General features: G+C 45.2%; 30 protein-coding genes. 13 read left to right on the top strand and 17 right to left on the bottom strand.

The annotated features are described in order from the left end of the window. Positions 1-46: 46 nt before the first annotated feature. Positions 47-7,837 carry a type I secretion C-terminal target domain-containing protein gene (locus L1N97_RS16000; RefSeq protein WP_236130493.1) on the top strand — a complete coding sequence of 2,597 codons (7,791 nt, stop codon included), beginning with the start codon at positions 47-49 and terminating at the stop codon, positions 7,835-7,837. A 108-nt stretch (positions 7,838-7,945) separates the two neighbouring features. Here the strand turns inward: L1N97_RS16000 and L1N97_RS15995 are convergent, their stop codons facing one another. Together L1N97_RS15995 and L1N97_RS15990 are read right to left on the bottom strand one after the other, a co-directional pair. Continuing rightward, entirely contained in the window at positions 7,946-9,205 is a 1,260-nt protein-coding gene (locus tag L1N97_RS15995; protein WP_236130492.1) for an OmpP1/FadL family transporter, read from the bottom strand. A gap of 179 nt (positions 9,206-9,384) precedes the next feature. Next, the gene (locus L1N97_RS15990; RefSeq protein WP_236130491.1) at positions 9,385-9,705 is read right to left on the bottom strand and encodes a DUF2845 domain-containing protein; all 321 of its coding nucleotides are present in this window, start codon (positions 9,703-9,705) and stop codon (positions 9,385-9,387) included. Positions 9,706-10,129: 424 nt separating this feature from the next. Here L1N97_RS15990 and L1N97_RS15985 point away from each other — a divergent pair, with 424 nt between their 5' ends. The 3 genes from L1N97_RS15985 (at position 10,130) to L1N97_RS15975 (ending at position 13,669) form a co-directional block, all read left to right on the top strand. After that, a complete protein-coding gene (locus L1N97_RS15985) occupies positions 10,130-11,482 on the top strand; it encodes a hypothetical protein (protein WP_236130490.1) in 1,353 nt (450 codons plus the stop codon). A gap of 206 nt (positions 11,483-11,688) precedes the next feature. Next, positions 11,689-12,768, top strand: a complete 1,080-nt coding sequence (locus tag L1N97_RS15980; RefSeq protein WP_236130489.1) for a transglycosylase SLT domain-containing protein — start codon at positions 11,689-11,691, stop codon at positions 12,766-12,768. A 160-nt stretch (positions 12,769-12,928) separates the two neighbouring features. Next, a complete protein-coding gene (locus tag L1N97_RS15975) occupies positions 12,929-13,669 on the top strand; it encodes a FadR/GntR family transcriptional regulator (protein ID WP_236130488.1) in 741 nt (246 codons plus the stop codon). A 188-nt stretch (positions 13,670-13,857) separates the two neighbouring features. On the opposite strand, the gene L1N97_RS15970 is transcribed toward L1N97_RS15975, so the two are convergent. Continuing rightward, positions 13,858-16,785 carry a TonB-dependent receptor gene (locus L1N97_RS15970; protein WP_236130487.1) on the bottom strand — a complete coding sequence of 976 codons (2,928 nt, stop codon included), beginning with the start codon at positions 16,783-16,785 and terminating at the stop codon, positions 13,858-13,860. 502 nt (positions 16,786-17,287) lie between these two features. On the opposite strand from L1N97_RS15970, the gene L1N97_RS15965 reads away from it, so the two are divergent. Further along, on the top strand, positions 17,288-18,730 hold the full coding sequence (locus tag L1N97_RS15965; protein ID WP_329605567.1) for a polysaccharide lyase family 7 protein: 1,443 nt from the start codon (positions 17,288-17,290) through the stop codon (positions 18,728-18,730). A 131-nt stretch (positions 18,731-18,861) separates the two neighbouring features. Here the strand turns inward: L1N97_RS15965 and L1N97_RS15960 are convergent, their stop codons facing one another. The 13 genes from L1N97_RS15960 to L1N97_RS15900 all read right to left on the bottom strand — a co-directional run bounded on the left by L1N97_RS15960 (position 18,862) and on the right by L1N97_RS15900 (position 40,366). Further along, positions 18,862-22,512: a VCBS domain-containing protein gene (locus L1N97_RS15960; RefSeq protein WP_236130486.1), complete on the bottom strand. Its 3,651-nt coding sequence runs from the start codon at positions 22,510-22,512 to the stop codon at positions 18,862-18,864. 123 nt (positions 22,513-22,635) lie between these two features. Further along, positions 22,636-25,674, bottom strand: coding sequence for a TonB-dependent receptor (locus tag L1N97_RS15955; RefSeq protein WP_236130485.1), 3,039 nt, complete (start codon positions 25,672-25,674; stop codon positions 22,636-22,638). Between the two features lie 274 nt (positions 25,675-25,948). Continuing rightward, a complete protein-coding gene (locus tag L1N97_RS15950) occupies positions 25,949-26,941 on the bottom strand; it encodes a polysaccharide lyase family 7 protein (RefSeq protein WP_236130484.1) in 993 nt (330 codons plus the stop codon). 41 nt (positions 26,942-26,982) lie between these two features. After that, positions 26,983-27,633, bottom strand: a complete 651-nt coding sequence (gene eda, locus L1N97_RS15945) for a bifunctional 4-hydroxy-2-oxoglutarate aldolase/2-dehydro-3-deoxy-phosphogluconate aldolase (RefSeq protein ID WP_236130483.1) — start codon at positions 27,631-27,633, stop codon at positions 26,983-26,985. Positions 27,634-27,681: 48 nt separating this feature from the next. After that, positions 27,682-28,614 (bottom strand): sugar kinase, encoded by a 933-nt coding sequence (locus tag L1N97_RS15940; RefSeq protein ID WP_268964817.1) that lies wholly within the window; start codon positions 28,612-28,614, stop codon positions 27,682-27,684. 4 nt (positions 28,615-28,618) lie between these two features. Next, positions 28,619-29,926, bottom strand: a complete 1,308-nt coding sequence (locus L1N97_RS15935; protein WP_236130481.1) for an MFS transporter — start codon at positions 29,924-29,926, stop codon at positions 28,619-28,621. A gap of 2 nt (positions 29,927-29,928) precedes the next feature. After that, on the bottom strand, positions 29,929-30,273 hold the full coding sequence (locus L1N97_RS15930; protein WP_236130480.1) for a cupin domain-containing protein: 345 nt from the start codon (positions 30,271-30,273) through the stop codon (positions 29,929-29,931). Positions 30,274-30,278: 5 nt separating this feature from the next. After that, positions 30,279-32,492: a heparinase II/III domain-containing protein gene (locus tag L1N97_RS15925; RefSeq protein WP_236130479.1), complete on the bottom strand. Its 2,214-nt coding sequence runs from the start codon at positions 32,490-32,492 to the stop codon at positions 30,279-30,281. A gap of 6 nt (positions 32,493-32,498) precedes the next feature. After that, on the bottom strand, positions 32,499-34,769 hold the full coding sequence (locus tag L1N97_RS15920) for a polysaccharide lyase 6 family protein (protein WP_236130478.1): 2,271 nt from the start codon (positions 34,767-34,769) through the stop codon (positions 32,499-32,501). Positions 34,770-34,961: 192 nt separating this feature from the next. After that, positions 34,962-35,840 carry an NAD(P)-dependent oxidoreductase gene (locus tag L1N97_RS15915; protein ID WP_229588262.1) on the bottom strand — a complete coding sequence of 293 codons (879 nt, stop codon included), beginning with the start codon at positions 35,838-35,840 and terminating at the stop codon, positions 34,962-34,964. Between the two features lie 694 nt (positions 35,841-36,534). Continuing rightward, positions 36,535-38,943 carry a DEAD/DEAH box helicase family protein gene (locus L1N97_RS15910; protein WP_236130477.1) on the bottom strand — a complete coding sequence of 803 codons (2,409 nt, stop codon included), beginning with the start codon at positions 38,941-38,943 and terminating at the stop codon, positions 36,535-36,537. Further along, positions 38,943-39,524, bottom strand: a complete 582-nt coding sequence (locus tag L1N97_RS15905; RefSeq protein WP_236130476.1) for a class I SAM-dependent methyltransferase — start codon at positions 39,522-39,524, stop codon at positions 38,943-38,945. Before L1N97_RS15905 ends, L1N97_RS15910 begins: the two co-directional genes overlap by 1 nt. A 116-nt stretch (positions 39,525-39,640) precedes the next feature. Beyond that, the gene (locus L1N97_RS15900) at positions 39,641-40,366 is read right to left on the bottom strand and encodes a hypothetical protein (protein WP_236130475.1); all 726 of its coding nucleotides are present in this window, start codon (positions 40,364-40,366) and stop codon (positions 39,641-39,643) included. A 764-nt stretch (positions 40,367-41,130) separates the two neighbouring features. On the opposite strand from L1N97_RS15900, the gene L1N97_RS15895 reads away from it, so the two are divergent. The 4 genes from L1N97_RS15895 to L1N97_RS15880 all read left to right on the top strand — a co-directional run bounded on the left by L1N97_RS15895 (position 41,131) and on the right by L1N97_RS15880 (position 49,130). Further along, positions 41,131-42,168: a hypothetical protein gene (locus L1N97_RS15895; protein WP_236130474.1), complete on the top strand. Its 1,038-nt coding sequence runs from the start codon at positions 41,131-41,133 to the stop codon at positions 42,166-42,168. Positions 42,169-42,875: 707 nt separating this feature from the next. After that, entirely contained in the window at positions 42,876-43,355 is a 480-nt protein-coding gene (locus L1N97_RS15890) for a hypothetical protein (RefSeq protein WP_229588271.1), read from the top strand. A gap of 28 nt (positions 43,356-43,383) precedes the next feature. Further along, on the top strand, positions 43,384-45,888 hold the full coding sequence (locus L1N97_RS15885) for a hypothetical protein (protein WP_236130473.1): 2,505 nt from the start codon (positions 43,384-43,386) through the stop codon (positions 45,886-45,888). Then, positions 45,888-49,130: a hypothetical protein gene (locus L1N97_RS15880; RefSeq protein WP_229588275.1), complete on the top strand. Its 3,243-nt coding sequence runs from the start codon at positions 45,888-45,890 to the stop codon at positions 49,128-49,130. The genes L1N97_RS15885 and L1N97_RS15880 overlap by 1 nt, the downstream gene beginning before the upstream one ends. 274 nt (positions 49,131-49,404) lie before the next feature. Here L1N97_RS15880 and L1N97_RS15875 read toward each other — a convergent pair whose 3' ends face one another. Beyond that, on the bottom strand, positions 49,405-50,031 hold the full coding sequence (locus tag L1N97_RS15875; RefSeq protein ID WP_229588276.1) for a haloacid dehalogenase-like hydrolase: 627 nt from the start codon (positions 50,029-50,031) through the stop codon (positions 49,405-49,407). 514 nt (positions 50,032-50,545) lie between these two features. On the opposite strand from L1N97_RS15875, the gene L1N97_RS15870 reads away from it, so the two are divergent. The 4 genes from L1N97_RS15870 (at position 50,546) to istB (ending at position 55,015) form a co-directional block, all read left to right on the top strand. Further along, complete coding sequence (locus L1N97_RS15870; protein ID WP_229588278.1) at positions 50,546-51,475, top strand: DUF4861 family protein; 930 nt, start codon at positions 50,546-50,548, stop codon at positions 51,473-51,475. Positions 51,476-51,484: 9 nt separating this feature from the next. Then, on the top strand, positions 51,485-51,799 hold the full coding sequence (rhaM, locus tag L1N97_RS15865; RefSeq protein ID WP_229588280.1) for an L-rhamnose mutarotase: 315 nt from the start codon (positions 51,485-51,487) through the stop codon (positions 51,797-51,799). Positions 51,800-52,703: 904 nt separating this feature from the next. Continuing rightward, positions 52,704-54,257: an IS21 family transposase gene (gene istA / locus L1N97_RS15860; RefSeq protein WP_236130472.1), complete on the top strand. Its 1,554-nt coding sequence runs from the start codon at positions 52,704-52,706 to the stop codon at positions 54,255-54,257. Positions 54,258-54,268: 11 nt separating this feature from the next. Continuing rightward, on the top strand, positions 54,269-55,015 hold the full coding sequence (istB, locus tag L1N97_RS15855; RefSeq protein ID WP_236130471.1) for an IS21-like element helper ATPase IstB: 747 nt from the start codon (positions 54,269-54,271) through the stop codon (positions 55,013-55,015). Positions 55,016-55,337: the final 322 nt, after the last annotated feature.

The raw sequence follows: 55,337 nt of genomic DNA, 5'->3' as shown, positions 1-55,337 counted from the left end.
TGTCAGCGCGTTAGCGGATGGCCCATTAACCATTGAGGCCACGGCAGTGGATAACAACGGTAACCCACTCACTGCCGATACCAATGCCACATTGGATGCCATCGAAGGCAGCCTGGATATTGCTGCGACCGTCGATAACACCGATGGCACACTCGATTTATCGGGTACCACTACCGATGTCGCTGAAGGCACGGTGATTAACATCACCATCACCGATCAAAATGGTCAAACGGTTATTACCCAAGCCACCGTGCTGGCCGATGGCAGTTACCAGTTAGAAGGTGTCGATGTCAGCGCGTTAGCCGATGGCCCATTAACCATTGCTGCCACGGCAGTAGATAACAACGGTAACCCACTCGCGGCAGATACTAATGCTACATTGGATGCCATAGAAGGCAGCCTGGATATTGCCGCGACCGTCGATAACACCGATGGCACACTCGATTTATCGGGTACTACCACCGACGTCGCTGAAGGTACGCTGATTAACATCACCATCACCGATCAAAATGGTCAAACGGTTATTACCCAAGCCACCGTGCTGGCCGATGGCAGCTATCAGTTAGCCAATGTGGATGTCAGCGCGTTAGCCGATGGCCCATTGACCATTGCTGCCACGGCAGTGGACAACAACGGCAACCCACTCACTGCCGATACCAATGCCACATTGGATGCCATTGCCGGCTCATTGGATATCGCTGCGACAATCGATAACACCGATGGTACGCTTGACCTCAGCGGCACCACTACCGATGTCGCTGAAGGCACGGTGATTAACATCACCATCACCGATCAAAATGGTAAAACGGTCATCGCCCAAGCCACCTTGCTGGCCGATGGCAGTTACCAGTTAGAAGGTGTCGATGTCAGCGCGTTAGCCGATGGCCCATTAACCATTGAGGCCACTGCGGTGGACAACAACGGCAATCCATTGGCCGCTGATACCTCAGCCACACTAGACGCCATTGCCGGTTCATTGGATATCGCTGCGACAATCGATAATACCGACGGTACGCTTGACCTCAGCGGCACCACCACGGATGTTGCCGAAGGCACGCTGATTAACATCACCATCACCGATCAAAACGGTCAAACGGTCATTACCCAAGCCACCGTGCTGGCCGATGGCAGCTATCAGTTAGCCGATGTGGATGTCAGCGCGTTAGCGGATGGCCCATTAACCATTGAGGCCACGGCAGTGGACAACAACGGTAACCCATTAGCGGCCGACACATCAGCCACATTAGACGCCATAGCGGGCTCACTCGACATTGCCGCCACCGTAAATAACACCGATGGTACACTCGATTTATCGGGTACCACTACCGATGTCGCTGAAGGCACGGTGATTAACATCACCATCACCGATCAAAATGGTCAAACGATTATTACCCAAGCCACCGTGCTGGCCGATGGCAGTTATCAGTTAGCCGATGTCGATATCAGCGCGTTAGCCGATGGCCCATTAACCATTGAGGCCACGGCGGTCGATAATAACGGTAATCCACTAGCGGCCGACACATCAGCCACATTAGACGCCATAGCGGGCTCACTCGACATTGCCGCCACCGTAAATAACACCGATGGCACACTCGATTTATCGGGTACCACTACCGATGTCGCTGAAGGCACGGTGATTAACATCACCATCACCGATCAAAATGGTCAAACGGTTATTACCCAAGCCACCGTGCTGGCCGATGGCAGTTACCAGTTAGCCGATGTCGATGTCAGCGCGTTAGCGGATGGCCCATTAACCATTGCTGCCACTGCGGTGGATAACAACGGCAATCCATTGGCCGCTGATACCTCAGCCACACTTGATGCGGTTGCCGGCTCATTAGATATCGCTGCGACAATCGATAATACCGACGGTACGCTTGACCTCAGCGGCACCACCACGGATGTTGCCGAAGGTACGCTGATTAACATCACCATCACCGATCAAAATGGTCAAACGGTCATTACCCAAGCCACCGTGCTGGCCGATGGTAGTTACCAGTTAGAAGGTGTCGATGTCAGTACCTTAGCCGATGGCCCATTAACCATTGAGGCCACGGCAGTCGATAATAACGGTAACCCACTCGCGGCCGACACATCAGCCACATTAGACGCCATAGCGGGCTCACTCGACATTGCCGCCACCGTAAATAACACCGATGGCACACTCGATTTATCGGGTACTACCACCGACGTCGCTGAAGGTACGCTGATTAACATCACCATCACCGATCAAAATGGTAAAACGGTTATTACCCAAGCCACCGTGCTGGCCGATGGCAGTTACCAGTTAGAAGGTGTCGATATCAGCGCGTTAGCGGATGGCCCATTAACCATTGCTGCCACGGCAGTAGATAACAACGGTAACCCACTCGCGGCAGATACTAATGCTACATTGGATGCCATCGAAGGCAGCCTGGATATCGCCGCGACGGTTGACAATACGGATGGCACACTCGATTTATCGGGCACCACCACGGATGTTGCCGAAGGTACGGTGATTAACATCACCATCACCGATCAAAATGGTAAAACGGTTATTACCCAAGCCACCGTGCTGGCCGATGGCAGTTATCAGTTAGCCGATGTCGATATCAGCGCGTTAGCCGATGGCCCATTGACCATTGCTGCCACGGCTGTCGATAACAACGGCAACCCACTCACTGCCGATACCAATGCCACATTGGATGCCATCGAAGGCAGCCTGGATATTGCTGCGACCGTCGATAACACCGATGGCACACTCGATTTATCGGGTACTACCACCGACGTCGCTGAAGGCACGCTGATTAACATCACCATCACCGATCAAAATGGTAAAACGGTCATCGCCCAAGCCACCGTGCTGGCCGATGGTAGTTACCAGTTAGCCGATGTCGATGTCAGCGCCTTAGCCGATGGCCCATTGACCATTGCTGCCACGGCTGTCGATAACAACGGCAACCCTCTCGCGGCCGACACATCAGCCACACTAGACGCCATTGCCGGTTCATTGGATATCGCTGCGACAATCGATAATACCGACGGTACGCTTGACCTCAGCGGCACCACCACGGATGTTGCCGAAGGTACGGTGATTAACATCACCATCACCGATCAAAACGGTCAAACGGTCATCGCCCAAGCCACCGTGCTGGCCGATGGCAGCTATCAGTTAGCCGATATCGATATCAGCGCGTTAGCGGATGGCCCATTAACCATTGAGGCCACAGCAGTCGATAACAACGGCAACCCACTCACTGCCGATACCAATGCCACATTGGATGCCATCGAAGGCAGCCTGGATATTGCCGCGACCGTCGATAACACCGATGGCACACTCGATTTATCGGGTACCACTACCGATGTCGCTGAAGGTACCGTGATTAACATCACCATCACCGATCAAAATGGTAAAACGGTTATTACCCAAGCCACGGTACTGGCCGATGGCAGTTACCAGTTAGAAGGTGTCGATGTCAGCGCGTTAGCCGATGGCCCATTGACCATTGCTGCCACGGCTGTCGATAACAACGGCAACCCACTCACTGCCGATACCAATGCCACATTGGATGCCATCGAAGGCAGCCTGGATATTGCTGCGACCGTCGATAACACCGATGGCACACTCGATTTATCGGGTACTACCACCGATGTCGCTGAAGGCACGGTGATTAACATCACCATCACCGATCAAAATGGTCAAACGGTCATTACCCAAGCCACCGTGCTGGCCGATGGCAGCTATCAGTTAGCCGATGTCGATATCAGCGCGTTAGCGGATGGCCCATTGACCATTGCTGCCACGGCGGTGGATAACAACGGTAACGCCCTTGATGCGGATACTGCAGTCACACTCGATGCGGTTGCCGGTACACTGGATATTGCGGCCTCGGTTGACAATACGGATGGCACCATCGATTTATCCGGAACCACCACGGATGTTGCCGAAGGTACGGTGATTAACATCACCATCACCGATCAAAACGGTCAAACGGTCATTACCCAAGCCACCGTGCTGGCCAATGGCAGTTACCAGTTAGAAGGTGTCGACGTCAGCGCGTTAGCGGATGGTCCATTGACCATTGCTGCCACGGCGGTGGATAACAACGGTAACCCACTCACTGCCGATACCTCAGCCACACTAGACGCCATTGCCGGTTCATTGGATATCGCTGCGACCGTCGATAATACCGATGGTACACTCGATTTATCGGGTACCACTACCGATGTCGCTGAAGGCACGCTGATTAACATCACCATCACCGATCAAAATGGTCAAACGGTTATTACCCAAGCCACCGTGCTGGCCGATGGCAGTTACCAGTTAGAAGGTGTCGATGTCAGCGCGTTAGCGGATGGCCCATTAACCATTGAGGCCACTGCGGTGGACAACAACGGCAACCCATTGGCCGCTGATACCTCAGCCACACTAGACGCCATTGCCGGTTCATTGGATATCGCTGCGACCGTCGATAATACCGATGGTACGCTTGACCTCAGCGGCACCACCACGGACGTTGCCGAAGGCACCGTGATTAACATCACCATCACCGATCAAAATGGTCAAACGGTTATTACCCAAGCCACCGTGCTGGCCGATGGCAGCTATCAGTTAGCCGATGTCGATGTCAGCGCGTTAGCGGATGGCCCATTAACCATTGCTGCCACTGCGGTGGACAACAACGGTAACCCATTGGCCGCTGATACCTCAGCCACACTCGATGCGGTTGCCGGCTCATTAGATATCGCTGCGAGCGTCGATAATACCGACGGTACGCTTGACCTCAGCGGCACCACCACGGATGTTGCCGAAGGTACGGTGATTAACATCACCATCACCGATCAAAATGGTCAAACGGTTATTACCCAAGCCACCGTGCTGGCCGATGGCAGTTATCAGTTAGCCGATGTCGATATCAGCGCGTTAGCGGATGGCCCATTAACCATTGCTGCCACTGCTGTCGATAACAACGGTAACTCAGTCACTGCCGATACCAATGCCACATTGGATGCCATCGAAGGCAGCCTGGATATTGCCGCGACCGTCGATAACACCGATGGTACGCTTGACCTCAGCGGCACCACCACGGATGTTGCCGAAGGTACGGTCATTAACATCACCATCACCGATCAAAACGGTCAAACGGTTATTACCCAAGCCACCGTGCTGGCCGATGGCAGCTATCAGTTAGCCAATGTGGATGTCAGCGCGTTAGCGGATGGCCCATTGACCATTGCTGCCACGGCTGTCGATAACAACGGCAACCCACTCACTGCCGATACCAATGCCACATTGGATGCCATCGAAGGCAGCCTGGATATTGCCGCGACCGTCGATAACACCGATGGCACACTCGATTTATCGGGTACTACCACCGACGTCGCTGAAGGTACGCTGATTAACATCACCATCACCGATCAAAATGGTAAAACGGTTATTACCCAAGCCACCGTGCTGGCCGATGGCAGTTATCAGTTAGCCGATGTCGATATCAGCGCGTTAGCGGATGGCCCATTAACCATTGAGGCAACGGCAGTCGATAACAACGGCAACCCTCTCGCGGCCGACACATCAGCCACACTAGACGCCATTGCCGGTTCATTGGATATCGCTGCGACAATCGATAACACCGATGGCACACTCGATTTATCGGGTACCACTACCGATGTCGCTGAAGGCACGGTGATTAACATCACCATCACCGATCAAAATGGTAAAACGGTCATCGCCCAAGCCACCGTGCTGGCCGATGGTAGTTACCAGTTAGCCGATGTCGATGTCAGCGCCTTAGCCGATGGCCCATTGACCATTGATGCGACGGCAGTGGATAACAACGGTAACTCATTAATTGATAACGCGATTGTCGCTTTAGATCTCACACCGCCAAGTGTTGATATCACTTCTGATCAAGCAACACTTGAGAGTGGCCAATCTGCAACGATCACGTTTACCTTTAATGAGGAAATCGCAGGCTTTGATCTGACTGATATTGCCGTGACCGGTGGCGTGCTGTCCGGATTAAAACAAGATCCAACTAATCCGAATGTATGGACAGCCACCTTCGTGGCAAGTGGCACTGCACCTATTTCATTTACTGTGGCAAATGGCAGTTACACGGATCTCGTTGGTAATGAAGGTAGTGGCGACACTGCCAGTATTAACAATGCGCCAGTCGCGATTAATAACGTGGTTAACGGTAACGAAGATGACGTTATTACAGGTAATGTGCTCACCAATGACGTCGATGTAGATGGCAATACCCTAACCGTACAAAGCTTTGTGATAAATGGGCAAACTTATCTAGCCGGCGCAGAAGTGATTATTGAAAACCAAGGTAAATTAACCTTAGACGCTGAAGGTAACTTTACCTTCACTCCTGTAGCAAATTGGAGTGGTTCACTGCCTTCTGTAACCTATACCCTAACAGATGGACAAGGGGGTTCATCTACTGCTGCATTAAACATTACTTTGGCAGGAGTAGCAGACGCAGCAATTCTGCAAGTCGGTGATGCCGTTTCAACTAAGGTCGGCGCAACCTCTATTACTACTGGCTCGAACGGCCTCTTGATAGGATCTGGCTTAAGCCAAGCCTCTATTGAACAAGCTCTTGGTTTAAGCAGTGGCTTCTTAGATGGCTTCAACCCACCTTCAGGTGCTCTTAATGTTTCAGGCAACACCAATGCCATCGACGGTAACTACACGTCGAGCACGGTTAGCTTAAATAGCGGCATGTCGGTTGGCTTTAACTGGAATTTCATCAATGGTGAAAACATCACAAGTGAAATTCTACAAGGCTTCAGCGACTTTTTGTTAGTTATTGTTACCGCACCTGATGGTAGCAAAACCACGCAAATTATTACTTCATCAGAGTTCTTGGGCGCAGGCGTTAATGGTAATGGCACCTTTAACTTTACCGCAACGCAAGATGGTGATTATAAATTTGACTGGGTTATTCTCAACGGTAGAGATAGCGGTAAAGATTCACAACTTAACTTATCGTCAAGCACAATCACAGTGAATGGCGTTACTTATGGCGATATGGTTGATTTAACGATTAATGCCGCACTTACTGATGCCAGTGAAAGCATGTTAATCACTATCACCGGTATACCCAGCAACGCCCTGCTCACCGCGGGTATAAAAAATGCTGACGGTAGCTGGACCCTAACCCAAGAACAATTGGAAGGTTTAAGCTTACTAACCCCAGTTGATTTTGTTGGCCAGCTTAACTTAACCGTTACGGCGACCACAACTGATGGCACTTCTACTACTGCAGTATCCGATACGCTAATTATCGACCTGTCGCAAACGACCAATACGGTTACCAGCGGCAATGATGCTTCGCAAACCATTATTGGTACTGATCAGGGTGATCTAATTAATGCTTACGGTGGCGATGACGTGATCAACGCGGGTGCAGGCAATGATGTGATCTATGGCGGACAAGGCAATGACACCATTAATGCAGGCAGCGGCAACGATGTACTGTTTGGTGGTGCTGGTGACGATACGCTTATCGGTGGAGAAGGGGCTGACGTATTCGCTTGGCAACTTGGCGATCAATCAAGTAGCGGTAAAGCGGCTGTTGATGTCATTAAAGATTTCAGCACAGCACAAGGTGATGTCATAGATTTACGTGACTTACTTCAAGGTGAAAATAGCGACAACATTACTAATTACCTCAGTTTTACTACTGTCGATGGTCATACCACGATAGATATTAAACATACTGGCAGTGGCAACGTAACGCAAAAAATCACACTTGAAAACGTTGACTTGAGTAGCTTTGGTAATGATACGCAAGCCATTATTGATAGCTTGATTAGTAGTGGTCATTTAAAAATTGATGGCTAAACCTGACTGTTGTTAACCCAGATAAAACAGGCGCTTTAAGCGCCTGTTTTTTTATTCGATAAGTTGGGTTAACACAATAACAAGAGTGCAACTAAACACGGGTAAAATCTAAAATGCCCAAACTACTGATGCCCCTACGCCACGCTGTTGCATAGCAATGCTTAGTTGTTGATTTGGCGCTAAAAAATTTGCCCCAGTAACCGTTTTAGTGGGTGAGTAAAACGCTGTTAGATTCATCTGTACATTAGCCGTTAACGACTGGCTTAACCCGGTAGTGAAATGCCATTCCTGTACCCCGGGCGCTAAAATGTTGAATAACACCTGCGATGATGGAATAGGTTGCTCACCGTAAGAAACACCAAACCGGATCTTTTGCTGCTCGGTTCGCTGCCACTGATAACCCACTTTATATACCGTCATATCTTGCCAACCAAAGCCTGCACCATTCGACGCCCCCAAAGGAGCTGACATAATATTACCGATTGGGTTTGCTACACTGCTCACTTCGCCGTAATTGATATGCTGCAGATCTAACAATAATTGATGCGACCGATTAATTTGCCACGCCAAACCGACTTGTAAGGCGCTGGGTAAATCAAAATCGCCCTGCTCGGCAAACAAACCCGCATATTGATCGAACTCGCCCATGCTGACCGCAGAACGATAACTGGCTCCGACACTGAAGGCATCCGACACTAAATAGGTTAAACCTAATTGCAAGCCAATACCGCTACTGAAATCGGAGCCATTATCTGACAACGAAGTGGGTGCTTGAGAAAACGGTGCAAAACTCGCCAGTCCTTGCGCTGAAAACTGCTGAACAACCAGCACCGGCGCCACACCTACGCGTAATTGCTCGGTCCACTGATAACTTAAGGTGGGGCTAACAAATAATTGCTTTAAATCCACTCCCGTCGTGCCCGCATAAAAAGTGCCTTCGGGCATAGCGTCGGCTTGGTATTCCGTATTCATACCGCCGTTAGCATAAATTAATATCCCCACATTCACTTGATCGTTTAGTTGCTGGCCAAAAGCAAACTCGGGGATAGCAAATAACGTTTTTGCGCTTCGCTTACCCGGACCTTGTAAGTAAAAAGCGCCAGGAAAGAACTCGTTAACCTCCGCCACCGCATAGTTGCGATCGGGGGCAAATAACTCTAACCCTACTGACAACTCGCTCCCTTTTACCTGCAAGTTAGCCGGGTTATTCGCTGCAGACATCAGCTCTTCTGATACCGCCACCCCCGCACCCGCCATACCTTTATGCGTCATGCCATAACCGTGGGTAAAATAGCCATTGGTTGCAAAAGCGGGAGAACTCAGAAAAATACTGGCCGTTACTACACTCACTACTAAACGTTTTTTCATGGTTACTACCTACCCAGACTATAAAAGGCAGACACCATAACGGTTTTCTCATATAACAAAAAATAATTTAAAACGATTACATATAGCAAATCGAAATATGGCATCTCCGACATTGCTAATGCTGCAAGCTCAGCCGAAATAGACCGCGACCACCTAAAAAAACGCAGCAACAATTCAGCTTATAAACGCCCCTGCTGCTGGCGATTAATGGTTGTCACCTTACCATCGGTTAGCTCTATCGATAATAAAAACTCGCCGCCGACATCGGCTTTGGTTTTATAAGACCAGATCTCAACTGATTTGCCGCGCTCAACGTTATTAGTACTGACACCTACGGTAAGTTGCTCTTTCAACAGAGGCTGACCAAGTCGCTCAAGTACCTCAATGCTTGCCATACCGCAGCGCAATAACTTACCGTCTTGCAACCGAAAACTGCAATTCGCAACCGCAGACACGGTAAAAAACATACCTAGCAATACAATACTTAATTTCAGTCGCATCGTTGCCCCCTTTAATTACTGTCCTTTTAACATAGTACATTAAGAGTACTATACATTTAGCCAACTCAAGTACCCATTTTAGGTTTAAGTTGGCGTATTGTCTTTTCAACCGACAATGAACAAACATATTGTTTGCTATTAAAAAAACCATAATGTTTTAGTGTTTAACTTTAGAGAATGTGTTCACAACAAAGCGCCATCAATTCTTGCCAAGGCCCGACACTCATCGCCTTTAGGGACGTTCGCACTCAATTCGCAGGTAAGTTAAATAGCAAGCCGGTTACTCCAAACTGACGGCGTAAGATCACGCCTCGCTTTATTATGCTAAGTGCGATAAAAAAATACTCAAATCTTAAATGGCGAGATAATATAAGAGTCATTCTGCTTGCTCAGAAGCCATAAAAACTAAATCAAGGAGTGAGATATGCTCAAAACAAAAATTATAGCGGGCTTAATTACAGGCTGTTTGCTAAGCGCATGCGGTGGAGGAAGTAGCTCCAGTCCTGATGTGCCATCGGGTAATGGCAATGGCTCAGGTAATTCAACATTAACTTTTCAAGCAAATGTGATACAAGAAACGATGTGTGGTACAACGAGCAGCTCCTCCAATGCTGAACTGCTCGTGCATGATCAAAACTGGAAAGTATTAAGCCGCCATAAAGCTGACGCTACAGGCAAAATCTCTGCCTCTATTACCGGTGCTAGTAACGCCAATATCAGTCTTATTACTTTTAGTACCGGCAGCAATGCCGAGTTTGTCGTCAGTTCGTATGCTCAGCATCCCGTTGTCAATCTGGGCACAATTCTGATCCCGGGCAAAACTCAGCAAGGCTGTGAATGCCAAAGCACTAATGTGCGGGTAACCTCGTCTGTCGGTACGCTTAATACGTCATCTGTTCAGCTAACGGGTTTTAGCTCGCCAGAACAACGCAAAACGCTACTGTCTAATAACGAGGTGATGTTTGAGCAAGTGGGCTTATGCCGAGCAACAAATGGCAGTTGGCCTTTACTTACGGCCTTTGCCAATAATGGCACGCCTGATGCCATTGCCGGCAGCATCAGACAATATAACGTAAACAATGATGTTGAATTACTCCTAAACCAGAGTGCTGCGGCCTTACCCATCAGTATCAATAGTAGCAATGCCTCACTGTTAGAGATACATTACACTGAAACAGGAGCATCGACGGCGAGATCTCGTTCAAATAGTAATGAAGCCTATGTATTTAATCAGCTTGATGGTGTTACTTTTGTTACGTTAAGAGCTTCTCAAAGCCAATTTGATGTTGTTGATGGCGGCAATGTTTTTAGAACGTCTTCACAGCGCCAAAACCTCAACACACCTCTATCGGGCTCAGTCATTCTGAATATCCCAAACACCGATGCCATGTCGGCTTTAGAAAACTTTTTATTCCGCGACTTGCAATCGAACAACAACAGTTACAACTTAGGTTCAATACAGGGCTTTAATACTTTTTATCTTTATGCACAAACCACGCTTACGGATGGCACACGTTTTTTCCAAAGCTTTATTGGCCCATTGCAGGGCTTTTATCCTGACGAAATAGTACCTGCAGATTACGGCATAGAGAATAAACTTGATGATAATATAAGCAGCACCATTGCTGCCTCAGTGATCCGTTATGGTGATGATGAAAGCTACCAGCAGTATTTATTGAATCAAGTTGAACGCTCTGCGCTGCCATTTGCCTCTAGGATGACAGGCAAATGGTCAAAATACAGTACGGTGAGCTTACAGGTCACAACCTCTAATTAGTGTTTAATTAAAGGCGCAGTAGATTATACTCAGTGTCAGCAACAGTGCTTAGTAAAGTGCCCACTGTTGCTGGTACTAATCGTTCTGGCTATTGAACCTCAGCTAACAACCGTTGCATCAGCTTTTGCAACACCGGAGAAAATATGGGTTCCATGCGACCTAGCAGCTACTGGCCCGTTACCGCCGCTATACTATTTGGATGCCTATTGCCCGCAAGCGCTCTGGGGCAACCACTCGTGCAACCTTACCAGAACTGGACTGACGTTGTGCGCAGCAAGCCTTATGCCGAGAGCCAAGGAGTGTATGACAACGTAATGAACGTTAGGCGCTGGATCCTGACGCGATCAGGACACTGTACCGAGCGCAATCGTCATTTGCTATTTGATATGCGCGGCAACTTTCTGGAATTTATTGAAGATGCCTCAGACTCACCGCAAACCCAGTTAATTCTGAATCAAACTCGTCAGGGTATGGCACAACAAGGACGAGTGCATGCCTGGGTGGAAGGTAATAACCAGACCCTTGGCTATCCTTTCGCGATTCGTTGCCACCAACCTTATGTCGATTTATCGTTGGCCATTGCGCGTTACCTGGGCAAGCATCCGGAAGGTCGGCTGTCTGGCAACTGGGATGGTATAAAAGTAGGAACCCCTAAAAACCAAGCTTCACTGCATGACACCCTACGCTTGGTGTATGCCCGTCGCGCGCAGCAAAAGCGTATTAGCCTGCCAGAAGATCTGCTAGCCGATCTGGCCGGTATGTTGATTATCGAAAGTGGTGGCGTGCGCGAGGCCCATTCAAAAGCCAATGCTAGAGGTATTCTACAACTGACCCCACAAGTATTAAAAGACTGCGGCGTTCCCCAAAATAAGCAGTTACATCGCATCGCTCAGGTCGATTGCGCGCTATGGTTATTTGAACGTAACCATCGTATGTTGCATCCTGTATTCATAGCCCGCTTCGGCCACTTGCCAGAAGAAAAACGGGAACAGGTTTATCGGCTGCTGCTGATCCAGGCTTATCACGGTGGCCCAGGCAGAGTAAGATCGCTGCTTATCGATGAAGAACTTAGTAAACCGGCGACCTATTTTGCCGAACATCATCAAGACTTCAGTGCCGGTGATATTGCTTTTGGTATGGTATTTCATAACCTCGGCCGCAATCGGCTTGGCTTCGCGTCACTGTATTACACTGCCGACATCAGAATTGCGCTGCAACTGTTAGAATCACAAAGCAGTAGCCAACTGTTTTCTTGGCAGCGCTCCCAAAAGCTAAAACCGATTTAAACAAGACCATAGCGTTTAGCAAAACCAATTAGAACTTTCTAATTTTGAGAGTTATCATAGCTGAATAAGATGCCGGAATTTTGAGAATTTCTATAGGTTCTAGGTATAATCGTCGTTAGTACCTGTATGACCAATGGCAAGACCTAAAGGGATACCCATCATGAAGAAACGCAGACGTTTCTGGACAGTTGTTGAAAAGTTAGAAGCGTTGATCGACAAAGGCGTTTACCCTGCAGGAAGCCGCCTGCCTGCTGAAAGAGAGCTGGTTGAGATTTATCATGTTAGCCGTCCGACCATACGCGAAGCGATTATCGCGCTAGAAGTTAGAGACAGAGTAGAAGTAAAAACAGGTTCAGGCGTATATGTCACTGATTCTGCTGGCTCAGCTCCTTCACTTGAATCTATCAGCGCATTCGAGCTCACCCAGGCTCGGGCATTAGTAGAGGGAGAAGCAGCAGCGTTAGCCGCAGTTAAAATCCGCGACACCGAGCTTGCAGCGCTCAAGCAGGCACTGGATGATATGTCATCTTCAGAAACTTTGGATAAGGCTGATGAAGCCGATCAACGATTCCACGAGATCATTTCTAGCGCAACACGTAACAATGCCATTGTCCTGTCCATTAACAACCTTTGGAAAGTCAGACGGAATGAGCCGCAAGTCGTTGCCGCTTATCAGGATGTATGTTCGAAGGGTATAGCGCAGCGCATCAAAGAACATACTGCTATTTATGATGCCATAGCCAAACGTGACGCTTCAGCGGCAAGAACGGCGATGCACAATCACTTCGACCGTCTGATCAATGCTTTATTTGAGGCGAGTGAAGCAAAAGCCTTGGAAGAGATCAAGCGTAAAACGGATGAAACCCGAGGTTTGTATTCTATCTCACACTTAAATAAGTAGTAACGGTTAGCGTACCCCATTTCACATCTGGCACTGTTTTTTTATCCTTCATAATAGGCTCTGACACAGAGCTTACATTTTTCTTGCCACACGCAAAAAAGCAAACCTTCAGGTTTGCTTTAACAAGTGGTTTGCTGTGAGTTTGCTCGAGCCGGTTATCTTAGACAACCAGCCCCTAGATAGTAGAATTAAAATCTATAACTGGCACCCAAGGTTATCCGACGGTCTGTTAAGCCCTGAAAGCAAAGCAGCGCGCCTTCATTAACGCAAGATTGGCGAACCTCAGATTCCGTCAGGTTGACGGCTTCAATGCCAATATTGAGTTGATCATTTACATCATAACTGATACTGGCATTAAGTTGTCCTCGGTCTTCCTGAATGACCGGAAACCCCCAAGGATAACTTGATGTACTGCCAAAATCGTTCGAACGAAACGCTTCTCGCCAGGTGTAACGCATCCGGGCAGACAAGCCATATTTTTCGTAATACAAGGTAAAGTTGTAGGCATTTTCAGATAAGTTGAGTAAGCCTTGCACGGCAGTCACCTCCAGTGAGCCTGAACCACCTGTGGATGCAGCAAAGACCTGACTAGGACGACTAGCCGAGGTATTAACCGCTTCACCACCAGAGAATTCTTGAATGGTATAGTTTGCCACCACACCAAAACCAGATGCCCAGCCCAGCTGATCTTCGAAAGCAGAAAGATCATACTGGAATGCCATTTCGATGCCTTTTTGCGTGGTCTCTTTAGTGTCATTAATAATAGTGGAGAATGGTACACAAACACCTACGTTAGAACTCACCGGACCAAACACGTTGATTAGCGCAATGGGGTTCCAGATACCGCCTTGCTCACACGCTGGACCAATAATGTCACGATAACCTGTAACAGGCTCTGAATAAGGATCATCTTGTTGCCCCACATGCACATCTTTACGTATCTTGTGGAAATAGCCGATACTAACAACTGCGGCCTGAGCAAAATACCAATCTGCAGAAATATCAAAGGATGTAACCACTTCAGGTTTTAAGTTTGGGTTACCACCAGCTACTGGTGGATTGGGGCTAGTACTAAATGTATAAGAAGTTGAAAGATCACTAAAATTCGGACGGCGAATATCCTTCCCAAAAGCAGCGCGCAGCACCAGATCGTCGGTTACATCGGCGGCCAGATTAATCCGCGGCAGCACAAAACTGTAATCACTTGAGCTAGTTTCTGCGACGATATCGCCGTTAACACTGCGGTTGCCGGTTGAATCAAGATCCGTTTTTAAATAACGTACACCAAGATTACCGCGAAGCATGCCAGTTTCAAAATTTGCCTGAGCATACAGTGCATTAGTGGATTCACTGATGTCATAAAAACCTGCAACTGATGACGTTGGGGCATTCAGTGGTCTTGTACCCCCATGGGCAGTAATGGCGTTAGCTAACGTAGTAAATACCCGATCAGGATCAGAGCCTACCAACGCCGGGTTCACCAGCAGAAAATCTTTAATATAAAGCGCTCTGCCATCTGCGGCATTAAAGTTATTAGGGCCAGTTGTCAGAATATCAGCAAACAAATCGCCACTGGGAGAATCCCTCATACTGGACAAACTAAGATTTGAGCCCACAACGTTGGACACACTGGATGTCTTGTTATAACGATAGCCTGCGTCAAGCGTAGTAAAAATCGACATATTCAAGTCGTAGCTAAAATCAACACGCATGGCATCTTCGGTATTTTCATTGGTATTATTTGCAAGTGCCACCGCTTGCAACCTGTAGTTGGCTGGGTCGAGCAAGTCAGCAGGTGCAGGCGCATTTTCTGCACCAAATGCAATGCCGAAGGCCAAGGCACCACCACTTAAGTCATACTCAAACGGGACACCATTATCGTTAGCTGACCCAATTGCCGCATTGGGATTGACAAAATTGAGTGTAGTATCAATTCGGGGGGTCGCAGAGTCAGATGAAGATGAGGATATCTCGGCGCTTATTTTAAAATTATCCCCCTGATGTTCCCCGCCAAGCCGGAATATTTTGCTCTTGGTGGCCCGGGAACTGGTGTCACTGGATAAGCGTAAATTACCGTCCGAACCGTCAGACTGAACCGGAATGATGCCTTTAAGTGCGGCTTGAATGCTGCCAAGCTCGACACCATCTAAAGAGCCAAAATTAATTGTTTCAAATTCAGTTGGAACCGATACACCAATAAGATCACTTACCCCTGACGCCTGAACCCTGGAACTTTCCTCCCGACGGTCCTGATCATTTATAATCGCATCAAACCAAAATTTGTTGTTGCTGTTTGGCGCCCACTCAAAAGAACCAGCAAAATTTTTTGTCTCATATTCAAAGTTATCGTAATCCTGGATCAGAAACTGAATGGGTAAATAATGGAAACTTTGTGCGCTGGCTAAACCACTGTCAGAGCGAACCAGATTATCACGGTCAGCTCGGGGGCGAAATGCGGTTACATCCTGCTCTGCATAACTGCCACTAATGACAAAACCAAACTCACCATTGTCATTTTCCCAATTATCACCAAAGGTTCCTGATAAGCGCGGTTTAACGCCATCGGTAGATAAACTGCTTTCTTCACCTTGCACTCTAAATGCGGCTAGCGTTTCACTTAACTCAAGTGGGCGAATGGTTCTTAAGTTAATAGTGCCACCGACAGAGCCTTCAATCGTTTTTGCTTGTGGCGCTTTTATGACTTCGACACCGGCAATAATCGATGCAGAAACATCTTCAAAATCAATACCACTGCGTCCTGCACCCGATCCCACCGTAGATACACCATTAATTTCAGTGCGGTTTGCATCAGTACCGCGAATTTGTACTCCCGTACCGACACCCGCTGAGCGGGTAATCTGAATACCAGTAATATTTTCCAGCACTTCCGCTAAATTTTGATCAGGTAGTTTACCGATATCTTCTGCTTGAATAACTTCAACTAAGCTGGCGGCATTACGCTTTTCTGCCAAAGCACTTGTTAAGGAGCTTCTGATCCCCGTCACCTGTATCACTTCGATATCGCTTTGTTCTACCTCTGACTCTTGGGCGTTGGCGGTAGACGCGATACCGAGTGCCGTTGTCGACAGTATCGCTAAGGTAATTTTTGATAGCATATGTCTCATTTTTGTTCCCCGTCTAAAATTGTAATTATATTTTGGGGTCGCAACTGCGACCTTAAGTTAATCGCGAACCTTTATGCCAACATTCTTAAAAGAACAACTACCGGCAATTTTATTATTATGCTTTATGTTTACACCTTATTAGAATATTGGTCAACCAAAAGGTTAACCTATTTGGTAAGAAATTCTCACCACCAATAAGCGAAAAACCAAAAACAACATAAAAAATATATAAAAATCAGATTATTACATTGTTTCCTAATGAGTAAGATTACTTTTTAAAGTACCTTAAAGAGACTATGCGACTGAAGAACATATCCAAGCTACCGATGAAATATTGGTTTAAATGTGACACCAGCATCCATCACTCAAATTAATTGGTTGACCAGTGAGGATAAACCGGTAATTATTGATGGCGTAACCAGCAATACCAAAAATCACCACAACGCCAGATTTATACCAAGTTCTATTCATCGTTCTAGTAGGAGATAAGGACATGTCTAATCGGTCAAAAAGAGTCCATCAATTCGGCAAACTCGTTATTGCCATAAATTTAGCTCTAGCTGTAACAGCCTGCGGTGGAAGTAGTGACACTAATACCACCAATATTACATCCCCACCCCCTGTGATAGTCACACCTGAGCAATGCATTAATCAGGTGTACCCAATACGCTCTGCCACAGACGCCATGGAGAACTCGGCATATCCAGCATCCAATGCCATTGATGGCAACACATCATCCCAATCCAGATGGTCAAACGATGGTAGAAATGCCGCGCTAATATTAGATTTGGGAAGCGTTAAAACACTGGGTGCACTGACCATTAAATGGTTTGAAGGGAATAAGCGTATCGCGAGATTTTCTGTGGAAACCTCTAGCGATAACATGAGTTGGACCACCGTATTAACGCAAGCAGATTCCAGCGGCAGACATAGTGGTTTTGAACTGGTAAAAATCGAGCCAACTTCAGCCCGCTATATCAAGATAATCGGGCTTGGTAATAACGAAAACCAAAATAATGCCATTGTTGAAGTTCAGGCGCATTATTGCCAAGATGCCGGTGGCAATTTCAGCGAACGTTTTCCTAATGAATTAGGTATCGAGTTAATCGACTGGTACCTGAGCATCCCTACCGATGAGGACAACAGTGGCACCGCCGACTCCATTTTTGAAACAGACCTTGCAAACGGTTATACCAATTCTGAATTCTTTTATGCCTCAGCTGATGGCGGCATTGTGATGCGCTCACCCAGTTATGGCTTTAAAACCTCTGCCAATACTAGCTATGTGCGGGTTGAACTAAGAGAAATGTTACGCCGTGGCGACCGTAGTATCAGCACGCAGGGCGTGAATAAAAATAACTGGGTGTTTGGCAGTGCCTCAGCACAAGGACGGCAGAATGCCGGTGGCTATGACGGCGATTTGCGGGTAAAGATGGCGGTCAATCAGGTTACCACCACTGGCGAAAATTTTCAGATTGGCCGGGTAATCATTGGTCAGATCCACGCTAATGATGATGAGCCGGTTCGCTTATACTATCGCAAACTGCCAGGAAATGAACGCGGTGCTATCTATTTCGCGCATGAGAGCCGGGTGAAAGACAGCCAAGGTAGAAACATTGAAACCTATGTTGAAATGATTGGCTCACGTAGCAACACCGCCGCAAACCCGGTGGAGGGTATCGCCCTGAATGAGGTTTTTAGTTATCACATCAGCGTTAATTTCAACTTACTCACCGTGACGATTAGCCGTGAAGGCAAGGCCGATGTTGTGGCCCAGTATGATATGGCTGAAAGTTTGTATGATCAGGCGGGTCAGTACCACTATTTTAAAGTGGGTGTGTATAACGTTAACAATTCAAGCAATCCAGCAGAGTTTGTGCAAGCCACCTTCTATGAAATTAAAAACAGTCACACCGGATATTCGGCTAGCGAATAACATAAGCGCGGTACGAGTAACGTAAACACTACAGGGGTTTACGTTACAGCAAAAAAGAAGGCGGGATAATTCCCGCCTTGCTATTTACACTTTTAATCTCTGGGCGTTCACCCAGCAGTATAGTAAAGGTGTTATTCCACGGCTACAACCGCCTCATTAGTCGCTGAGTTATAAGGTGACGCAGAATTGTCTGTATCCAGCGAGTCACCCACGGCATAAGATTCAAAATCGTCTGAGAACAATAGGGTTCTGCCCTCCGCATCGGCATAAATAGCAATATTATCTACCGATACCACACCGGTTGCCGCTATGGTGCCGCTGTTGCTGCCAAATCTTACCGCAATGTGAGTGACACCGCCGAAGGAGTTATTGTCTGGCGTAAAGCCATCTGCTGTAAACCGCACACCGTCAACCTCAACCGTGACCACCGGATTCACTTCAAGATTGCCACCCGGGTACTTCCAGGTAATCACCACATGCATAAATTCATCTAGCAAGACGTTGGCTGCGGAGGTGTCGACACCTGCCGGGCTACGAACCGCAAAGCTATCGTCAGTGATACGCAGATCTAAAATCGCCCCATCGTTATTGGTGGCAGAATTAAACAGCGTAATATAAGCATCGCCATCACCCAGTTCATCATCTAAACGCTTGATGGCAAGCACAAAGCGACCTTCAGCCAGCGGGCCTTTGTCGGCAAGCGCATATCTTAACTCGCCGGTGTCAGTCGGATCGGTATCCCGTATTTCGGCAATTTTATTGCCCGGTGTGCCAGGGCCACTCGCTTCACCAATAGTCTCAACACTTGCCTCAGAGGTTGCTGAGTTATAGGGTGATGCCGGGTTATCTGTGCCAAGAGAATCACCATTGTTATATGACTCAAAATCGTCAGAAAATACCACATTATTTCCGGCCTTATCCGAGTAAATGACTAAGTCATCCACTGTAAATTTAGCCGTCTCTGGTCGTACGCCACTATTGTCACCGAACCGGAATGAAACGTGCGTGACACCACCGGTAGAACTGTTATCTGGCGTGAAGCCTTCAGCCACAAAACTGACGCCGTCTACTTCAACCATTACCAGCGGATTAACCTCTAAGTTACCATTTGGATATTCCCACGTGATAACAATGTCCATAAAGGTATCTAACAATACGGTGGCCGCCGACGTATCAACATTGCTTGGGCTACGAACCGCAAAGCTATCGTCAGTGATACGTAAATCTAAGATGGCACCATTGTTATTGGTGGCAGAGTTAAATAGCGTGATAAACGCATCACCATCACCGAACTCATCATCTAAACGCTTAACCGATGCGGTAATTCGACCTTGCGCCAGTGGGCCATTACTGCCAAGCGCATAACGCAACTCACCAGTATCCGTTGGATCGGTATCAATAATCACTGCAACCTTATTGGCGCCTGCGGTTTCGCCACCCACACCATTGATGGTAATTACCAATTCTGCGGTGGTGCCATCGAGAGATTCAATGGTGATCGTATCGGTTTCGCGTTCACCACTCACTAAAGCTGCAATGGTAGCGTTGGTCGTATCAAGCAAGTAGCGCCAAGAGCCGTCTTCCAGAATAGCGAAGTCGCCAAATCGGCTGCGGAACGAAGCAGGCATAATAAAGGCTTCACCTTCATCTGGGTCTACCACAGTAACGGTTCCGGTCAAGGCTGCAGTAGCATTGCTTGCAATAGACGCAGTTAAGTCAAAGAAAGCGGCTGGTGTTGGCTCAACAGTGCCATCCCCAACATCAAATACCACAACTTCAGAGTAGATCGCTAAGTTATAACGACTGCCGACACCATCCAGGGTGTCACCCTCGGCGTAGCTTTCGAAATCATCTGCGAATACGCGGGTGGTACCTGCAACGTCTGAATAAACCTCAATATCATCTACATAAAAAGAACCAAAAGGAATGGTCCGATCATTGTCACCCAATCTAAATTGTACCGCTTTAACGCCATCGGCGAACCACTGTCCCAGATTAACAAAATCAGGATCAACCACCGCCGCAGTAGAGAACGACCCACCACCAATCACTTCATCGTTTATAGTAAGCGTTAATTGCTCGGCGGCATCTAAATCCCAGGTAATGTCAACGTTATAGAATTCGCCTTCCACAAAGGGGGCGGTAACGATTACACCCGGATAAGCGGCACTTTCCGTGTTTCTAACCAAGAAGCGAGGGGCAATTACCAACCCATTACTGCCCGTTTGCGAGCCTTGAATACGCAAATCAATCAACGCCTCACTGGAACTACCAGAAGAACCATACAATGTAATGTAGGCATCTTTTATATTGCCATCACTGCCCAGGGTTTCATCTTTAGCAAAAGACGCACTGAGTTTACCTTTACGTAAATTATTGACACTAAAGCGAATTTCACCAGTGTCATTACCCGTATCCGAAATCTTCACTAACTGCGTTAACGCTGCAATGCGGATCTTGATTTCAGCCGTAGTGCCGTCAATCGAGGTGATGGTCACCGTATCATTCACAGAGTTGCCAAGTTCTAGGCTGGCAACCGTTTCGTTGTTCACATCGACAGTGTATGACCAATTGCCTTGGGCACTGATACTGAAGGAACCATAGTCAAGCAGCACGCTACTTTGTGCCAGAATTTCATCTTCGCCAAAGTTCGGGTCAATCACAATAACAGAGCCCGTTAACGGCTCGGTGGCCGTATGTTGAATGGTGCCACTCAAGGTCCCTTCAATGATTGCAGCGACAGGAGTGTTGTTGTAGCCAATCGCGGAACCAATAATATTAAGTAAAGAGACATCCACTTTATTTGCGATGACTGACATAGTTTGTAAATTAAGCTGGGCCGTTTCAAGGGCAGCTAACAGCCCCTCTGAAAAGGCACCATCAGCCAAATCAGCCGCGATGTCGGCGATTAACGTTGCCATGTTTTTGTCAACGTTGTCGGCATCGAGTTGCGACAACAGCGCTAATACCGAGCCATAGCGGTCGGCATCTGCTGCACCAGCAGCGCCCAGCTCCACAACGCCAATCTCGGTCGGTAACACAGTTGTAGTGTCAAAACGAATACCAAAACGTGCATTGATGACTCGAGCACGCTCAGCAAAGGTGTTTAAGTTGGCACCTGCTGCCTGTACCGCCATTTCCGTTAAAGGCGACACAACATAAGAAGGTGCTGGCGTTTCTGCAGTGCCTTCCACCACATTCACTACCGACCTCAAGGTAGGCGCTTCCAGCATTAAGCCGGTTGACTCATCTTTGTAGGTACCGCCTGAACATGAAATTAAACCCGTACCTTCAAAATGCACATTAGTAAAAGTGACGCGGCCCATACTATTGGAGATAGCCGAGGCTTGAGCCGGTGTTGCCGCAACCCCCGTGTTAGTCACAGCAAATATTTCGCAATTTGCGGCGCCTATTGGCCCTTTTACCACATTGGCATTGACATCCAGAGTCGGCAGTATCACAGACGTCGATGCACCTACGCCTTCTGTAATGCCTTTTTCATCGGTATATCTGGCCGACACGGAGATGGTAGAACCTTCATCCGCTTCAGTGATGGTGTATGACGATCCCGTTGTCCCCGTTGACCACTGGTAAACTAGGGTGTCGCTTTTAATGCCGTCGGCATCCGTTACCGATGCCGAGAGGGTGGTGCCTGCGATTAAGGCGCCACCACTGATACTGATACTTCCTCTGCTATTGCCAGCCAGTTCGTTATTATCACCACCACCACAACCGACCAAAGCGGTTGCCAAGATGATGGCTATCAGAGACTGTTTAAACATGCTTTCTGCTCCTAATGGTTCAGTACTAACAAGTGGCTTAGTGACTGAACAAAAGTAATATAGGTCAATACTCGCGGGCTTCGATTTTCTCCCGCATTCTGATTCAGATCTCTAGTGAATCGATTAGTACTTCAAACTGATACCGGCAAAGAATCGCGGACCGTAGTCGTTAACTTCGCCCAAGTTACCCTGCACAAAGAAATCCTGTGATTTAGGTGCACTGAACAGGTTAATCGCTTCCACTTTTACCCGAATATTTTTGTTAATGCGGTAAGAGGCGCGAGCTTCCCATACGCCCACTTCATCAACATAACGCAGTCGGGTTCCGTCAGTGGTATAAGGCTGGAAGTATTCACTGCGATACTTATAAATAAGTGCCGTATCAAAATCGCCGATTTGATAGTAGATCTGACCACTGAATACATGTTCAGAAAAGCCAGGAACCGAGCCAGGTGGCACAATACCTGCTGTCAATTGACGCGTGGTGCCATCTAAATCGGTAATAAAGGTATTACCGTACAAGCTGTCTTCAAACTCGAAGTCCGTATCGGCGTAGTTGTAACCCAGCTTAACGCCAAGGCCATTATCCCAGCGATAGGCTATTGACGCCTCCAAGCCGTACAGGTCACTTTCATTGTCCGTAGTGACCGAATTGGTAATCGGCAAGGTTACCGTCTGACCGTCAACAAGAAAGTCTTCCAATACGGTGCGTTGTTGGAACCCACCCTGGAACTGTTTGTAATAGAGGCTTAGCGCGAAGATAGAATCTTCGTTAGGATACCATTCAAATGCGACGTCATAATTCCATGACATCAGAGGTTTGATATTGGGGTTACCTGAACCATTCACGCCGACAAATAAGTCTGCCAAGGACGTTGGCGCTACATCATCATCCGTTTGGAATGTGCGGCTATAACTCATATCACTGGGGTTCGCTCGTGACATGCCCCGGTAAATACCGGCCCGCAGCAAAATGTTGTCACTGTAATCGACGACCAAGTTAAAGCTAGGGAGTATTTCGGTATAACCGCCGCCGCCAGTAATCGACTCTAACGAATCGCCGGTAACCAGGCTCAGCACCCCTAATTCATTGGTCACAACATCAAAGCTGTTTCTAAAACCAATTGAAGTAACGTCGGTATCAACCAGCCGCACACCAAAATTACCGCGAATAAACTTACCGAACATTTCAGTATCGTAGTTGGCCATCAGATAAGCCGACAGGGTTTTTTCAGTAACATCCTGAGTTCCCGAGTTTTGATACTCAACTTCCGGGTAGGCAAAGCTCCCACCGACTGAATTCACAAGTGCTTGTGAGAAACAGACATTATCGTAAGTGGCCCATGATGAGCCCGTACCACTGGCCACGACGTTACCGTTACTGTCGATGTGGGTAATCAGATTGCCATCAGACACGGAGGATAATAAGTCGGTTTCAGGGAAATTGATCTGACATTGCTGCAATACGTCTAATGCGGATATTGCACTTTCATCCAGCAATATTTCCGTGCGTGAACCACTACCTTGGTTGCCACCAAACTGCACAAAGCTGAGCTCTGACGCTCTCACCCCACCTTGCACACTGGAAAACACATTGCTGTCCAGCGCATATTTGAAGTCCAAGCGTGCAGAAACAATCTCGTTTTCACGCACACCTTCTCTGTCAAGACGGGTCCGTAAGCTGTCTGTGAAATTGGAGATGTCGGTCACATCAAAATCAGTGACGGTAATATGCGGGATATACTTGCCCATTTCCCAGGTTAAAAAAGGCCGGTCAATCGTTCTGCCCCGGTTAGAAATTTGCAACTCTTCACGTTTGGTTTGCGAGTAACCAAAATCAGCCGTGATCGTTAAGCGGTCGCTGAAAAAGTGTTCAACATTCAGGCCGTAGCCAACATAATTTTCTTCACGAGAAAACTGCTCGCCGGCAGACTCAAAACGCTCTTCGCCTTGCCATTGCAGAATGCCGCCGACATCATTAACAATAAGATTTTCACCGGTGACACCCGGCGTCACGCGCTTTTGTAAAAACAGTAAGTCATGACGTGCTTCCGCTTGATTACGATCCGAGATTTGCGCGTCGAAGTTGATATCCCACGCATCGGAAGGTCGATATTGTAACGCAAGAAACACAGCATCGCGCTCATCAGACGTTTCGTTTTGGCGGTAACTACGGCTACTACCCGTCCAAGCGTAAGGCGTACCCGCACTTTGTGCCTCACCCGTCACAGGGTTAATCGCGGTTTGATAACCTTGGTTACTACTACCCACCACCCGATCTTCGCAATCACCGGCAGTACTGCGGAAAAAACCTTCATTGGTGTTGGTGGGATCGTTTAAACATGCCCACAAAGAAGCGCCGGTAGGGCCTGAACTGCGATATTCCGCTTCAGGTTGGCTGATATCCTGACGTTGCACGCCAAACGAAACCCCTAAGGCCTGACCATTGTCAAACTCAAATTGGTCAACAAGGCTGAATGTCACCCGGCCACCCAGATTGCCGTGTAATGAGTTGTCAATATTAGCTTCATCAGGGTTATAGTTTACTTTTACTTCCCCCTGAACTTGCTGTTTACCGTAATCTAAAGGCTTAAGCGTTTCTAGGGTAATGACACCGGCCACCCCCCCTTCGATCAGTGATGCGTCTTGAGTCTTATAAATAGCGACTTTTTGCATTAACTCTGACGGAAATTGTGAGAAGTTAACTGAGCGGTCACCACTGCCATTCGTCGCTTCACGACCATTAATATGCGTGGCACTTAAGAAAGGGCCTAAGCCGCGGATCGTAATTTCTGTTGCACCGCCATTTTCACGGTGAGAGGCGGCACCCGTTATTGACTCTAAGGCTTCACCAATTGACAGTGCAGGTAAATCACCAATATCTTCAGCCGATAAACCATCAACCACCGAAGTCGCCTCACGCTTTATGGCAATTTGGTCTTGGATGGTTTTACGGGTACCGATGACCTCAATCACCTCCACTTCAATATTTTCAGCTTCTTTTTTCGGTTCAGCGTTCGTGTCTTGCGCTTTGGCAGACATCGCAATAAAACTGGTAAGAGAGACAACCAGTGCCATCTTTACCACTGTGGCGACAGGCGAAAGCCTGAAGTGTTTCTCTTGTTTACATCTGTCTGCATCATTATCAAATATCAGCGACATATCCTGTTCTCCGTTATTATTTTGTGCGGTTAGGTTTACCTGTTACCTGTAAGAAATTTATTTAACGTTCGAAATATAACCAAATCAGACCATCATATCAACCAATTATTAAATACAGATATTACCAATGTTAATTACCAATAAAAAACAAAAAGATGCAACAGGTAAACACCCCTAGAGAAAAACAGCTAAAACGCCATAAAAAAAGCGCAAACTGGTTAACCAATTTGCGCTTTGATAGATATCCATTTAGCGTTACATTCAACAAAAATGGCTAATTATCGTGCTGGTTATCAAGGTGATAGAACGTCGCCTGCACATAGTCTCGAGGATCGCCGCTGTTGTTTTGGTTATAAACACCCGCTTTGAAGTACATATATTGATTATTCCTGTGGTAGCCACTTTTACTCATATCGATGGATTTAGTGATATTGGCTTTGCCAGGACGAATGATAGTGACAAACAACACACTGTTTTCCACTGTAATTTTATAGCTGAACTTTTCATTCAATCCGATGCCATCTTCGGGATCGGCTAAAGTGTGGGAGCGCGAGCCGATCATATTCACCCAGACGTCATCGCCGCCATTGATCTCATGCGCAAAATAAATAGAGCCCTTTTCATTATTAGGGAGTTTTCGGTAATAAAGTCGAATGGGCTCATCGTCTGTTGCATGGATCTGGCCAATGATCACTCTGCCGACTTGTTTCTCATCGCCCGTTATCGATACCCTATTAACGGCAAGCGTGGCTTCTAGGCTACCTTCAACAGCGCCAGCATTGCGTTTAACAGAACCGTGCGCTTGGCTAAAAACCCAGTTATTCTTGGTTATACCTTGCGTCTTGATCTGAGTATTGCCGCGCCTGAGCATTTCGCGCAACTCTGTTCTGGCATACTTGGTATTGCTTGAAGTTTTGGCACCTTCATTTGGACTGGCGAACACCATACCGCCATCTTCGGCGGTGTAAAACAATGGTTTCAGTTCAAAGCCATCAGCTAATGCCCGCTCGTAAACAATGTCTGCTTTTTTATCTTTGTTCAGATCCGTCGGCAGCGTTAAACTCCAATCCAGCAGGTCAAAGTTTTCACTGGGTTTTTTCGCAGGATCCAAATGCGTAAAATTTCCCAGTAATACCCCTTGCGCTAATTGTTGGTGGGATACTGGCATTATAATATTGCTGTCACTCTCGTCATTTTCATTGGCGTAAGTGACGAAAACGGCCAACAACATTAAGCTCAGCGTCAACATGCGGTTTATTGTTTTCATTGTTGTTCCTTTTGCTCTACCAAGACGATACCCGAGTGCTTCTAAGTCACTGAATGGGTCATTTCTGCACCTTGTCTATTCAGCGCTTGATAGCAGGCGGCGGTAATGGCTTGCCAATTACCCTGTTCAACCCACTTGGCAGGTGCAACCCAGGTTCCACCTACCGCAAACACATTGCTCAATGACAAATAGTCCTGCATATTTTGCTGATTGACGCCACCGGTCGGACAAAAACGAACCGACTGGAATACCGACGATACCGCCTGCAAGAAGGGCACCCCGCCCGACAGTGAAGCCGGAAAAAGTTTCATTTCCGAGTAGCCATGCTCATACGCCAGCAAAATATCACCGGTATTAGACACACCCGGTAGCACCGGCACGCCACAGCTTGCCAATTCAGTCAATAGCGTCTTTGAGGTTGCAGGGGTGACAATGAAGTCAGCACCGGCTTGCAGTGCCTGATTCAAGATCCGGGCATCGATCACCGTCCCTGCGCCGACTTTCAGTTGCGGCACTTCTTGCTTAATCGCCGCTAAAGCGGCAAGAGAAGCTTCTGTTCTCAATACCACTTCGACCAGAGTAAGCCCGGCATCCGCCATAGCTTGGGCAATTTGCACACCTTGTTTCGGTGATTGCGCTTGAATAATAGGGAGTAATGTCTGTTTTGCCATCAGTTCAGAAAAACGCGTCATGTCTGAATATCTCTTTAATTAATAATGTATGTTGTTTTGCAATAACAGCTATATGCCTACTTCAGACATGGCCTGTTTGAATGCTGCCAAAGGAGCTATCGCGCCCGGGTGTTGTATCACCGTGCCGGCCGCTTTAGCGCCTAGTTGTACCGCTTCAAAGACCGATCGTCCTGACAAACGCGCCCCTAAATAAACACCATTGAAGGCATCTCCGGCAGAGGTGGTATCCACAACATTGATAACAGGGGTGATCTGGTGGCTGTGCCGTTCTGTGCCAATTTGTGTGACAACGGATTTCGGCCCATTTTTTACCACCAATTCCTCCAGTTGATATTGCTGGCAAAAGTCTAGTGCCTCTTCTGCAGACGCAATGCCATACAGCACGCTGAGATCTTCAACGCCAGGTAAGGCGATATCACTTATTTGAAAGGCTTTATTAAACTGCTCAATTGCCGCATCTTTGCTTGCCCAAAGCTGCGCCCGATAATTGGGATCAAACACCAGCTTCACGCCAGCCTGCTTTAAGCGTGCCAGTTTTTGCCAAAAGGCGTCCCGGCTGTCTTCGTCAATAATGGCCAGCGGAATGCCGGAGAAAAAGAACATGTCCGCTGCCGTTAATTGTTCAACAACATCATCAGTTAGAAACTGCACCATTTTTTTGGCGGCGGAATCGTTACGCCAGTAGGTGAAACGCCGCTCACCCGCGCTATCGGTCTCAATGAAATACATACCCGCCACTTTGCTTGGATGTTGAAACACAAATTGTGTGTCTAAATCCTCACTCTTAAATCGGCTAAGCATTTTTTCACTGAGTCGGTCACGACCAATGGCGGTGATCATTGATACGGTTATTGTTGGAAAACAACGTTTCATATATACCGCTGAGTTATAGACATCACCAGCAAACGAATGCCCCATCGTCGAGTCATCCAGTTCTCTTAGTTCAACCATGCACTCACCAAGAAAAAATATCTTCGTCATGTTTTTACTCAGCTTTCTTTAAAGGTTCGATACGGGGGATCAAAATCCACACCGCGGCAGCTGCGGTTATAGCTAATGCGGCGCCTATCACAAACGCGGGAGTGTAATTGCCGTCTGCAGTAAGGTAAGGCACCAAAGAGGTCAGCCCCACTGCGCCTAACTTAGCCGCCATGCCAGAAAACCCGGCTAAGGTACCTACTGCACGCTTGCTGTAAAGATCGCTAGGAAGTGTTTGCACATTACCGATAGCCGTTTGGAAACCAAATAAAATCACGGCCATGATTAACACCGCAATAACAGGCTCTCCTGGATCGGCCATGGCAAGTAATGATGGCAACATAATTAAGCAGCCCAAGGTGATGGTGAGTTTACGGGTTTTATCCGCACTCCACCCCGCGTTCAGTCGGTTCTGTGCCAGCAGGCCACCAAACCAGGCACCAAACATGGCACCCACATAAGGTACCCAGCCATAGATCCCGATAGACTTCACATCCATACCGTAAACTTCATTCAGGTAAATCGGGATCCAGAACACAAACAACCACCAAATTGGATCGATGGCCGCAGAAGCAATAATGACGCCCCAGCTTTCCTTGCGAGAAAGCAGCTCTTTGGTAGTAGGGTTATATTCTGCCTCTTCTGGCAAAGCTGCCTGCTCCGGCGTCAGTTTACGTTTTTGACCGGTCAGGATATAGTCGCGTTCTTCTTCGGTAATCCACGAATGCATGGCAGGTGGCGCTTTAACTAAAATCAGCCAAGGTACCAGCCAAAGAAAACCCACCAGACCGATAATCACAAACACCATTTGCCAACTAAAATAAACGGTAAGAAACGCAATCAATGGGATAGAGATAATGCCACCAATGGCCGCACCTGAATTAAAAATACCCTGAGCTAATGCACGCTCTTTGATCGGAAACCACTCAGCATTACCCTTAGTGGCACCAGGCCAGTTACCTGCCTCGGCAACACCCAAGATCGCCCTGAAAATAGCGAAACTCAGCACGCCTTGTGCAAGAGCATGCATAATGGTCGCCAATGACCACACACCGATAGAGAGCACGAAACCAATACGGGTACCCACCCAGTCAAAAATCTTGCCAAAGATCGCCTGACCAAAGGCATAGGCGAACACGAACACCACAGAGATGTTTGCGTAAATTTGTTTGCGTTCCAGCGCCGATTTTTCAGGAAATAAATCCTCTACAATAGCTGGCCAGAGCACACTGAGCGATTGACGGTCAATGTAGTTGATGATGGTCGCCAGCGCGATCAACATCACCACCCACCAACGTAAACCTTTAATTTTCATGATTAATCCTCTAGAAAGTCTTCTCTGGGCGGGCTGAAGGTGTCAATTAAGATACCGCCGGTCGGACATACTGCACCGTGCTCCACAAAAGGAGGGATCAGGCAACTGTCGCCGGGTTTCATCACTTTGATTTCCCCACCAACATTAAAGTGAAATTCTCCTTCTTCCACATAGGTCACCTGTGAATGACGATGTTTGTGTACATAACCTTCGGCACCCTTGGCAAACCACACTTTCACCATCATCAGTTCGTCGTTATAACCCAGTAGCTGACGTTTTAAGCCGCCGCCCAAATCTTCAATCTCGGCCTCAGCGCCAGAGATAAAATGGTTACTTTGCTTGCTCATATGTCTTACTCCTCATCATCGCTCAGTGCAAAAACAGCCAGTCGACCGTTAATGACATACGATTGGTGTTGATATTGAAATTGTTGATTAACTGAACCCTCTGCCGCTTGGTTTATCGCAATCAGGTATGATTTACCTGCGATAGTGATATTGACCAACAGCAGTTCATCTTGTTGGCTGTAGCCAAGCTTAGTCAGCTGACTCTCTGCATCTAGCGTGTATTCCTCGCTCGGATTGTATTCGCCGTGAGGTTCAAGTATAGAAATGAATTGATGTTGTTTGCTGTTCTCTACTCTGCGGACAAAAGCTTGCTCATTGCGTAGATTAAAGTGAGGATCGTTGGCACCGATCTGGGTGAACAGAAATTCTTCCTGACCATTGACCAAACTAGTATGGGTATAGAAGCGTCCGTTCTCATTTAACCAAGACACCTTAGCCAGCCCCTGCTTGGGTAAACCACGGCCTTTAAGCCACAGATGCTGATAACCATTTTTAGTGCCTAGCGCCGAAAGCTGTTGGGTACTCACTGACAAATCAAAGTTCGTGTCAATAAGTTGGCCTTGGTAATGTAGCGGCAGATCCAGTTGATGGGCTTTTTCTGCAACAACATCAAACACATCCAGCACTATGGTTTTTTTAAGTTCTGGTAAGTTAACCAACGCCATAGTCCGCTTTAACTGAACACCTTGGTAAGCCGTATCAATATGCGCGCGGGTAACAGAGCCAAACGGGCTGGTTTCAAAGTAATTAAGTACAGGCGAGTGTTGGTTGCCTACCTCAACGTCGCCGTCAAAGTGGCTGGTTTCATCTACCACCACCGTATTGTGAGACACCGTTTGCTTGGCGTAACTTTCGTTTTCAGGTAGGTAGCGGCCACCAAATTTGGCTTCAACATTAAGAAACCGCGCCGCACCATAATCAGAGACAATTTCTTTACCTAGGTCATAAAACTGCCAGGTGAGCTTGTCAAAGTGGCCATGGCCAAGACCTTGAGCTGCAGGTTTAAACAGTACGGCCTGATCACCCGCTAACTGGCTGCGCATAATCACTAGCGCGCCTTGCTTGCCATCACTGCCATCGCCAAAGGCTACGGAGTCAAATTGATAGGCTTCAGCCAAACCTTTATCCAGCGCTTGCGCCACCTTTAGGCCATCGCCAGAGAGAATAATCTGATCCTGTTGCTTAGCGATATCCAGATAGCCGGGCGCTTCTGTCAGGCTGTATGCCAGCGCCACGCCATGCACCAACTCAATGGTGTCGATACCCTTACTTTTTATCGCATCGTTGATGGGGAAGAACAGACCGTCATAACTTAATTGAACAGTGGTATCGATAGCTTTTAATACAATCCCATCACGATACTGAAAGATCTTTCTTTGCGGTTGGTTATTTTCAATTGCTTTGGCAAAGGTAACGAAAGGCAATAACGCGTAACGCTGGTAATAAGGCCCTTCATTGTAGTAACCCTGAGGGGAAAATAATTCATCCAGTTGCTTTAAAAACCCGCCTTTGCCTGATTTTTCCAAATCGTAAAGCGCTTTTTCAACCCACTCTGGCTCGTTCATCACATAACCGGCCATACCCACCCCGGCGGTTGCCCAGGTACCATGGTTATGCACTTTGTTAAAGGTAGAGGGCTGCCCCTCTGACAAAAACAGCGCAACAGGCTTAAGCAGCTTGGTTTCAATGCGCTTTCTGTCTTGTGCATTGAGCGCACTGTGAACAAAATCGTAAGCCTGGATGGTATGTACCAACCAAACGGCCTCATTTAAACTTTGCCAAAACAGCTTGCCGGGATTTTGTGACTCCACTTTTCGTGCGGGGTGCACATCTAATGTTGGATACAACTTTGCATAAGCCAGCAACATATCACGTACATAATTGGCATAAGTTTTATCTTGGCTAAGTTGATAAATAATGCCGGCGTTGTACATTAGCTGATAATTTTTCTTATGCTGTTCATGGGTAAAACCGCCGCCACCGTCCTTCGGTACAGGAACATTGATAGGCTGAGCTAATTGCAGATCAACTTGGCTTTTTAGATCGCTATACGCTTTAGAGAATCGTCCTGGCTTCGAAATGGCCTTGCGCATCTCGGACACATCAGCGGGTGTAATGACCAAATTAGGATGAGCCGCTTGCACAGCAAATGGCAGTATAAAGGCCAAGGTAACCAGCACCAGCGACGTTACTTTTGACAGTAATTTTAACATGTTCATCTGAAGCTACCTCTTGTCCGTATTTATGGTTTTGTTATCGTCAATGACTGCCGTGTGCGGCCCTTCAACCCTGAGTTCAGTGACAGTGGGTGCTTGGGTGGCATCAAAAAGATTGCTCTTAATGACCGTTATGGGCTCACCTACCGTATGCTCTACCACTATTGGCGCAGACTTAACTAGCGTGTTTTGCAGAATGTTGGCAACCTGCACACCGTGCAAATACAAGCTGGATTTATTTTTGTTGCGCTTGCCATAACCCACTTGGTTTAACGTGTTATCTGCCATATGCAAAAGCGGCCCAAATGTGCTTTCATCGGTACCACCACGATAAAGCTTCACCACCGCCCCCTGCACATTGTTAAAGGTGTTGTTTTTTACCGTGACATACTCGGCGTTATAAATTCCCAAATCTTCAATTTCAGTATTAAGAACCAGAATATCGCCGGTCACATTGTCAAAAGTGTTACCCATCAGGGTGATCTCATCGGCAAAGGCGCCCTTGCCCGTGACGAAGAAATCAAAGGTATGATTGATATCCAGCGCTGAGATGTGTGAGTTCAGCAGCACAAAGCGGTAGTTATCAACCATGCCCCATTTTTGCGTGCGAACCACGGCATTACCCGCCGAGTCCGGACTATTTGCCCCAGAGATCACTAAGCCCTCAAGTTTCAAACTGCCGCCGTTCTGAATTTCAAACAAGGCGGAACGTTCAAAGGTTAACGTGGCTTGACCTGCTTGTGCCGCTTTGATGGTTAAGGTTTTATTAATTTTGATCAGTTTTGAGACATCATATTGACCATTAGCCAGCACAATAACGTCACCTTCAGCGGCTTGGTCTATTGCCGCTAATAACGCTGTTGCGCCCTGTGCCACTTGATGTGTTTGACCTGAATCGAATGCTACAACGCTGGGCAATTTTGGATACCAACTTACCCCAGTATCTTGTTTGGACAGGACCTTTAAGTCGCGCTTCGCCCCAGCGTTTAGCTTGCCCGACACGGGATAAAGCAGGCCGTTTCCAGCTTTTTTAAGGGCGACGTTCTGGCGTTTTACACCATAGCTTAGCGCGGCTGGCAGCTCGGTATTGGCAATATTACCGGAGAGTTTTATGCCGCTTACATCATCAAATAGGCTGAAAGGCTGCTGTTTATTGGTATTGATAATCAGGTTATCTTTCATCACGGAGTTGATAGGCACCGCGGTGCGTTCGGCATCGCTACCGGCCGCCAAGTGCATGTGATCAACGTCTATAAAGCTGTTGTTAACGATAAGGGCGTTTTCGACCTGATGATAGCGGTTGATGGACGAGTTCGGGACACCATTTAGCACCGTAAAGCCACTGCCAAATCGATAGCCTTTTAAACCTTGCAGATAATTGTTACGGATCACCTGATCTTTGTTGATAACACGTATCCCACCAGTGTGTTCCACGCCATTGCCCAAAAATATATTCTGCTCAACAATATTACCGTTACCATGGCGCAGGGTCAGCGTACCGCGGGCCTCAAAGAACACGTTGCCACGCAGGGTATTTTTGCCGGACTTGATCGAGATAATTTCTACTTCACCGTTGGTGCGTTCGAAGTAATTGTTTTCAACCAAGGTATAAGAATCGGTAAGCGAATAATGGCTGGTGCCAATACGCAATGTTTCGCCACCATTAGAGCCAAAGGTAGGGCGATAACCAAAGTAGTTGTGATCAATCTGGTGATAGTTTTGCTGACTCTTTTCGCTGTTTAATCGGACAGCAATGGTAACGCCTCTATTACGTTTTCCCACAAAATGACTGTGGTCTAACCGATTATGCTGCCCATATAAGGCTACCCAATAATCCGATTCCTGCTTATCCGGGTTGTTATAGTTATCGATAACCACTTCCGTCACCCGTGAGTGGAAGGCTAACGCATTACTGTTTTTGCGAAACTCAATAACGGCACTGCTGGGGGTATAACCGTTTTTAAACACCAAACCAGAAACGGCTAGATGCTGGCCGGCTAACCGAAGATTAGACAGGCCAGACAGGATCACTTGGCCCTTGGTTTCTGCCGTTAACGTTATGGGCGCATCAGCCTCACCTTGCCCTTCCAGCAGGATCTCAAAGTCGGTCCACACCCCGTTTTTCAAGATGATCTTGTCACCTGCAACCAGTTTCGATGAAATCGCCTTGTACTCGTCTTTGCTCGCGACAAAATATTCAGTAGCGAATGCAGCAACTGATACTGGGACTAATACCAGAGCCAGGCAAATGTTTAACAGATAATCTTTGAATAAACGCATTATGGTTTTTGCACCTCAATACTGAGACTCGCTTCATTACTGTAAGAGCATGAAGTAAGGGAGTTACTTCCTGCGCTAATAAATTCCATCTTATTAGCGCCTGATTCACCGTCGATGCTTCTTTAAAACTGAGCGGCGATCCTCTTCGAGGAATGGATAGCTCGGATAGCGTCGACAGGCTGACAAACCGCGTTATTTGTTAAGTTCGCGGTAGTAATCGAAGATCTCTGGCACGTTGCCGTTGCCCATGCCAGCATCGAATGCGGCTTGCAAATCACTTGATGAGCCCTTGGCAATCTTTGATTCGGTACCAAGGTCTTCAACCATTTGCAGGAAATAGCCAAGGTCTTTGTTAGCATTAGCCAGTGAAAACCCAAGATCACTCACATTGTCTACTGCATAGTGCTTACAGAACTTCATAAAGGGTGAGCTAGAAGGCCCGGTCGACATAATGTCGAACAGTTGTTGCCGATTAACACCAGCACGATCAGCAATAGCAAATGCCTGAGACATGGCGCAAACGGTCGTCATACCAACGAAGTTGTTGATAAGCTTTGTGGTGTGGCCGGCACCCAATTCGCCCAAATAAAACACGTTTTCGCCTTGATCTTGCAACACCGGCTGCACTTTGTTGAAGGTGTCTTGATCACCGGCAGCCATAATATTCAGTAAGCCATCTTTAGCATGTGCCGGTGTACGACCTAAGGGGGCGTCGATCATACCCGCGCCTTTTTTGGCAAGGTCAGCACCGATTTTGCGCGTTGACGCTGGAATAGAAGTACCAAAGTCTACCAGTACCGCCCCGGCTTTAATGCCTGCGAGAATACCCTCTTCACCGTAAACCACTTTTTCAACAATAGCTGAGGTGGTGAGACAAAGCATGACGATATCAACTGATGCGGCCAGTTCCTTTGCCGTGCTTGCTGTAGATGCACCTCTGGCAACACAGGCTGCAACTGCGTCTTTGTTAAGATCCATTACAGTCAGCTGATAACCTTTTTTCTGTAGATTTTCGACCATGTTGCCGCCCATAAGGCCAAGGCCGATAAAGCCGATCGTTGGTTTTGACATTGTTCACCCCTAATTTTTTTGCTGCACTGACAATGGTGCAAAGAAACGTTTGTACACCACAAAAAATTGTGTTGTTGCATTGTTGCAACGCGTAAATGCTGTTGTAGAACTAACAAGTACCGACCGCAAATTGCTTGACCAAAGTCATAAGCTTACCACCCGGTATGACAGCAAAGCTATTTACTTCTTGCCAATTTGTCAACCAATTTCTTGGTTAAATTATGATAAAAGCACTTAAACATTGCTTACCAAAAGTAAAAATAAGCGGAGCAAAGGCACAAAAACCCCTTTTCAATTAATGCAAAAAAGCCTGCACCCTCTTCGCTAACCCACGATTTTAAAGGGAAGTTAAGATAAATTATTTTAATTACTGAGATAGCGAGCAAGGTAACAACCAAAACACTGCCATGCGGCTAGCGCCAAACTTGTGGTAATAACTAAAATCAGATATTGGTAAGATAGTTGTGTACATCTAGCGACGACATTCATGCAAAATACCAAGATGTGGCCGCCGCATGTCGGTTTAATGTGGCAACTATTGCCGAGCGAACACCGTTTTAACGTGGCATAACACTCCAATAAGAGACATTGCGGGGGGTCGGGGAAGTGCAATTTTGGTGGCAATATGTCGATTTAACCCAGCGAACTGCTTTTTAGCCGACTCGATTTAGCCTACTAGGGTGTTTAAGACTTATTAAACCAGGGCATCACGCAATAAATATTGCGCTAATCGCAGGTCAATTAACTCATGTGTTAACGCAGTCAGTGCTTCAATATCAGCAGGACGAACCTCAAAGTTAGCGGCAAACCGCCCTGCATTCAAAACAAACCAAGGCTTACTAGCCGCTTTATCTTGCTTGGCATAAAAATGGATCGGATTTTTACACCAATACTGATGCCATTTTTCACTGTTGTTGTCTTGCCTAAGTGCAGCCGGAACGTCTTTCTCTACTAAATCGGGCCGGCGCCAAATTTGTTGCCGGCTTTGTTTAGCTAATTGGTGAGTACTGACGGGCGCACTAAACCCATCTAACGCTAAAAAAGCCCGCAGCAAGATCATTTTAAAACATTTGTTCATGCCGGTCGTTTCAACACCATCGCGTAACCAATTACCATAACGTTCAAGCAACAACGCCATTTCAGCATCTTCAGTTTGCTTTGCCACTAAGTTAAACCAGCTACCGTGTTTATCTCGCACTTTTTTGATATCGAACCCTGCTAGCACAAACTCTGCCGCCGTGGGGCGATGCCCAAGCTCTAACTGCAATTGTTGAAAATCTTCAGCCGCCGTGTTTTTCACTTTACGCACTAACTGCTGCCAAAAATTGACCACTTCAGGTGCAAAATTAATATAACAACCTGGCGCTATCTTTGGCTGTTTTGCCAATGTACTGGTAATGGCTTTAACACCACTAACGTTATACAGCGCTGCCGGTTTATTTAAAAATGACTGATGGTTACCAATAAAATCAAGCACCACCAAATGCGTTTTGCCGACGTGTTCAGCTTGGCGTAGCCCACGACCTAATTGTTGTAAAAACAAAATCTTTGACTCTGTTGGTCGTAACATCAACACCGTATCAATAGCGGGTAAGTCAGTTCCTTCGTTAAATAAATCAACCGAAAACAGCACACTCAGCTGCGCTTGCTGCAATTGGCTTAATGCTTCATTGCGCCGTAATACACTACCTTGGTAAACCGCAGCCGCGGCGATGCCCTGCGCATTAAAATACTCGGCCATGTAATCGGCGTGTCGGCGTGACACACAAAAGGCCAAGGTGCGCTGTTGTTTGTGTTTTTGCCAGTGCTCAAAAATGTGTGACGCCCGCTTGCGCGTTGCGAAGGCGCTGTCTAAGGCTTTGGGATCAAACTTACCACTGCGCCATGGGATCTCTTGGTAATCAACAAACTGATCGTAAATGCCATAATAATGAAATGGCGCCAAGATACGGCTTTCGATGCCATGCACAAGATTGCGTTCAAACACCAAATTGTTATCACACAGCGCCAGAATATCCGCCTGATCACTGCGCTCAGGCGTGGCGGTTAGCCCCAATAGAAATTCAGGGGTAAAATAATGTAATAATGCCTGATAACTGGGGCTGGCAGCATGATGAAATTCATCGACAACCACATAATCAAAGTGATCAGGTTTAAACTGCTGCAAGTGCGCTACTTTACTTAACGTTTGGATAGACGCAAATAACAAGTCAGCCTCGGGTGCTTTTTCTGAACCGAGATATAGACCACTACTTTTATTCGGGTTTAACTGACTAAAGCTTTGCTGCGCTTGCAATAAAATTTCTTCACGATGGGCCACAAAAAGCACACGTTTGACGGCCAATTGCTTGGCGTCAAACGCTGCCAGCCAGGTTTTACCCATGCCGGTTGCAAGAACCACTAAGCCGCGCATATACCCTTGTTGACGGCTCTCGGTTAACGCCGCTAATGCCAACAACTGTGCCTCATTGGGCGTAAAACGCGGCTCTTCTTCAATAACCGCATCCACTAACTGTAAGCGTTGTTGTTTATTTTGTTGGTAGCGCTGCAAATAAGCCGCCCACAGTGCTTCTGTTAGTGGCTGGCTTTGTGGGTGACTAAATATGGCAGCAAATTGCTGGCGAATATCAGTAAACTGGCACTCAACAGCATATTTCTGCTGAAAATCATGGCGTAATGTCCACTCATGAGAATTTAGCAGTGCTGTACGGCTAATGTTATTGGAGCCAATATAAGCGCAGCCCTCTTCCATCACCCCCTCATAGCCTTTAACAAAGATATAGGCTTTCATATGAAACGGCGTGTTAGCTTGGCAACAAAACAGTTTCACTTGGGCGCCTTGCTCGCAAAGCAGCAACAGCTGGCGTAATGCCTCTGGCGAGGTGATATGCAAATAATCAGAGGTCAGTATTTTGATTTTAGCGCCAGCGCTTAACGCATCGGTTAACGCTGGCAACAGCAACTGCAAACCCGATGGCTGAATAAACGACACACTGATTTCAACTTCTGTGGCGTGATTAATTGCCGTTAATAACTTGGGTAATAGCGGGTCATTTGCGCCACCTGTAGTAAGCACCTTACCTTGGAATAACTGCTGCACCATCAGGCAGTTTTCTCCAAAATCGCATTTAACCATTGCTCATCTGCGCGACCTGGACGTGCATCGGCACTGATCCAAACTTTTTTAATACGCAAACCAGAACCATCTAAGAACGCAGCTAAGCGCGCCTCATTGGCGTTAGTAAATTGCCGCCCTGCTTTGACATAGTCGTTGTCACCATACTTGTAAGAGCAGTACAGGATCCCTTTGGGTTTTAGCCATTTCGTTAAATGCTGAAACGTAGTTTGCTGCTCAGCTTTGGGCACGTGCAACAGCGAAGCACACGCCCAAATAGCATCAACGTTTATCGGAGGGGTAAAGCGAAGAAAGGTACTATGTGCCACCGCGATACCGGTAACCTGTTCAGCGATGTCGACCAGCGCCTTACTGGCATCAAAGGCCAATAGCTGAAACCCTTTAGACAGGAAAAAGCGACTATCCCTACCTGCACCGCAACCGGCATCGACGATAACACTACCCGGCGCCAGCAGCGGCAAAAACTCTTCATAAAGCAACGTCATATCGACACTGAGGGTGTCATGCGCAAAACTCGCAGCTTGCTGATCGTAATAACTCACCGACATAAAACCGCCTCAATCCATGATGTTGTTTAGTATTATCAATAAAGTGTGATTTGAGCAACGTATAAATCTGTGCGCTAAAGTAATTTTGACACGTGCTTAGCCTGCTTTCATCAACATCACTTTCGCCATATCAACCACCCACCCGCCGCCAGCAGCACAACAAAAGATAAGCCAAACCATCTAAAGTGCCGATGATAATCGCTCTCAGCTTGCACTCTTAGGGTTAGGCTTGATGGCAATTCTAAATTTTTATTTTCAGCTATATAGGCCTCGAGAATTGCAAAAGTGGATTGTTGTATCTGCTGATCGTTTTGCTCAATTGCAGGGCTAATGTTAACGACAGTGTGTTGCTGCTTTTCCCATTTTGTGATGAATTGCTGGCGTTGTTCCGCTTTATGGTCTGCACATTTTACAAAGTCAGTTTCAGACAAGTTTTTTTGCCGACAATGCGTTGGCACTTGGTAGAAATCAGCCCAAGCAGCCGCTTTGCTTCCACTAAAAATAGCATTATTTGCCGACCAATCGGGCATATCCTTCAGTGCTGACTTTGCCGGTTCAGACAACATAGTACTCTCAGGTGTGTTGGTATTTTCTGAGGTGTTTTGCGGTGAATGGCTTACAGGCGAAGATGCTTGATTACAACGCAGGCCGATGATCTGAAATAACTCGCGGTCTCGCTCATTTAACCAATTACCTTCAGCGACACCATAGCCTGCATTCATTCGCTTACGAATGTATTCTCTTTGTTTTTTTAACTCATTACATTGCGCTTGGGAATACTGAGTTGAAGCGATTAGGGGATTATGAATAAGCATGAGTACTGCAACCAATATCCATTTCATGTTCGGGCTCCTTGCCTTCGATCAATTCAACGCTTATTTACATCGGCGCTAATTATAACACGCAGTAACAATTCAGCTAAAAGACGGCCCTGCTGCTTGCGATTAATGAACGTTACTTTACCATCGGTTATCGCGATACATAATTAAAACTCGTAACCAACGGCTGGCTTTAGCGTGGTAAGACTGACTTCAACGGTCTTACCAAGCTCTATATTATTAGTACTCACACCTACCGTGATTTGCCCTTTCAACAGAGAGACAAAGCCGCTCAAGCACCTCAACACTCGCCATACCACGGCACAATAATTTATCACCTTGCAACCTAAAACTGCAATTCACTGCTGCGAACAGTGTCAAAAAACACCAAGCAATAAAATCCCCTGTTTTAGCCGCGTCGTTGCTTCGAACGCGGGACCTCCGCCAATGGAAAAGAGCTCGCCTTAATTACCCCTTTTAAAATTGATGCCACAGACCCACCAAAACCTATGATTATAGTGGGGTTTGTGTAATAAAGGCCAATCAAAGAAAAGCCCGCAAATAGAGCGCTACATGAGTAAAGACAAAGAAATGACTATCAATGAGGCTCTAGAGCGGCTCTATGAGGAACGCGTGAATCCCTCTTCATCCCGTATTCTTAAATAAATATAATTACCTAATGGACATTTTTGATCATTTACTTAGCTAATCGCTAATAACATCACGAGTCTGAACTAACCTATATAACTCTCAAAACAGTTTTAATTACGATTATGAAAAGCGCTAACGTGATATTAAATGACTCGACTGCTAGGCGCAGTCTTAGGCTTCTTCATGCCATCAATCTTCTCCATCAACGTGGCTACCAAAACTTAGCCATTTTTCCTTATATGTTTGCTAGCGGTTTTTATTGGCGACTACAACTGCTGCCCATTCAAGCACTTTATATCTCTATAGAAGGTGAACTCGCCTGCTGCTCCTTAGGTGAGCGGTTAGAGGCTTATCATTCAAGTGGGGCAACAGGTAACCAATATTTTGGTTGGGAGGACTGTAAAAACCATACAGCTGAACAACTTGCTGACGCCATCGAAAATAGGTTTCCAGAGCTAATGGCGTTCTGTAAGGCGAACAATGCTCGTTATATCGGCTGGTTTAATACCATGCTCACCTTTGCAAGAGTAGGCGCATTGCCACTCGCTTTTCGAGAGTATTCTAAGCCCCCCACAAACGGCATGCTCTCAACATTGGACGATATTGTTATCCCGTTACCCGATTTGCCTGTCGCTTTTACTATTAATGGTAAAGACTATATCCAACGCGCTTATACCACCCTTGAGTGGCAGGTTATTAATTGGCACGAGGCGTACCAAAGCATTATTGATTCACTAGTGGCTGGCAACAATATGGTACTGCCTAAAATGCCATTAAAAACAGCAGAGATAGAGGAATTTGGTGCTTACTGGGAAGGCGCAGTGTATTGGTTACATCAACACCTGCATGTAACCACTTTTGCTGAATATCTTGCGTTTCTTGAGTCACCAAAACGCCATAAATCCGGCTCGCTATTTATGCAGGCATTTAATAATCAAGGCCAGCTTCAGTACCTCACGGCATTTTTTGCAAAAAGACAGTTAATCACTAAAAAATTACGTTCGAATAAGGAGGGACTGTATTGGACTCAATGGTTACAAACCTTCGAACTACACGCTAAAGCATCTGATTTAAGAAAAATACCGAATCCTTATTTTGGTGGCGATAACGCTCTGCATTTGGGACTAGGCTTACCTAATACAAAAACTCGTCCTTCGTATTTAATATGCTCTTAATTAACCAACGTATCGGCTGTCTTTATGAGATGTTTTGTTCAAACAATATATTTGCTTTGAACGTCAACCAGAAATTTTACTAAGAGCATTAATTTAAAAAAAGGGCAAAGGTCAATTTTGTGCATGATTTGGCAAGATAAAAAATAGGATGGTCACGATATGGTCACAATGTGGTCACAAGGCATAAAAAAACCACCTGGCTTTCGCATAAGTGGTTGATTTATATGGTGCACCCGCCGCGATTACTCGGGCTGTCCTGCCCTCGCCCTTCGGGCCAGCGGAGCTGTTCAAAAACGTTCCAGACGTTTTTGTCGAACAACGCGTTCTCACTGGGCAAAGTACCAAAAACACAAAAACCACCTTAAGGTGGTTTTGATGTTTTATGGTGCACCCGCCGCGATTCGAACGCGGGACCTCTGCCTCCGGAGAGCATAAAATTTTCAAGGGAGATAAAAAAGGAAGGCGCGACATAAAAATCATTAAAAACAATATTTTACTGGCAGAAACTTGCTGGGAGACAACTAAAATCCATACTCAATGAGCGCCCATATTACACCGGTTTATACCACTTTAAAACAATTAATTTGTCACACTATTGCACTTTTAAAAATAACATTTTAGATTACTGCTCTGAGTTGAAAATGTCACCGTTCACATATCTGCTCAAAATATAATCAGCTCTACTTGTATGCACTAAGGACTAGGCAATGAACCAATTCATTCATGTATCTTTTGAACAACTTAAAGGTATCCACCCAAGTCTTAAAGAGCAGATTTCTCAGCTTTATGGATTAATGTATAACGCAAACATTAACGACATCTCATTTAACAGCTTGTCACGCTTACTAGAAGTATTCCCAATAGCTGTAGTTAAAAAAGGTACATCTGAAAATGATTACTTCGTTGTAAGTGGATTTAGACAATTCGAATTACTTAGTGCCTGTCATGCCGCTTCGAAACTGGATTCATCGTTTGATATCGATCAGCTAAATATGTTTAAAGTAATACTAAAGAAAAAACAGAAAAAAGAAGAACTATTACAATTTGCATTAGACGACATAGCAGGCGGAGCGTTGTTGTTTTCATTAGGAACCAAGGTCAGCGCACAACTAGAAATCATCAAGAGTTATCTCAAACCATCAATTCTGGACGATTACCCTAAATACAAACAAAAAAGAAATGTGTAACTTGCCTTTAGAAGTTGGATGAATAATCTTGTATAAAAAAGCATTAAAAGAATTAGGTATTAAAGATGATGAAGAAATCAGTTGGTTTTCTTCTTTATTAACCGAAATTGATGCTCCTAGTTCACTAGATGGCATTATTGGGGTGCTCAAAAATATTAGAGCTGCATTCGATGACATATGGATGGACGACATACACAGAGACATAGCGCTAACTAAAAGGATCCAATATCTTCTTGAGGCATCTGATAGCTTATTGGGCATAATAAGAAATAATGGAAACCCTAAGAAATATAAAAGAAATAATGAAAAAACTGAACTCAATGAATTATTCCGAGGCTCTCTTACGGATTACCCCTTTTACCCTATCTTCTATTTAATAAACAGAAAAAATGCTAGCTTTTTCAAATGGATTAGGCACGTTTTGCTGATGCTAAAGTATCTTGTTAGAAACAAAAATGATGATACTGAACGCTTTAAGGATTATGAATACAACTTATTGAGTGTCTTCTTTAGAAGACTAACAGTAGACACAACCGCTATAACCTGGCTTGAAATGATGGATTGCCGAAAATGTCAAAACCTATCTGAATTCATTGGCTTTCTTTACAACTACAGAACATTTTACAAAAAAACCAATAACTTAAATCACATCTCACTTCTTAGTCCAGGATCTCTATCATCTGAAAGCAAATCAGATAATGCAATATATCTCTACCATGAAATAACCAATTGTATAAAGGTCCTTGAGATACCTTTAGGCAAGCGAAAAAATAGAAAACAGATTTCTAAGATTAAAAGAAACCACGCTAACCCTAAAGAGTCGATCAATAACCATGGTGTTACAGAACTAGAGAGAGACGTCATTGTTCAAATTGAAAGTCTCGCGAATGGAACGAAAGATGACGAGGTTTACTCAATTCAGCAAGTAAGTATGAGTGATGATATCGACGATGCCGGCGAAGAAGTGTTTGAGCAACAACATGAACAACTTTATGTATTCACTGATCACGAGCCTGTTGAAGCTTATATAGCTGCATTTCATGGCAAAAAAGTAGCAAAGGGAGTAATAAAAAAGATTGAGAGGCAACATCATTACCTGAAAACTGAAAATCGCACATTATCTAATACAGAAGTTAGTCGAATATTAAATTTTTGCCTTTCTCCAAAAGAAGGCCCTGATAAGTTATTTGCTGCATTTTATCTAGCTATGATATTTTTTTCAGGCCAAAAAGAACATGATTTATCAAACACTGACGTAAGCTATATAGACTCAGCAAAATCATATCCTCATGTGAATCTTAGCAAAAACACTTTCGTGATACCTGCTTTTAAAATTCAGTATTCCTCAGACAGTAACCATGAATGTTCAATCAAATACTCAGAATTTTTGCATCTGCCTTTACCAAAGGTCTTATCAAACATCGCAGAAGAATTATTAGAGGGCTATTATTTATCTTCTAGCAGCCTTTTTCGGACATCAGCCACATATATAGATAATGTGGAGAAAGAATTAGGTATTAAAGTTATACGCTCGAAACTCGAAAATCACTTATTTTTAAGAGCATGCGCAATGTTTGGTAGTGCTTGTGCAACTCTTATGTTCAACAGACCGGCGCCAGGAAGTCAGGCAAGATTATATTACACCGCCCTCCCCATTTCTGTATTGCAAACAAGATATAGAAAACTCATTGAAGTCATATCACTCGAAGTAGGAATAGAAATCCCATTTTGTGATACAACAGACTCAAATGAATTAAATAAAACTTTTATTGGTTGTCGCGATTTGCCAACTTTTACGCAATATAAGCAGCTTATTAGCGGCATTCAAAATAAATTAGCCGACTTAAAGAAACGCCTCCCTCACTCAAAAACGACTAAACTCGATGAGAACAGTAATTGGACTCTTGATCCATTGATGCAGTTTCATAATTTTTATACAGCGTATTGCATTGTTTGCCAGGGATTATTATCAGGAATTAGACCTACACATGATGGGTTTATAAATATGTCTGAAATACTCGCTGACTCAAAAGTAGCCATAATAAGAGACAAAGACAGTGCAGACGAGTTTCATACTCGGACACTTCCGCTTCATCAATATGCGATTAAAATTGCACAAATGTATCGTAACCATCTCATGTCGATGTTAAGTCACCTTCATAGACTGGATTTACTCAGGAAATGGCAAGAGCTAGGGTGTCCCGAACCGTTTTTTTTTACAGCTTCCAACATAAAAAATGGCTCAGTAAAAGTAACTGTTAGTTCATATAGACCATATATTTATATCCAACAAACATCTGATTTTTTCAAACTACCAGCAAATAGCAATCGTAAGATTCTACGCTCATACTTTGAATTAAAAAATATTAACCCCATTTTCATAGATGCATTTCTTGGCCATAGCAATATCGGAGAAAGCCAATGGCATGTTTTTTCCACCTTGTCTATTAATGATATTCGAAAAGCAATTGAACCTTTGTTGGATGAGATACGCAAGTCGCTTGGTATCAAAGCACTTCAGGGTATCGATTAATGCAATTTCACGAACTGCCTGAGACACTACAAACATTAATCAAGAAGAATGCTGATAAGAAGTATTCAGACAAGCTCGTTAACTATTATGTATTAACACAAAATAAATATGATGAAATTTTTTGGCTCATGTATAGAACTCAACATCGAGACGAAAACGGTAAACCGATATCATCAAATCAAGCTACTCGTTTTATCCACTACCTAAATGAATACATTACCGCCTTATCAAAACAAGTACCGAATAGTATTAAACTCAGAAACCCCGTTCTAATTCGTAGACCCAAGCCACCGTTACGACACAAGTATGGCAATGATTTAAAGCTAATTGAACGACTTGATAAGACGTTTAAAAGTGAACCAGACTTATGCCTTAGCAAACCTAAAACGCTATCAGAGCAAAAATCACATGAATGGGATGCACGTTTTTACTTGGGTCAATTGATTTATTCTGCCATGCGGTTTGGCGGATTACTGCGCCTTGATTTAGTTAACTCATACTTTCATAACCTTACTCAGGGCAAACCTTTCTTTAAAGAAAATTTATGCTGGTTTGAATTAACAGGCTCTTCAAATGATTTTCATGTTTGGATACCAGATCCTGTAACTATGAATTTTTTACCCCGCTTTTACAAACATAGAAATTCTAATATAGATGAAATAAGTGACTTTCTAAAAAATACAAACTGGCGGTTGTGCCTGAATGCTTACCTAAAAAATATTGGTGACACATCACTTCGAAAACATCGAAATAAAGCTTTAGTTAGTCTATTAATTGCTAAATTGTCATTAACACAAACTCCGTGTCACTTACCTGTACTCGACGGGACACAACCCAATCTAACACTGCAAAGAAACTCCTTCTATCGTTTAATTGGTATTCATGAAAAGAAGGTAAGCAACTTAGCAATAGAAGAAATGAGAACATCATCCGTAACAGGCCCAAGGATTAGTGAAGACTTTAAGTTACCAGAATCAGCATATACAGACTGTGCCGAGGTTATGAAACAAGCCAAAGCGGAATTAAAAAAACTCTTAACGGTAACTCAGTCAGAACGTAATAACATTAATGAAAAAAAAATAACCTTTTCAGAAATCTCTAGTACCTTAAAAGTCATTGCCTCTAATTCTGAATATAATTTATTACCTATCACTCGATTGCTCATCTCATGGACGGCAACTCGTTTAACGTCCAACAGTCGTTGGTCTAATAAACTTAAGCCGTCTAGCTTACTATCATTTTTAGGTACTATTTTCTCCCCTATGAGCAGAGTTTTTGGCGCGAAACAAATACACCAATTGGAACCTTCTTCTTTAGATGAGCTATATCTTGAGATTATTGATGAAGCACCAAACTTACGTGGACAACTAAAACGAACTCGGATCCTTCGTGACTTTCATATTTATCTTGAAAAACAATACAACTTAACACCAAGTTACATTTTTTCTGGGTTTATTACTGATACTGTGAAAAAGACACAGATGATGGTAGATGCCAATATTCTAATGCCGACAGAGTATTTTGACCTACTTAGATTCATTTCTGAAAAGGCTACACAGGATAAAGTGCCAACTTTAAAGTATGCTCAAATCATATTATTAATTATTGGATTTAGATGCGGCCTTAGACGAAGTGAAGTTTATTATCTAAGGATATCAGACATTTATCCGATAAATGAAAATTGGAATGAAAAACGAGAAATTAAGATAACCAAAAGAACTGAAATGCTGATCCGCCCGTTTGAACAAAGAACGCTCAAAAGCTCTGCCGCAGAAAGAAGGATCCCAATTGGCCAACTACTCAATACAAGTGAAATAGGCTTTTTTAATCGTTATCTTGAAAAAAACAAAATCACAACACATACAACGTATCTATTTACCAACCCAATGACGAACAGTCTTTTTGATCAAGAAGAGTTGTTTAACCCTCTAGTCTCATTATTAAAACAAATAACTGGAGATGACTCTTTTCGCTATCATCGACTCAGGCATAGTTTCAACACATGGATTTTTTGGTATTGGCAGCAGCATAAATATCAATATGATTTCCCATTGGTTTCGTATCTCAGTCATGAGTACATGAAGCATCTTATTGACGCACGTAAGGTATATTTTCAAGGTAAAGGTGAACACGAAATTCGCAGCGAGTTGTTTGCAATAAGCCTTTTGACAGGTCACTCAGGGCCATCTATAACCATATTGCATTATATGCATTCTTTTCAATGGGCCTATCACGCCGAGTTTTGGAAAGAGCAATGGTTTTCGCCTGATACATCAGCAAAATTACTCGATATTCCACGTAGAACATATTTTGATAAACTTAAAAAAGTTGGTTTTCACATGACCTTGTTAGATGCTATTTCGGAATATTGTCAACGTCCTGAGATTGCAGAACATGTTAAACGTGAATTAACTTTTACTACAGGAAAACAAACCGCGTTAGCTGAATTAGAACTGTATGAAGCATTATTGACGTATAACGAATGGTATTTGTTTCCTTTTCATTTAGGTAAAACAAGCATATGCCCTCCGCCATACGAATGGGCCAAGAAAAATAGCATTAATGAAAAAAAATTTGAAAATGCAGTTAGACTTCTTAACGAGCTTCAAAATAAGAAATGGCCAGGTAAATATGGAGCGTCAATTAGAACAGAAACTAACCTTTCAACTCATAATAGTTTCGAATTAGAGTATGGTGATGACAATGTTATTTATCCCTATTTTACTCTAAGAAAAAGTCCTATTCATAACTTTGCAAAAGCAACCATTAATTTTATTATCCCACATTTTTTATCACTCAATAACCATGATAAAGAAAGCGTCCTTGAAGCGTGTAAAAGAACACTGATGTTTCAAACAAAAGACTGGGCTAGTGCACAATTTTGGGAGGCTGATGATCTATGGTTGTACCTTGAACAACTGTATCCATTGCTAGTTAAAATCCACACTGCATATCAATTCAGATGTCAGATCCGTGCCCGCCGGGAACATCCAACATCAAGTTGGCATGACTTAATTGATAAATGGGCTACTCCGAATAAATTTAAGCACTTTTTTTCAACCAAATTTACACCTTACATAGACACAGGTGTTGATGGGTACGCTTTATTTACTGTTGAACGGCTAAACCATGAAGAATTAGGTCACAAAGTGGGAGACCATGGTTTTTTTGTCTCGCTAGCGCTTATATATTTCAGCTATGCTGAGAGTAATTACCCACTGCCACCAAATGAAATTATTTAAAATGCAAAATGCCAATGCAAGATTACCTAATGACAAATCCAAGTTAAAAAAATGAGGTTTTTTTGGTGAGCAATTAAAATGCCTGCTTCTTGTGAAACCATCAAATTGAGTGGCGAGACATTACCAAAATTTACATGCTTTGAGTCCAATCGAATTAAGTGGGCACTTAATCAGTATTATTATTTTAATATCCTCGTAAGTTAGAGATGATGATATGTTTTTCAGTACACAGGTCGTGTATGGATATAGCGTTCTGTAGCAGAATATTCATAAACTATACAAAACACTCTGGAACTACAAATGTTTTGTCAGCTAACTCAATTAGCCCTGCATCAGTTCCATGTGGGTCATCACAATAAACATCTATTGAATCCGGACTTCCTAATATATTCATTTTCATCCATTCCCTGAGATAAACACCTTTTCCAACTCCAGCGTTTACTCTCGTAACACCCTTACTACAGATCTCAGAGGAAATAAGCTTGACTGATTCAACCTCCAACAGACTTCTATCTTTCAATGCGGACATTGCACCTTCAGCTATAAATCTGATATTTGCCGTGCTAATTAAAACGACATGACCATGTTTTGTCGCACTGTCATTAATCACTTTTAAAGCCTGTTTATAGTAAAGCCCATTTTTAATCAGAATGGACATTTTTTTATAGCCAAGCGTCCGTAACTCACTATCCCATCCTGCCCCTCTTAAATTCAGATATGTTCTACAAAGCTCAAGCACCGATTGAGCTGAATTAAACCCGTTGCCATTTTTTTTGACAATCTTGTTGATACTTTCGAATTGATTTTTGTCTAATATGTCGTTAAAACAACTGAAGAAAAGGTCATTACCAGGATGTGTGATTGTCCCATCAAAGTCGAAAACAACTAATTTACTTACCATTTAGTGTCCTTGCTGATTCTGCGAATGCTTTGAGCCAAATGTCAGAAATTAAGCCACCGAAGATACTTTATTTAATGTTCGGTAAACTCTCAGTAACCCTTTTTCGAGAGTGCGTTTTTGAAATATAAAATTTTGCAAGTTGCAGTAAATTCACAGTACTCCATAAGTATCGAAAAATTTTTCGATTTACCATGATTAGTAATTTCGATAAAGATATGTATGGTTTGCGATAAATTTATGGGGACAACCTAGAAATTAACAACACTAACCCAGATTCGCATCAACATTATGCGATGATGCAAGCACTTTTTGCTTATAGAAAGATAAGAATAGCCAACATGCAATTTAGCATTTTCACAACTAAAGCATTATTAATACGACTTTTAAAATTGCAATTTAAGTCACTATACTGCATTATCGGTCACTCAAACAAGCGTTAAATTTCAAGATAGCGCAAACTCACAGATCCACGGGACATTAATTTTGAGCCACTGACTAATTTATTGGACATTTTATGACGGTAAAAACTAGAACTCTGTTGAAAAGCTTTAGCCTAATTGCGTGCGGAAGTTTATTTCTAACGGCATGTATCTCGACTATTGATCGCGGTGATTCAGTAAACGGTAAGTCGAAAACTTCAAGCCCTACTCAAGTAATGGCTTATGGTCGTTTTGTGCCTGAGCGCAGTGACGATTTTGCTTGGGAAAATGATAAAGTAGCGTTCAGGGTTTATGGCCCAGCAGCTCCACTGAAAGGTCATTCAAGTGGCGTAGATGCCTGGTTCAAAAAGGTGGATTATTCAATTATTGATAAGTGGTATGAAGGATTTGTAAATGGTATTTCATACCATATAGACTATGGCGAAGGTTATGACCCCTATCATACTGGAATTAGTCGAGGCGTTGGAGGCTCAGCTGTTTGGCTTGATGGCAAGGCCTACGCAGCACACAGTTTCAAGCGCTATGAAATCTTGGAGAATAGTGGCGATAAAATCTCCTTTAATCTAACTTACGAATGGTATACCCCCTTAGGAATTGTCAAGGAAGAAAAAAATATCTCTTTGATTATGGGATCTCAGCTCTATCAGGTCGAGTCCACTTTTACTCTAGATGGCAAACCCGCTTCATTACCTATCGCGATTGGTGTAGCCACCCATGATGAAAAAGCTTCCGTTCATCACAACGAAAACACCGGAAGGATTGCAGCCTGGGAAGTGATCGATGGAAAAGGTGTAGGCACAGGAGCATTATTGGCGCCAAGTCAGCTTAAAGAAATTAAACATACTCCCAGCGAAGTCAAAGACGAAAGTCATATCTGGCTAATTACCGAAACTGATGACAATGGAAAACTTTCTTATAAAGCAGGTTTTGCCTGGGAAGGTGCTGGTGACATTACCACGCTATCTCAATGGCTGCTTTATTTAGATCAACAAGCTATTAAATAGGTCAGAGTTATGGAAAAAATCGCTTTTACAATGACATTACTGCCCGGCTTTGAGGCTGAATATAAAAAACGTCATGATGAAATCTGGCCGGGACTTGCCGCGATGCTTAAACAATCTGGTATATCAGATTATTCTATCTACCATGATAAAAAGACCAACACTCTTTTTGCGGTATTGAAACGCACGACTGATCATAAAATGGATGAACTACCACTAACACCCATTGTAAAAAAATGGTGGGCATTTATGGCGGACATTATGGTTACCCATGCTGATAACTCGCCTGTCGTCACTCAACTTGACAATGTTTTCCATCTGGAATAGTTAAATTGTTATATAAAATAGCAATTTACACTATATTTGACCAACCAAAGTGTTTCTGTTCTGGCAGTATAGAATAGAGTCCTCAAAAGCACATAAGCTATAATTATTAATAGCAGTTTACCTGTTCTCGATAATCTTAGAGCAACCCCAATCATGTTGAGGTTGCTCTATGCCACCTACCTAAGCGACAGGCTTGCTCACCTTTTCTACTCTTGTAACTTATTCCCTTTATAAAAGTAGTAAAATAGCAAATTAATAAGCAAAATCAGCATCGCAGGCAAGACAGTGTTGATGAACGAAGCGAACCCAAAATAGTTCAAGGGAGAATTAACTCAGTATGAATTCTATTAACCAATAAGCAGGATCTGTCTACCTCTTTAAATTATCAGGGTACTCATCATGAAACGCACTAAAGAACAATGGCTAGCCTTATTCGCCGAGCAAGCCCAAAGTGGCCTCACTCAATCGGCATTTGCTAAATGAAAAGGGATTATCTCGACCTATTTCAATCTCCGTAAACGCCAGTTGTTGGCTCATCAGAATGTTGACACCGGTTTCATTGAATTAGCACCACAAAGCTCGCCACTGGCCCGGCATATCCTGCTAAGCAAGCGTGATATGGAATTGTAGCTTCCAGCAGAGACGGATGCACTGTGGTTAGCCGCCTTGTTCAGGGCACTTTGACCATGAAAATGTTCCTCGATGTGCCTAAGGTCTATTTGTGCGTATTTCGGGATGATCCGGCCAGCGATTTCGGCATGAGTCGGCCACCCATTTCGGTATCATCCGGCCACTGATTTCGGCCTCATCCGGCCACCTTTTTCGGTATCGTCCGGCCAGTTTGTTCTTCCTTCGTTTTACGGACTTTGGCATAACAGTTTTTTAACTGTTCGCCGGAGTAGTCATGACACGTAAAAAGAAAATGGTAAGGACAGATATGCACACTTATCTGGATATATTTCGCCTCAAATTCGAGGCCAAGTTAAGCGATCGGCAAATCTCTCAGGCTTTAAATATTGGCCGGGCAACCATCAGTGATTTGGTTATCCGCTTTAACAATTTAGGCCTGAGCTGGCCGCTGGCTGCCGATTATCCGCTTGATAGCCTAGACAAACAGTTATTCCCCGGCCGTGATTACAGTACGCAGCGGGTATTGCCGTCGTGGGTGCAGGTACACCTTGAGTTGCGCAGAAAAGGCGTAACCAAGCTGCTGTTATGGCAGGAATATCAGGCTGAACATGGCAGTAACGCCCTTGGCTACACGCAGTTCTGCGAGCATTACCGGCGCTGGTATGCTGTACAAAAACGCTCGATGCGACAGCATCATGAAGCCGGTGAGAAGCTCTTTATCGACTTCTGTGGCCCGACCGTGCCGGTTGTGAACCCAGAAACAGGCGAGATAAAACCGGCTGCTATCTTCGTCGCCACTATGGGTGCATCTAATTACACCTATATTGAAGCCTGTAAAGGTCAGGATATGGCATCCTGGCTGATGGCGAACAGCCGCTGCCTGACATTTTTAGGTGGTGTGCCGGCGTTATTGATACCCGATAATCTCAAAGCAGCGGTTGATAAAGCGGATAAGTTCGAGCCGGTGCTTAACGACAATTACAAAGCGCTTGCCAGGCATTATGGTTGTGCGCTGATGCCCACCCGACCACGTAAACCGCAGGATAAAGGCAAAGTCGAATCCGCTTTACTGATTGTTGAGCGCTGGGTATTAGCTCGGCTGCGCCATCAGGTGTTTTACTCACTGGCTGCGCTAAATCAGGCCATCTGGGCACTGAATACTGAGCTTAACCAGCGGCCCATGAAGCATTACAACGGTGCCAGCCGTGAGCAGTTGTTTACCTTGCTGGATGCGCCTGCATTACAGCCATTGCCGCCCTATGCCTATGAGTACACAGATTACCGCATTGCAAAAGTGGCTAAAGATTACCACGTACAATACGACTATCACTGGTACTCGGTGCCACATCGTTTAGTCGGTGAGCGGGTTGAAATCAGTGCCACGCAAACGCTGGTGAAGGTTTACCATCAGGCTAAATGTGTCGCACAGCATCCCCGCAGCCATAACGCTTACCGGCACAGTACGGATGTGGCACATATGCCAGAAAACCATGCAGCCTATCAGGAGTGGAACCCGGAGCGTATTCGCAGCTGGGCCAAGCATATTGGCTCCAGCACCCTGGCGGTGGTCTTAGCGGTTGAACGCAGTAAAGACCATCTGGTTCAAGCACAGCGCGCCTGCCTGGCGCTACTGAGCGAGCAAAAACGCTACGGCAGCGACCGACTGGAAAATGCCTGCGCACTGGCCATAAGCCGCCAGCTACCTTATATACCGGTCATCAAAAAGCTGCTGAAAACCGGTGAAGATATGCGCTGGCAACCGGATGAAACCAACACCATTATCCCTGGCACACACATCAACATCCGTGGCTCAAAATACTACCAATAAGGACAACACTAATGGATACACTACTTATCCAACTGCGCCAGCTTAAGCTGGCAGCCATGGCAAGTGCGCTGGAGCAACAACGCCTTGCACCCCATACTTATGCCGAACTTAGCTTCGATGAACGACTGGGATTACTGGTCGAGCAAGAACATCTGGCGCGGGATAACACCCGCTTACAACGCTTGCGCAAACTGGCTAATCTGCGCCTTAAAGCGACACCAGAAGGCTTACGCTATCCGGCAAAGCGGGGCTTAAGGGCTGAGCAAATTACGCCACTTATGCAAGGACATCACCTGACGTACCACCAAAACATCTTGATAACCGGCCCCACCGGCAGCGGCAAAACCTATCTTGCCTGCGCCTTAGGTGAGCAAGCTTGCCGCCAGAATAAACGCGTGCTGTATTACCGGTTAGGCCGGTTGTTGGAGAGCTTGAAAATGGGGCATGCCGATGGTAGCTACCTTAAGCAACTGGTACAGCTACAAAAAGTAGATATGTTGATCTTGGATGATTGGGGCCTTGAGGGATTTAAAGGTAAGCAAGTCAGCGATTTATTGGACGTAATTGAAGATCGCTACGAGCAACGCAGCACAATTATCGTCAGTCAATTACCGGTCTCAGAATGGTACGGCCTAATGGATAACCCGACGGTTGCTGATGCGCTATTAGACAGAGTGATCCACAACGCCCACCGATTGGAATTAACAGGTGAGTCACAACGTAAAAAAACACTGGTTCAGGGAGAAGAAGTCGGGTAAAAAGAGAACATAAACGAAGGTCAGATCATGCTGGCCGGATCACACCGAAACGCCTGGCCGGATGAAACCGGAACAGGTGGCCGGACAAACCGAAATACGCAATTTGCATTACGTTGATAATGCTTTGCGATAATTCGTTAGCGAAACTTGAACCGGCCTCGCCAGAATAGCTAAAACACCTTGCTTAGATTACATTATTCGTAAGCGTCCGGCGATCACAGGTTAGCGCTCTGATTTAAGTGTCCACTTAATTTTAGTGGACACTTAGTGTCTTAAATCGCGTCACCTGACTGTTTAGATAGATCGATATTCCAAGGTAACA

It is taken from the genome of Rheinheimera sp. UJ63 (genome assembly GCF_021568285.1).
In the GTDB taxonomy this organism is placed as follows: Bacteria; Pseudomonadota; Gammaproteobacteria; order Enterobacterales; family Alteromonadaceae; genus Alishewanella; species Alishewanella maricola.
This window is presented reverse-complemented; position numbering and strand designations above follow the sequence as displayed.

Bases quoted from the DNA above. Each gene is read 5' to 3' on its own strand.
- L1N97_RS15870 (WP_229588278.1), top strand. From the start codon at position 50,546: ATGACGGTAAAAACTAGAACTCTGTTGAAAAGCTTTAGCCTAATTGCG.
- L1N97_RS15935 (WP_236130481.1), bottom strand. From the start codon at position 29,926: ATGAAAATTAAAGGTTTACGTTGGTGGGTGGTGATGTTGATCGCGCTG.
- rhaM (WP_229588280.1), top strand. From the start codon at position 51,485: ATGGAAAAAATCGCTTTTACAATGACATTACTGCCCGGCTTTGAGGCT.
- L1N97_RS15880 (WP_229588275.1), top strand. From the start codon at position 45,888: ATGCAATTTCACGAACTGCCTGAGACACTACAAACATTAATCAAGAAG.
- L1N97_RS15925 (WP_236130479.1), bottom strand. From the start codon at position 32,492: ATGAACATGTTAAAATTACTGTCAAAAGTAACGTCGCTGGTGCTGGTT.
- L1N97_RS15985 (WP_236130490.1), top strand. From the start codon at position 10,130: ATGCTCAAAACAAAAATTATAGCGGGCTTAATTACAGGCTGTTTGCTA.
- istA (WP_236130472.1), top strand. From the start codon at position 52,704: ATGACACGTAAAAAGAAAATGGTAAGGACAGATATGCACACTTATCTG.
- L1N97_RS15960 (WP_236130486.1), bottom strand. From the start codon at position 22,512: ATGTTTAAACAGTCTCTGATAGCCATCATCTTGGCAACCGCTTTGGTC.
- L1N97_RS15970 (WP_236130487.1), bottom strand. From the start codon at position 16,785: ATGCTATCAAAAATTACCTTAGCGATACTGTCGACAACGGCACTCGGT.
- L1N97_RS15950 (WP_236130484.1), bottom strand. From the start codon at position 26,941: ATGAAAACAATAAACCGCATGTTGACGCTGAGCTTAATGTTGTTGGCC.
- L1N97_RS15910 (WP_236130477.1), bottom strand. From the start codon at position 38,943: ATGGTGCAGCAGTTATTCCAAGGTAAGGTGCTTACTACAGGTGGCGCA.
- L1N97_RS15905 (WP_236130476.1), bottom strand. From the start codon at position 39,524: ATGTCGGTGAGTTATTACGATCAGCAAGCTGCGAGTTTTGCGCATGAC.
- L1N97_RS15955 (WP_236130485.1), bottom strand. From the start codon at position 25,674: ATGTCGCTGATATTTGATAATGATGCAGACAGATGTAAACAAGAGAAA.
- L1N97_RS15900 (WP_236130475.1), bottom strand. From the start codon at position 40,366: ATGAAATGGATATTGGTTGCAGTACTCATGCTTATTCATAATCCCCTA.
- L1N97_RS15995 (WP_236130492.1), bottom strand. From the start codon at position 9,205: ATGAAAAAACGTTTAGTAGTGAGTGTAGTAACGGCCAGTATTTTTCTG.
- eda (WP_236130483.1), bottom strand. From the start codon at position 27,633: ATGACGCGTTTTTCTGAACTGATGGCAAAACAGACATTACTCCCTATT.
- L1N97_RS15890 (WP_229588271.1), top strand. From the start codon at position 42,876: ATGAACCAATTCATTCATGTATCTTTTGAACAACTTAAAGGTATCCAC.
- L1N97_RS15975 (WP_236130488.1), top strand. From the start codon at position 12,929: ATGAAGAAACGCAGACGTTTCTGGACAGTTGTTGAAAAGTTAGAAGCG.
- L1N97_RS15930 (WP_236130480.1), bottom strand. From the start codon at position 30,273: ATGAGCAAGCAAAGTAACCATTTTATCTCTGGCGCTGAGGCCGAGATT.
- L1N97_RS15990 (WP_236130491.1), bottom strand. From the start codon at position 9,705: ATGCGACTGAAATTAAGTATTGTATTGCTAGGTATGTTTTTTACCGTG.
- L1N97_RS15965 (WP_329605567.1), top strand. From the start codon at position 17,288: ATGTCTAATCGGTCAAAAAGAGTCCATCAATTCGGCAAACTCGTTATT.
- istB (WP_236130471.1), top strand. From the start codon at position 54,269: ATGGATACACTACTTATCCAACTGCGCCAGCTTAAGCTGGCAGCCATG.
- L1N97_RS15940 (WP_268964817.1), bottom strand. From the start codon at position 28,614: ATGACGAAGATATTTTTTCTTGGTGAGTGCATGGTTGAACTAAGAGAA.
- L1N97_RS15915 (WP_229588262.1), bottom strand. From the start codon at position 35,840: ATGTCAAAACCAACGATCGGCTTTATCGGCCTTGGCCTTATGGGCGGC.
- L1N97_RS15920 (WP_236130478.1), bottom strand. From the start codon at position 34,769: ATGCGTTTATTCAAAGATTATCTGTTAAACATTTGCCTGGCTCTGGTA.
- L1N97_RS15875 (WP_229588276.1), bottom strand. From the start codon at position 50,031: ATGGTAAGTAAATTAGTTGTTTTCGACTTTGATGGGACAATCACACAT.